This is a genomic window from Pseudomonas sp. BJa3 (assembly GCF_026343815.1).
GTDB lineage: Bacteria > Pseudomonadota > Gammaproteobacteria > Pseudomonadales > Pseudomonadaceae > Aquipseudomonas > Aquipseudomonas soli.
The window spans coordinates 1-57,671 of the sequence record NZ_JAOXMC010000019.1 but is presented as its reverse complement, the minus strand read 5'-3'; the positions used below and the strand labels follow the sequence as shown (position 1 = coordinate 57,671).

Sequence of the window (57,671 nt, the reverse complement as noted above, 5' to 3'; positions counted from 1 at the left end):
CCCGTGGCTCACTGGTTGCGCTGGCAACCACCTCATCGGCTTGCTCTGCTTCCAAGAGCATTGCCTGGCAGTGGCGCAGGTACCGTTCACCTAAAGCAGTGAGCTGCAATTTACGTGTTGTGCGTTGAAGGAGGCGCGCGTTGAGCCGCTCCTCCAATTCCGCGATACGCCGGGATAACCTTGACTTTGGAATGCCCAGTAGGCGGCCTGCCGCAGCGAAACCACCGGCCTCCACGACCTTCGCGAAATAGAAGAGGTCATTCAAATTTCGGGGTTCACCAATAGCCACTTTCGGACGACCTTAAGACATAGGGAGCGAGGCATGCAGGGCATGCATTATGCCTGAGTCGCCAGAGGCCTGTACCCATCAACTACCGGGGTATGAAGGTGGGCTGTGAGTCATGACACTTGTACGCTGAGCTTCACTGCTTCTTCAGGCGATTGCTGACGGTTTGCCTTGAAATCCCCAGCCTCCTAGCCACCTCGGCCTGACTATGACCCTGATCGGTCAGTTCCTTGATTCGCACTCTCAGCTCCAATGACGCTGCCACCACCGGATGAGTTTTTTTTGGAACCAAGGCCGGTATCTCGCTGCTGAGAAAGCCTGTGGACTCAAGGTCTTTTGCAAGGTGATCCAGAACCTGTTTGGGCGTTTGCCCGCGATGTGCAGCGTAAGCGAGCGTCAACAAGGTCAATGGATCCACCCCCAGCGCCTTCGCGATGTCTTGGCTAACGTCTAGCGTCACAGATCGAGCACCCGATTCGAGACGACTGATGTAGCTAGGGTCGACGGCCTCTGCCAAATCCTGCTGCGATGACTCGCGGCGGGTACGAAGCAATTGCAAGGCTGCGGCAAAGGCTGTGCGAAGCGACATGAGCGTTTCCGGCAAACGCAACGATATGCGGAATTTGCCTTGTCATATGCAAATGACTATAGTCATGGCCAGTGACATTGAGGCACTCTTCGCCAGCGGGCCCCTCTGCCAAGCGGGTTTTATCAATATACGTTTAAACCGAATTTCAGCTCCGACGAGCAACGAATCGGGTCTCGACCCAGCGAGCGCATTCCAGCAGCCAGGCCAAAATCACCAGCCCATGAAAGTACTGATCTACTCCGACCTCCACATCGAGTTCAAGCCTTTTGACCCCCCTGATGTCGAGGCAGACCTAGTCGTGCTCGCTGGTGATATCAGCGTTCAAAAAAAAGGCGTTTTGTGGGCAAACGAGACCTTCACGACTCCAGTTGTCTACTGCGTTGGGAACCATGAGCGTTACAAAGGTCATCTCGATCGAACTGTCGAAAAAATGAAATCCGTTGCCGCTCCCCACGTGCACGTGATGGAGAACGAGTCGCTGATCCTGGGCAACGTGCGGTTCTTGGTCGCCACCGGCTGGACAGATTTCGGGAGCACTGGTGACTGGGTTGCCGCGTCAAAGACCTGTGCGCGGGAAATGAATGATTTTCGAATGATCAGAGCTGACTCGAACTACCGTCGACTGCGGCCTCACGATTTGATGGCTAAGAACGAGGCCACCAGGGCGTTTCTCGATCGAGAATTGAGCCACCAATTTAATGGCAAGACGTTTGTCATCACTCATCACTGTCCAATTCCAGAAGTCGCTGGAGATGAACACGATGGGCATCTCAGCGCGGCTTATTACAACAGGTGGCACGCTTTAGTGGAGCGGGCAGACTATTGGATATTCGGCCACACCCATCATTCCGTCGACACTGTATTGAGTGGCTGCCGCTTGCTCTCAAATCAACGCGGATATCCCGGCGAAGATTGCGGGTTCGATCCAAAAAAGTTAATTGAAATTTTATGAGGAATGGTGAGCGTGAGTGCTTGTGAATTGATCGAACTTCCACCGAAGGTTGTACAGGCAGCCGGTGTTGGCTGGGGAGTTACGGTTGACGCCTATCTGCTAAACGCGGCGCGAGTGGGTGATCGCTTCACTGCGCAGGTCTATTGCGATCTGTCAGGTATCAGTAGCAATGGCATGATCGTCGCGACACCGGAGGTTCGTGTGGTGGAGCAGAAGGGCGGTTATACATTGGTACGAAGTCTGTCGGGAATGGATCACTACGTGATTGTATCTGCGATGCCTGACAACGCAGGTGCTCCTGTATGACCTCTGTTTTTCTAGGGCTTTGAACAATTGATTTTCTGAACGGTTGCGACTCATCACTCTTTGAGCCGCAGTCAACCTAACAACCTGATTTGAAAAAACTGGCCTTGACCCCCAGAGCATGGATCTGGCGAGTCCACGTGCCTGTTCTTCTGGCAAATATCCTCTGTCGAACAGGGGGGTAAGTACACCTCTTACTAAGGAACGGTATGTCCGAGCTCAAGAAAATTGAACTTACAGTCAAGAACTATAATATTAAGAATTCTGCTGACATTGATACGCTCTATGACCAGGTTCGATGTGAAGACAGTGAAGGGAAGACCTTTCATTTTAAAGAAGTTTGCATGCTAGATTATTTGAAGAGGCACGGTGCAATTGTTACGGATAAGCCTAGGACTTGGTATTACAAGCATTTGAATAAGAAAAGCATCGTTCTAGTGGCGTTCCAAAAGTCGGATGGCAAGGTCGAGTATGACCTTGATCACCTGCGTCTGGTTGCCAGATCGAGTATTCTCAAAGGCATCGTCTTCGCCGTAGCGGCAATTCCAGCGGGAGTGATCATCGGGACGGCCACATTTGGCATCGGGCTTCTGTTTACACCTTTCTGTCTCTTCTATGCGTACAGAAGTCTCTTTAAAATCCCCCGCATGCTGCGCCGGGACACGTTGATAAATGAGCTCGCCACCCATGGAGTGATTGTGCGATAGCGGCGAGTTTGGACAGTGAGGCTTGCGTGCCGATAAGGAGAAAATAAATGACCGTAGCAGTGATTTTTGATCTATTTGGTACGCTCCTCGAAATCCGGAACCGCCAGAACCCCTATAGGCAACTGCTGCGTATCGGGGTGAAGCAGGGCCGCGCTGCATCCTCGAAAGACATGCGTGCGATCATGGCTTTCCATGGTGGGATCAGCGAAGCCGCTGAGGCATTTGGAATCTGTCTGTCCTCTGCTGAGCTGGCCGATCTGGAGTGCATGCTTGAGCTGGAGCTCGAATCCATCACGCCCTTCTATGACGCCATGATCGCGATCGGGTTGTTGCGAGAGCATGGGATAAAAATCGGAGCGTGTTCAAACCTTGCGGGGCCGTATTGCTCGAAAGCCCGGAGCCTGCTCCCTGGCCTTGATGGGTACGCACTGAGTGCTGAGTTAGGCCTGCTCAAGCCTGACCCTGGTATGTACCGCAGCATCTGCAACATGCTCGGCGTTCTGCCGGAACAGGTGGAATCAGAGCGGGTGCTGATGATCGGGGATTCAAGGCGGTGTGACGAACACGGGCCGCGTGCCTTTGGGATCTCGGGTTATCACCTGGATCGTAACGGAGCGGGGCCTTACAGGGATTTGATCACGTTTGTTCAGACCATCACCAATGATGCCCCTTCCAAAGCGCTCTAGTTGGCGCGAAGAGCCACAGGCGCCATCTTGTGTCACCACACCAAGTACCGACTTCACGCCTGCACCACCCATGGTGCGGCGTTTCCATGATCGAACCTATAGCTTCCTGAATCATGGAATCGCCTAAGCCGGCGGCGGCACCCAACGCGATTTCTTTTGGATCCCATCGCCCTTCGGGTCGGGTAGAATAGCGTCGAAACCTCCTTCTTCAGCGATCGCTGTCGTTGAGGGGTGTCAAGGCATTTGATGGGAATTCAGACGGAGACACCACTTCAAGGCTCATCAAGGTCTTGTTGGTGCGACTGGTCTTGTGTCGTCCACGCATCATTACTTTCTACTGGATGGTCGAGCCATGGTGCATGATCATGAGTACAGCCTGCTCGGTGGTATAAATCGAGCGGTGATTGGCCGCTACATCACGCTGCTGGCGAGTGGTGTATCTGCGGCATTGGTGTTTACCGTGCTAACGCTCGTGGATCTCGCGAAGCATTTCAATTTACCCGTCAATCTTCCTCCCACTGTGATGTCACTCATCGGTGCGGGTGTCGTGTTCACGGTCTTGTACGCTGCGTTCAGCCAGGCAGTGTGGAAATGGCCGTGGATAGTCAAATTTCTCAAAGTGCCTGATCTCTCGGGGGAGTGGGCCTGCACCGGCACCTCGCTAGACGACGAAGGCAATGTCCGTTTTACCTGGGAAGCGGTTGTGCACATTACCCAGACTTGGGACAAAATTCGGGTTCGCTTGAAAACTGCTCAGTCCTCCTCGCACAGCATCACCGCAGCCTTGGTGTTTGACGAGGCTGAGGGCTTCACGCTCCTCTACAACTACAAAAATGATCCTAGGCCGGGAGAGCCCATCCTCAGGGGGCATCAAGGCAGCGCAAATTTACTGTTCTCAAAGACACTGGATACCGCCTCGGGCGACTACTTCAACGGCTATGGGCGGCCTACCTACGGACGAATGGAGCTGAGAAAGAAGAATGAGCAACGGAGTTAACGACAGAATCAGCCGGCTGCGTTCGCGGCGTTCGGGCCTTGATCGGGCAGCTGTGGTCACCCAGGATGCTAAGGATTTCATCGTCAATCGAAGCCGCAACCAGGAGGCGTGGGAGTCTCGTGCTAGAGACATGCCGTACACCACCTTCGCGCTTGGAGCGATGCAGGAGGTTGACCCAACCTACACGCAGATCAGTCTTGAAACTGCGGAGCGTGTTTGCAACCAGCTTGAAAAGCGTTTGAGTCCAAGCGTCCAGTTCGAGCTGCAGGGCTCGGTGCCGCTCAATGTGCACATCCGAGGTGTGAGCGACGTCGACCTGCTGGTTTTGGATACCAGCTTCTTCATTTACGACACCAATGGCATCAAGAGCAGAGCTGGCCATTACACGCCCGCTGCCCCTGGGCGAACCTCGGTGAGTGTGCTGAGTGCTTTGCGCTCGGATGTTGATCGGGCTCTACGTGCAGCGTTCCCTGCTGCCACTGTAGATTCCAAGAGCCCTAAAGCGGTCAAAATCTACGGCGCTTCGCTTGCTCGACCTGTCGACGTTGTTCCGTCGCATTGGTACGACACTGCTGCGTACCAATCTTCAGGGCAAAAGCATGATCGAGCTATCACGATCCTGGATGCGCAGAAGATGACCACGATCGACAATTGGCCGTTCCTGCACATCAAAAAAATCACTGATCGGTGCGACGCCACGTACGGCGGATTGAGGAAGTCGATCAGGTTGTGCAAGAACATCAAGGCGGAGCTGGAAGCGGAGGGAACTAAAATAAACCTGTCCAGCTTCGACCTCGCCTCAATTATGTACCACGCCAACACCACTAACCTGACTGCGGGCCGAGTGTATGAGCTTGCAATCTTGGCGGAAACTCAACGCTTCCTGGATCACCTATGGATGAACAAGGACGAGGCCAGGCGGTTGCGTGTTCCAGACGGTTCCCGTGCGATTTTTGATGCGGAAAACAAGTTTGATGGACTCGGCGCTGTGTCGAAGGCCATGGATGATTTACTGCGTGCTGTGGCCCAGGAGCAGCATTATCCCTTGCGCTTGCAATCTAAGCCAGGTTTGCAAGAGAGCCGCAATGCAGTGATGTACTCAGTCATTCAATAAGAAAAAGGAGGTCAAAAGCATGACCTCCGATCTCCTAGCGATTGAGCACCTTCATAGCTGATTTAGAAAACGCAGCCTGTAGATTATTCATGGCTTTCTCCAGTTCCGACCCATCCTGCGTTTCGAACTGGTTGATTACCTCTAGAGAGTGTTTCAGATTGACGTTGCCGTTGACCAATATCTCCTTCGCAGCGATGCTTTTAAGGAGATCTGCACATAATTTTTTACCTTGTGGAGTGATCCCTCGGTAAAGGGTAATACTGTGGTCGTTGGTCTGTACGCGGATGAAACGGACGTGGTCTTTGAATCGATGAAAGCGTGGGTGATACATTTCCGTGAATGAAGAAGGAGCAGGGTACGCTTTCTGATTCCTCTTGCCGTTGTCACACCAGACCTTCGCTTTTTTAATGCTATTGCAATCGACACACGCTACAGCCAGGTTCCAGAAATTAAACGCGTACTGTTGAAACGACTCTCGTGGAAGAATATGCTCAATCGGTTTTGCGTTGCCGTTATTGAGCAGCCATCGCTGGCAGTAACAGCAATAGTTGCCTTGCTCTGTGGCGAGAAATGAGCGGAATGCCGACTTGATGTCTCCGCCTTTTGGGCGGTAAGTTGTTCCTTCCTTGGGTTTGAGGTTGGAGAGGTTTTTCCATAGGTCAACCTTCGGTAAGTCTTCTCCTTTCTGGATTCGTTCAAACCTATCAAGCGCTGCTCTCTCAAAAGCGGCAAGGATAAGAAAGGTGCGCCTGCGTTGTTTTATAGTCTTATGGCAGTTTGCTTCGTACCTTGATAGGCAACGATCCATTTCTGCCTGGTCGATGATGAAGTAGTCTTTCATGTCCGTTGCATTTCCTAAGCGATCTCGATCTCATCCCGAAGTAGTAGGCTAATGGCTGTGTGTGCTTTCCTTATCAATTCAAGGTCGCCCGAGGCGCCGCTGGAGTTGCCGCCCGTGGTCTTTACAAGTTTTTGAAGGATTTTTAGCTCTTTCAGAGCAGACTTTGAATCAGGCCCATTCGGCGTATTTCGGTTTGAAATGGTTTGAGCTACAAGCTTTGCACACTTTTCATGGACGCCCCTATTATTAGGGGTGTAAGTATCAAATCCTTCAAGAATGATCGACTCAACTGAGAAGCGCTCCTCCTCATTCAAAGGTCTGAGCTCACCCTTGCTCAGTTGAAAGCAATGCATTAATGGGTCACTTGCATTGGTGATCACTGTGGGAGAGTGAGTGGCAACCACAAAGGATATATGGAATCGTCTCGACAGAATGCCGAACACTCTTGGTAAGCTCTGCTGCCACTGCAGGTGCAAACTGACTTCAGGTTCATCAACCAGGAAAACCCGTCCAGCTTGTTCATTTGTGATAATTCTAAGAAGGAGGTGGGTGATATTCTGCTCTCCCGAACTCAATGCAGAATATGGGCGAACTTTTTCCTTTGAGCCAGCTCGAACAAGTCCGAACTCATACTCACTTATATTTGGAGGAAATTTGTTGTGCTTGACGGTCAGATCCAGCTGTATGAACTGCTCATCTGCAGCTGTATCCTCGGTGACCGTCGCCGCTTTCTTGATGAGATAGAATCGTGGTGCGTACCCTAAGCTCTCAAAACATTCCACCATAGCGTCTAGCTTATGCTGATCTCTGAATATGTTGGCAGTTTGCTGACTTGCATCCTCGTGTAAATTCGAAAGCATGATGCTGCGTGAGGAGGTACGGGCGCCTTTATAGATAAAATTACGATGACGTAGGGTGGCCTCGCTAAATGGGAACCGGTCATGGATGGTGGTTGAAATACCAGCTGTCGTGATGTTTTGCTCTCCAAGTCGCGTAATCAAGTCGCGTAACAAGAGGCTTTTCCCAGCACCATTGTTGCCGATGATAAAAATGCAGGACGGAGGTTTCCCGTGATGTAAAATCTGCAAGATTTCCGAAAGATCCGCAACACTTGATACTGTATCGGCTGAATCTTGATGTCGTCGGATAAATTGCCTGATCGAGTGGGTTTGCACTAACTTGTCAGGATTGTTCAGCACGGCAACGCAAACATTTTTGACATCTCTGTAGCCCCGGGAGAACTGCGCCTTCAGGAAACTTTCCACTTCCTCTGGAACGAAGATTTTGGCAGGGTGCTGGCCTTGATAGAGACGATATATACTAGCTCCCAGGATGGCCCTGTTCTCAGGGCTGAGATTGGCAATGGCCTTGTTGGATGTGGAAACATCGATGTAGACCGTAGTGTCATTGTCTTTGGGCTGAATTTTGACAACAATTAGCGAGTGCTCGATCCCTTTTTTTCCTTGCTCTGCACTACTGAAATTTATTACGGCTTCAATGCTATGTCTATTGCCGAAGACGTTTTTCAGTAACTTTTCTTTGTTCGATTTTGCGCCTTGCTGATCCGGGGTTGCTATTAGCAGTCGGCAGGGAGGTGGGTTGATTTCGCCAAGTTTTTTGATAATATCCACAAGCAAGGTTGGTGTTGATGATTCAGTTTGGGTTGTGGTTGGGGCGATGAGTATTGATGCATCGCTTAAGCGTATGCTTCCTATGGTTTTATATTCAATGGTAGGTCGTGGTAGCTTGTTGAGCTTGAATTTCAATTGCAGCAAATAATGGTCAAGTTCAGTTGCTGGCGAACCTAACAAGATCCGATTGGAGAGTGTCGCCTTGGGATCGTTGAACGAAGTGCTCGCGGTTGTGGGGATTAAGTCGATGAAACGTGCACTTTCGAAGTCGTTGTGAATGCCTGATGATAAAATTGACAAAATGTCTGGGTAGGATGAATGGATGTTGTGTGAGTTTGTAATGACATGATCTATCAGGTAATTGATAACGCTTAAGCGTGATGCCCTGTTCTTTTTCTTTCTGTCTGTATTGATGATGTGATCAATGAGTTGAACGCTTGGTTCCCATTTCTCGTAATCGTTCAGATTTGCTAGATTACCGATCTGGGCAAGTAGATCATGTAGATCCTTTTCTTTTGAATCCTCGATCGTAATAAAGGTGGCGTAGTTCAACAGCAGAGCCAATGGGAAATCCGACCTGGGTATGCTTGGAAAGTAATAAGCTAGATCAAGAAGGGCTTCTGCTTGCAGTTTTATATTGATTGCGTTTTCGTCGTATTCCATACCGGCATCCATTAGGCGTGGTGGCTAAAGGCCATTTTCGCCCAGCGTGCACTCGTATGCAATTAATCCTGGTTTGCTCTTGCCTCGGCGACCGCGTTTGATATGGGGATTGTGATTCCACAGAACTCGCTAGTGATGGTGCTGCTCTGCGCTCACTTAGGCGATCGCACATTCGAGAATTTTGGTGACACGGAGCCTTTCCACGCGAAGTACACCCCGGGGATAGGAGGGCGCAAAAATCGGATCGGTGTCCAGGCTGCATGTACCTGGGCAGCACGCTTGCTGGCCCAGGCCTATCAGACGTTAAACGCGATGGAACCACCGAACAGCGCTGTCGAGACGTTGTAGGCCAAGGTGAACGCAGTGAAGCGACTGGAGCGCGGGAACAGAATGGTCAGTGCGGCGCAACTGGAGGCGGCGTAGGGCGCGAGTGCCAGGCCTGCAAGGATGGCGGTCAGGTAAACCGTGGTTTCGTTGCCCGAGTTGAGCAATGAGACCACCTGCACAGCCAGAAGCAGATACAGGGCAGCTGATGCAGCAAGCAGTGGCCGGCGCCCATAGCGATCACCCAGGCGGCCAAAGAACGGCACCGCGATCATCATCGAACCCATCACCAGAACCGAAAGCAGCAATGCGGAGTCGCTGGACATCTTCAGTTCGGTCTGGAGGTATGAGGGCAGGTAGGCCAGGATCAGGTAGTACGCACTGTTGGCGAACGCGATGACGGCCAAGGTAATCACCATGGCACGAGGTGAGCGGCGGAATCCTCCAAGACTCATCCTCGAACTCGGCCCGGCATGCAGCGATGACTTTCTCCAGTTCTGCTGCCACCTTGGTAGGGTCATAGGAAAAACTCAACTCCTTGGCGCTCTTTCCTAGCCGCTCAAGGTGTCTCTTCTTGAGTTTGATCTGGCCATCCTCATCGAGCCGCATGGTCTCGATCAGGGAGTAATTTGGAGTGCTGAGATCTGTCACTGAAGAGCCTCTGTACGTTCGGCAATGAAGAAGCCTGCGATGCCAGGCGCAAGCCGAGCGACCGCATGGTTTTGGGCATGTGACAGTACCATCCGTGCAATAAGGGAGTGCTTAAAAAAATGGAGGTGACCATTGAGCTTGCCTCATGGGGCTCGCGATGTGGGCGCGCACTTTGGCACTTAATTGAGCATCCAAAATCCGTCGCCTCTGTTACGATGCTACATGGAGATCATGCTCACGCCATAGTCAGAGGGATTTGATAGCATCATGAAGAACAGTGTCGAAACAAGCGGCGAAAAAAACAAACGGTGGATGATTATAATTGGGTGCGTCATTGGGGGTGTTTTGGGGCTGGCTGTCTTGGCTTACTTCAGATATCCGATGTTGGTACATGAGATCTTTAAAGCATCGGTAGCGTCCTTGATTATGGCGATTTCACTCAGTATCGGCATAATTGGTTACTCTGCCTATGCCACTAAAGAGCCAAAAAGCAGTTGGCTGGAGTGGCCGGGCATTAAAAGTATTGCTGCAAGCTTGTTTTATGGATTCGGCTTCTTCTTTATTTTCTATGGCGTAGTGTTGTGTGCTAAAGGTGTGCTCACTGTGCTCTGGGTGAAAACTGCGAATATTTGGCTGTTTTCTTGGCTAGTTGGAATTGCCACCTTGGTTGTTGGTGGTGTGTTTTTCTGTATGCGGCTTAAATGGAGGGCTACTTATGGTTTTACAGAGGTTACGGCGGGGATTTATTTTGCTTTTTATAGAGCGTTTGTTGAGAAGGGTAATGTGCCAGAGAGCTTGGAGTTTTATTTTGCAGTGCTCGCTGGCGGGATTTATCTGGTGGTTCGCGGTCTTGACAATATTCATCAGGGTAAATCAGTCGATAAAGACCCGTTGGTTCGGTTTGCTTCGCGCATTAAAAAGAAAGTTAAAGCTGCAGGTTCTGGAAATGTTAAGCAAGCGCTCGATGAGTAAGGGGTTCGCCTTTGCGCACGCATGAATGCTGCTCTAATTAGATAGTTGCTATTAAGTGCTCAAAGCCATCGCTCTTGCTAGAGCGGTGGTTGAAGAGCACTCGGCGAAACAGAGTTGCGGCTTTTAGGGAGGGGGTGGAAAAATTAGAGGATGTGCGCGATAAGTCTTGCTCTGATTGATTCGTTTGGTTTCAGGCTTATAGTTGCCGATCAGGAAAGGCCGCTGTTTACCCATCGAAGCCTTTCCTGAATACCCACGGAACCTGATCCGCCATTCTATGGACAGCACTGAGAAGTCCCATGGAAGAGGGGCAATCGCTTGACGACACCCCTATGCCGTTCTGATTTTCCTTCTTGGCAACCTGCTGCCGGCTGCGAAAGAAAAAAGCTGCCATCGAAGGGCAGGGTATGACTAGCCTGTCATGATCCAGTAGACATGGGATAAAGTTCTCCTGAGGCACATTCGCCCTTGGCTGCGTATCAACCTCCACGCCTGGTTGCACATCTGAGCATCATGTCTTCTACTGTTACCGTATACTCGTGTAAGCTAATGAGCTACGACATGACGCTCCAAACGAGCCGAGCCAACATAAGGAAACCAAATGTCCAGACTTGCCGAGTTTCGCGCACTTGAACAGCAGCTCGCAGCACAGCTCGCTGAATTGGAAAATCTGAAGAACGACGATGGCCTTAAGCGCGAAATCGAGTTCGAGAAAAAGCTTCGCGACTTGCTCAATGAGTACGGCTGCAGCCTGCGCGACATCATTGCCATTCTCGACCCACAGGCCGCCAATCGCCGGGGCGCGAGTGCTGCCATAGTAGAGAAAACTAGCCGCAAGCCCCGCCAGCTGAAGGTCTACAAAAATCCTCACTCAGGTGAAACCGTCGAGACCAAGGGCGGAAACCATAAAACTCTGAAAGAGTGGAAGAGCGAGTACGGTGCTGAGGAAGTTGAGAGCTGGCTCGCTCAGTAAGTCTTTTTTGAGTGCAAATTAGGGCCCTGCGGGGCCCTTTTTCATGGGAGAGGGATATGTGGGAATTTCTAAAGGATAGATTTGAACGAAAGCTATGCGCCTCGGCCTGCGCAGCGCTAGCCTGCCTCCTGGCGGTCAAAGTGAAATTCCCCGCTACTGACTATATGGTCACCGAGTGGCCCAGCATCGTGCTCGTACTGAGGTCAAAGGCTTTTGAAGACGTCATTGGAGATCTTCTGACAGGATTGGTCGCGGCATATTTTTTCTACGTCGTGGTCGATGTGATCCCCCGGTTGAGAAAGGAAAAACACCAGATGGAGGTTTTGAACCGCCTGGTTGCCTCAATCGTCGATTCCTATGCAAAAGCTCATTGGTTCGGCCACACGATGGAGATCACTCAAGCGGATTTGAGCCTTCTAACCATCAGTCATCTTGACCGGCTGATCGCAGAAGTTGATGGAGATAACCCAAATTTCGGGAAGTTGAAATGTGCGCTATTTACAGCCCACTCAAGGTATGCCGACTTTTCGGCCACCCTGGCGATTGCATCATCGATCAGTTCTGAGCGCGCCCTTCAATGGTTGGTACTCACCGACAAGGTGCGACTGCTCGTTGACAATTACAAGCAACACCCAGTCAGCGATGACTATGAGCCTAAGCACGTTTTCAGCAATTGGCGATCAAAGATCGATGATACCGCTGTCGACTTCCTGGAGTATGAGTCCGCCATTGATGGATTCCGAGGCAGCCTTCAGATTGGGGTCTTGGAATACCTGGAGCAGGCCAGGAATTGGATCAGTCCAGTTCCAGCGGGGGATCCCTCAAACGCCCCGACTGACCTTGAGGGTCAAGACATTGGGCCGGCACCCTAACCAGCGGTTGGTTGACCAATCTGGGAGTATGATTTCTGCTGGCTTCCATTAGCCCGAATCGACCATTGGTTCAGTGAGCCGTAACCAGTCCTTCTGCTGTTAAGCTCCAGATCTCGCATCAAAGCCAGCCTCAGAAGAGCAACTCTCTTTGTCCTGCTTCTACTGCTTGAGTGTGGCGAGGAGGTTGGCCAGAGGTGCGCCGCACAGCGGGTGAAGGAATAGCAGGGCCAGGGGCGGCCTTCAGCGCATTCAAGCCCGGTAAACCACCATCGCGCGCTAACGCGCGAATCTCATGATCTAGATTGGCTACGAGGCTGACTGCGGATTCGCCTGTAGCCTCACTCACCGTCAAAGCGAGTAGTGCCAGCGGGGTCAGGTCGAGCCGCTCGCTGAGCTGCTCCAGCTTGTCCAGGGTGATACTGGACTTTCCGCTTTCCAGCTTGGACAAATACGTCCTACTGGTCGTATCCGAAAAATCACGCTGCGATATGTTCCGTTTGCTGCGTAGCGCGCGCAGCACGACAGCGAAAGACGATTTCAGTGCCATGAAGCTCTCCTCGCATCGAGACGCCATTACGCATGACCCTGGCATCCCCTTTCCACTGACAATCGAACCAGGCCGTCACGGCTTGGCATTATCTGGGCCACCCGGACAGCGTTGGGCTTCGCGTTCCAGCTTTCGGCAAAGCCGAGGCCATCGAGCGGGCGGCTGGGCAGTACTGTTGAAATATACAGCTATCAGAATTATTCTCATAGGAGAACATTTGTACTCCACTCGTATCTAGGGCACATGGCATGAATCGTCACGTCGATGACACATCACTCGAACCCTTCTTCAGTCGTGAAGAGCTCCTCGAACAGCGTTGCCATCTGCTCGAAAGCGAGCTTGACGAGCTGGGAGGGGAGTTGCAGGCAAGCCGGGAGAAAATCTCGACCTTAGTGGTGATGTGGTCGGGCGTGACTGCCGAATTGCGCGCAGCAGAGGCAGAGATCATCAAGATGAAGTCGCAGGCTCAGGCCTAAGGATCACGATCGATCTCGTTTGGGCTGCAGGCAGCAAGGCCACCGAAGGAGGGCGTGGGATCGACGTATCAGATTTCAAATCCTTCCATCCGACGTAGGTCTGATTTCACCATCGATCCAGCTTTCGAAGGCCCTGGCCCTTGGAAGCACCGGCGATCAGAGGGCAACGTAGACAAGCACGGCGTCGTCACTATGGACAGCTGCAGCAACTGCAGCCCAACCTGCAGCAGCCTCAACACACCCTGGCGGTTCGCACGGATGAATTGACCATGCTCAATCGCGACAACCAGATAAGCGTCCGGCGAACGGCCAAAGCAGCGGTGCGGCTATCGACGCCTGATGGCATGTCAGCAATCGAATTCGTGAAAGATCAGAAGACCTTGGAGCGGGTGATGGGGGTACTGGCTCAGATGGAGCATGGATATCCTTAAAAACGCTCACTAAAAACTAAGCTATGGCTTAGATTTTCGGTTCAACTGCCCCATGATCCGCAAAATCGAAAATATAGTTTCGTTGACTGGTACGTACCTACGCGGGCCGACCAGGCTGCGCAAAGTGAGTTGAAAGGATGATGACTGCGTATCGTTGTCACGTAATGGCCTCGCTTGTTTATTGAAGCAAACGGGTGGCAAGTGATCAATGAGGGATTTCATTAGAAAATCTCATTGCGTGTTAGAGATATTGAAAATCAATCAATTCTTTGGGTATCCGACTTTACTCTGCAGTGTTAGCGAAGTTGTTATTAGTAGTGGTGAGGGTGAGTTAAAGTGACTAGAGAATTCAGTGGGTTGTCGATTGGTGTATTCAATATATGCTGATTCTGGTGCGTGTTTGATCAACGGCTTCCTCTGCAAGGGCTTCTTGAGCTGCAATATTTGATTTGACTATTTATTGCTTGTGTAGCAATAAAGTCTTTATGGCGCTTTGTGGTGTGCTCATAAAATATCTGAGCCGCTTGCATTGTTTTAAAGTTGTGTCTATGGTTGTCATTGTTAATTTTGAGTTGTGCGATTTTATGAGTTGCTGAGTCGATCAGACTTTATCGAGTAGGGGGAGCCGAAATGCCGAGGAGGAAAAGTGGTGGATGTTCAGTACCTCGTATAGCCCATTACTTTCGCACGGTTAATCTTCTTGACGCATCATGCCCTGAGTTCATCCCTGAATCATTTCCCTTTTACTGTCAGTCCGATGATTACGAGTGGTCGGCTGGGCTTCTGCTCAGGCTAGCTATGCGGATGCACCATCTCTGGCCCACCTTCGGTGTGCGCGAGGGTATGAGAACGATCCAAGGCCAGCACCCCGCTTTGTGTTTCACAACGTTCAACCTGGCTGATCTCATCGCCGTGCGCGATGGCTTCACTCCGCAGAATGGTGCGGTCACGCAGTACGCAATCACGCTACCCATGAAGGTTGCGCTGAAAGGCGGCATTCAACCGGTTGTCCAGTGGTCGAATGGACAGGCTAGCCTGCTGGATGGGACTTGGCTTGATGACCTGAAGCAGGATGATGCTGACAACCGGTACCGGTACCTCTGTGACCAGTCGCCTGCGAACCAGTGCACCTCGTTGCCTGAATGGCGGTGGCGGTATCCCAGAAACTACCTTCGCAACATCAAGAAAATCGAGGACAGTGGTTTCGACGACAACGTCATCCCTGGGCTGAAGCTCACCCAGAAAAAATGGTCGGGGATGGGCATCGTGGTGCCCGATTTGGCAACAGCCCGTAGGCTTCAGTACGACGTACTGACCTTGATCGACCGGGGCCTCGTATCCGAAGCACACTTCGATCACATCCTCGTTTGCGACCAACTGCCCTCGTGTATTGATGGTCTCAGCGAGGTTGAGATGCAAGCGGTTTTCAGCAAGGCTTGCTTCGATTTCAAATCCTGTAGGACTGTCCCGGCGTTCAAGGCAGGCCTGGCTGCAATTGATTTCTCTACCCGCGTCATCAGGCTTGAGGGCTCGACTGCCAAGACAGTTAAACGAGAGTGGGGAGGCTGCTGGCTCTGGTTCGAAGACAACAGCCACCCATATGTCAGGAAGTTAGTGCAGGCAGGTCGAGTCAAACCAAACAAGAAAGGGCGCTATCTTGCATCTTTGGATGAGCTTGATAGGGGGCGGGATCTGCGTGAGCGCCAAGAAGCCGTATTAGCGCTATCGGAGCAGCTGCGAGAGAAATATGGCGTACAGAGCAGTTATTTCAGTGTGAAGGTGTCGTATTCGCCCGATGATGATCCGGCCTACGCGGGTAGAATATGGGGTGGCGGGTATTTCATCACACCCACTTCAGAAGAAGAGGAATAGGCCGTCTGGTACTTATGCTCGTGCGAATTAATCATGGCGTCTGCATTGGATTCCTGCAGCCTCATCAGTGATGAGGGCTTGATACTCTCCCTTACAGACACCTGTGGCCAACGCGCTTTGGAAGTGGCTAATTAAGCTATTGAACAAACTCGTTGTCTAACCTCGCCAAACTGGCCCTAGGCAAAAATGGAGCCCCTTATGAGTAAGCTGTCCCAGCACAAAGATGTCACCCTGACTTTCGAGGTCGAGGGCCGCCAGGCGGATGCCGAAATGAGCCACGAGGAAACTGTGGCATTAGCCCAGTTCTTTAAACGGCTCAGTTGGAGTGAGGTGCGTGAGTGCGCAATGAATGATTACGAAGCCCATCTAATCTGGGCTGCTGTCGCAAAGCTGCAGAGTGGCCTGGCCCGTGCTGGTTATGCGCCACACTGATCCTTCGACATCATCCCAAACGCCGAGGCGCTTCAGGCCTCGATTGAGCATCTTCTACTGTGATCTACCTCCGGTGTCCGAGGAATTGGTTCTGGCTGCAGATGACGAGCCTTCTAGCGCCTCTCGTCATGGCAACGTAGAGATTCCTGGCATTCATTTCCTCAGGCTCCAAAATCACCGCTACATCCGCTTCTAGGCCCTTCAGCAGCAACGTGCTGCCGACTGCCCTGCGAGAAAGGGATCGACCCTGGAGTCGGTTGCGCTCTCGGATCTGGATGGCGGCTTCATGGAATGAGTGGGTTCTAGAGGCTGCAATCCGTAGCGCGGCGATACAGCAGCGAAGGATCTCAGGCCGGTACACGCGACAATCCTGCTGCTCGGAAAGTCGCTGCAAGAGGTCTATCACCCTTGGATAGGTTGGCTCTACGAGGAAGTTTACGGCTACGGACTCTGCGACCGTGGGCGGGATGCGGTTGCGAGCGCTGCGAATAGTCTCGACTCGTGCAAGGAAGGGGTTCACGCCGACTCCGGTCATGACACTCCCGGCGAAGTTCGCTATTTGAGTCAGTGCCATCGGCCCGGTCAGTTGGAAGTGCTGAGCGAAGGTGATGAGGTCGGGCAGATCAACAACCTCAACCGTGGTTGCACCGGGTGTTTGGCTTGTCAGGCGCTGTCGGCCACTGGCGTTTCTTGAGTCGCCGATGATAAGCGCAGTCTCTCCTTGGTGCAGAGGTGTCATAGCAGCAGCTCGCCGCTGCGCATCAGCTGTCGCTGCCTGGATCCGCACACATTCAACTTCAGGTGGCGCTGCAGCGAGATCAACGGGCTGACCAGCTTGCAGTTGCTGCCGGACGTGCAGCAGCCACAGCCCTAAATTCTCCGCACCTGCGAGCCGCCATCGCCATGGTGTGGCCAGCGCTCCTATCGCGGGGAACTCCGGAAGAACCTCGGTATTCCAGTCGACTAACCTGTTCTGGGCGAAGTCGAAAATCGACTGCATTGGGTCGCCCAAGACATACGTCGGCAACGTGCCGGCCAAGCAGGTGATGATGGCGTGCTGCACCTGGTTGCAATCTTGGTATTCGTCGACCAGCACATGCGAATAGGTCGACCGCAATACCTGATCAAGATGTCTCGCCCTCAGTAGTCCGAGGGCAGCTGAGCGGATGGCCGGGTAGTCAGTGGTTCGATTGGCCAGCTGCATGATTGCAGGATTGTGCCCACTTCTGCCTGGAAACCTGCTGATGAGTTTCATGGTAAAGCCATCAAGAGTGGCTATTCGAAATGAGGTCGGTGCTACTCTGGCCCGAGCCATCCGTGCGCGGAGGGCTGTAACTCCGGCGTTGGTATGTGTGAGGATCAGAATGGGTTTGGGGCCGTTGTGCTGAGCCAAGGTATCTGTGATCAGCTGGGTCTTGCCGCAGCCCGCCGGCGCGGTGACTGATCCCCTAGGAAAATCGAACAATGCGATCTCAGGTGGCATGTATCCAGCCCCTGATCAAATTGATGGTCGCTTGAAGGCTTTGGTGGGAAGCGTTCAGTTCAGGGCCGATGATGTTCTTGGCAATGAACTCGTACGTTGTCACTGACTTGAACCAACCATTATTGCGAATGCGAGACGCCTGGCCCAATGAGGTTAGCGTAGGTGGAGCGTAGGGAACACCTTGCTCCCGAAATCCTTGGATCGCCTCAAGATTCAATGCATTCTGAGAGCGATCGCGAATGTGGCTATCCACCAGGTCACGATCCCGCACTTCAATCGCCAGGGTAATCAGCCGATCAACTGCATGATGCGGCAAGCTTGCGAACAGCTCATCTTCTAGAGCTCTCTGCTGTCCCCAAGTCGCAGACTGCCCACCTGCAGCCAGGAAAGCGTTCCGGACTTCAGGGGTCGCGGGCTTGTCTGCGTCGATAATGACGAGCACTTGATAGCCAAGGCTTAGCAGTGCGGAGCCGCGCTGGTAGGCCCTGTCGGGACTGCCCCCATTGACGTTGACATATGCTCCACCGAGGGCCAGGAAAGAGGGAAAACCCAAGGTGCCCCAGTACTGATCCAGGCCACGCATCAGTCCCACCTCGCTGGCTCCCTCGCACACCACCACGCGCCTGGCCAGAAATGCCTCAGGATCTGCTCGAAGTGTGCTTTGCACGTCATCGGTGACGCCGGCCTGGAGTACCTCATGGTGATTGGCGAGAGAGCGAACGACGAAGAGTTGACGGCCTGAGAGTTCTCGCAGGGCTACTGGGGAGTGGGTAGTCAGGAACACCTGCAGCGGTTCAGGATTGTTTTTGGCACCAAGAGAATCCATGAAGCGGATCAACCGGTGCGGTTCCAACCCGTACTCCACCTCGTCAACCAAAGCGATAGACGCTGTCTGGGCTGCTTGGCGCTGCAGTCCAGCGACGAGTAGACGAGATGACCCCGAGCCCAATGACCGCAGGGGAATACCTTGCTCGTTGTGCAAGGCAATGGCGCCATCACCAATTGAGACAGAATGCGCATCCAGTAAGGCCTGGGTGAATGCGCCCACCGGAACCCCAAGCTGTATGGCGGTCTGCGTGACGATTTGAAGTGGCTGTTCAAGCTGCGCGCCGGCTTGTACGCCGAAGCTGTTGCGGGCATCCCGCGCCGCCGCTGCCAACGCACCGCCCAGGGCAGGCCGATCATCAGTGAGGCGATTGAGAATGGAGTTGCGACTCCATGACAAATTGGTATTGGCGTAGCTGCCGATGCGAGCTGGTGAGATGCGAGCGCGATCCTTCCATGCAAGGTTGCGCTCAATCTCCTGTTGGTGTGCACGCTCAGAATAGAGCCGCCAGAGAGGCTCCAGGTCACTCTCTACCTTAAGTTGTAACGTCAGGACGGTCTCAATACCGAAGCGCGGTTCGTCTTCCAGGGCTCGATTGACAGGGTCGAAGCCCCGTAGGAAATCACCGTAGCTATCCATATTGATCAGGTCATCGGGCAGGTCGCCTATGGTCGCCGTGATCAGGATCGGGCGGGTAACATCCAACCGGTAGAAATCAGTGTCGCCGAAGGGGGCGTTGCGGCGGGCGCCCAAGCAGAGGTCGATAGCGTCGAGAATGCTGGACTTCCCGCTGTCGCCAGGGCCAACCAGGCAATTGAATCCCGGGGCAGGAGTCCAATCCAGGCGTTGGATTGAACGGAAGTTCTCGATCTGAAGCCGACGGATCCTTGCCATACGCTGCGTTCCTGAATGCTGAGCAGCCCGATGCCGCTCCGCTCTGAATCATAGCCATATTTTGGATGACGGCATGGTGGTGCCAGGAAGTGAGCGAGCCCTCGTCGTCCATGACGAGGTGAGCAGGTCGAGCAGGGGAAAGCTGTTATGGCGCTTGCTTTACCCCGGCGAGCTTCGCGAGGTACCACGTGGGCAGTGGGTGGCGGTGCAGCCTAGCCGAAATGGCAATCAGCACTTCCCAGGGCGTGTTATGCCAAACGAAGTCCTCTGGGGCAGCGGCGTGGCTCGGAATTTTCAGTGAGGCATCGACTTCTTCTGCCGGCGTCTGCCGGAATCCGGTCAGGCTGCGTGATACACCAACGGCATTCACATAGGCCCTGGAACTCGTCAGCGTCTGCAGTGCTTGCTGCGGGAACCACCGCTCCATGGTGACTCGCTCCAGCTTCGGCACAATCTCCGTAGATAGTTGATCAAGAGCTTCCTGATCCCCCAGCAGCGCGGCCATGGTTCCCAGCAGTGGCACCAACGTCGTAGTCTGAAAGAATCGCTCCCTCTGAGTTTCCTTTCCGTAGTGCAGGGCCAGAGCATCTTCGAGATCATCGGTGTCCACCGGCATGATCCTGTTCTGCTCCAGCGCCGTCTCAAAACGGTCAATGCACTCGCGCAACATGACTTGGGTGCTAGTGATATCTCCCGTAGCCATAATCGCCGCCATGGCGAGCGAAAGATCGATGGCTTGGCCGTCGTAGACCGGCAACATGCAGCCGGTGTGCGCATAGATGAAAGACCCCAGGTACATGTGCAAAGCCAACACCTTTGCAGGTTCGGCTTTCAGAGCCTGAAGCAACAGCAGCGTGGCGCCCAGGCGACCAAGCTCGTCGCAGACCAAGTCCATATAGAGCACCTGGTCGGGGCGGTACCGCAGAACATTCCGACGGTTGAGAAGCGACGGCATCACGCGGTCGTAGTACCGGCCCAAAGCATCGGCATGGAGCTGGGCAAGCGTTTTGAATCGCTTGAGGAACTGGGCATCGTCCTGCAGGCCCTGCGTAATTGACTCTCCCCACAGTCGCAGCAAGAGGTAATCACCTGCGAGGATGCCAGGCTTTTGGTTGCCTTCGCTTTCACCCCAAACGAGCAGCACCGCCCACCCCATCGCTGCCGCAGCAGCTCGTTTGTGGAAGCGGCTCCGACGCGAACTCTCGGAGACGTCCGGCCCATCCTCCAGGGCGCTCATGCAGTCATCGACGAACCGCACGAACCGAGAGAATGACGCGTGCGTGTCCTCCAGGCCGGCCAGCGCGGCTCTCAGGTCAGACTTTCCCTTATCGAGAAGCAGGGCGTCGTCAAAAAGGTACTGCTCGATGAACGGGGTCAACTGATCCATGCCCCAGAACTCCAGCGAGCACAGCGGTGAGAATTCCGTTATGTCTTTCGACAGCGCGGTAAAATCCGATTGCGCATCTTGCTTAAGGACACCGTTGGAAACCAGGACGATCCGCTTTTCCAGCATCCTCAAAGGCTCTGGCACCCGATTCCGAACGTACTCGGTCGACGCCTGGCGGATGGATGGCAGGATTGCCTGCTGGGTGCCGTAGAAGTCGTTCCGGCTTACATTCCCGAACTTGATCACGAACAGGAAGACTTCCGTTTCTCCCTGGTCATTCTGCTTGGTAGACATGATGTCCACGCCACCTTGATTCACACCGACCTGTGCACGGCTCTGTACTGAATGACCCATTGCTTGGAGAAGATCTGGAAGGAGTGCATCCAGTTCATCACGTTCGCGAAGCCCCGAAAGGTAATGCGAAAGAATCAGTTGGATATTCATTGGCTAGGTTCCTCCCACAGCCGTTGCACCATATAGCCGTAAAGGAGCGGATCTGCAGTCCAGGTCTGAGGCAATTCCACACTCATTTCGTGGCTGAACATGGGGATCATCGCCTCTACGGTGTCCTGATCGTTCTGGTACTCCACCGCCACTTTGTTGGCGTATTTGAAATGCTCCGATGCCATGAACATATCGGCCAAGAAGGAATCCCCCCGCGCCTGCTCGGTCACCGCTCGACTTTCATTCCGCCGCAGGTAGCGAAGGCTTCGACGCATTTCCGACGACATTTCAAGCTCGGCCAAGTGGGGGAGGGCCTCCAGCTCACGGAGTTCGGAGGCAAGCCTCTCGGTCAGGTTTTGGGCGAGCGGCGAGTCAGTCAGCGGTGAAGACTCTTCTTCCAGAAGCCGTTTGCAGGTGGCCGGATGCTCGACCGCAAGGAACTCTATGACCGTGGCCGTGTTGCTCGAAATCAGCGGGCTTGGTGGCAGGTCTTCGTTCAAGCTCAGCACCCAACCCAAAGTCACGGCTACGGGAACATCCAAAGCACACAGCCTGCGCGCAACGGTAGTGGCGCATTGCTCAGTTACGCCGGTTAGCGCGAATCGCTCCAGCTTGGGGTATTGCAGGTAATGAACGCTGATCTCATGAGCCAGTGCCTTGCTCAGCCTGTAATGCCCCTTGGTGCCTATCCAGTAGCAGGCGGCCAACAGAAACAAGTCAGTGGTCGCGATCCGGCGAAGGCAGCCTTTTGCTTCCTCTCGGAGCGCCTCAGCATCCACCTCCGACATTTCTGCTTCACGCCACAGCGCATAGAACTCTTCCAGCAAGGCCTGGCCATCCTGTTCATGGTTGGCTCGATACAGGCGAAGGTAAAAATCGTTGAACCGCATCATGTCCATCTACATGGGCTCCGGGGCGGGAGTAATTGTCCTTTGGAAGACTTTTAACGTGACTGTTACCGCCTAGCGAGGCGTGTCCTTGACGACATCCAACCATTACATCTCGTTGCCATGCAATGGCATCCTGGTGGGGCAAGGGGCAGGGGGCCCGAAAGCTGCCAAAATGCCACCCTTTCCGGACACTGTCGGACAATTATGTTCATTTGCGACGTGTCGTGTCTGTTTGCGACGTTTTTGCCACCCCCCCCTCTTGAAATTTTTTTTGCGAGACGGAGTTTAATTATTTGAGAGCAAAAGAATTTTAATGGTGTTGGCACCACTGCCGATGCAGGATCTACACGCGACGTGATGGCCTGGCTTACCTGTTTTTGCTTTTCGGTTTTTCGCCCTTAGGTTGCCTTGCCGAATGGCGAGGCGGGGCGTTCAGGGAGATCGGTCTTTAGGGCCGTAGGCCCTGCTTACGCTTTGAATACAAATGACCGCGATTCCCACATTTTTTTGAGTGAATCGCTCCGCCTGGAATTGCACCCGTCTCATCCAACTCCGGCTATGTTGGCTGAGCTCACCCCGGCATTTTCAGCCAGTGGGATGGGCACCGTTAGCTCTGGTTATCGATAAATTGATCTTCTGTGTCAGCCCGGAGCATCATCGTGATGCATTAGCCTCCCTCAGGGCTTCCTCCAGAGCCGCTAGCGCGTCTGCCAGGCGCTGATCTTCCCGAGGGTCGCCGCTGTCAGGTCTAAAAGCTTCACAATGCCTTAGAAGGGCTTCTAGATCGTTTCCGTTGAGATCGAATTCCACATGCATGATTGATCGTCCTTGGACTGGGAAAATGGTTGGGCTGCGGTTGAAAGCAGCATGGTGCGGTGACGAAGTGATTGTGGGGTTTTGATTTGAACAGTGATATCGAGAAGCTGATGTGGGAGATGGCTTGGAAGGTCTATGGGGATTCCCTAAGCGGAATTCTGGGGGAGGCATTATCAGGCTACAAGCGCAGTGCAGGCTTCGATGAATTGACCCGTCTGTATTGCAGCACCGCCGGGCAAGAAGCGCTTCCGATTTTGCGGGAGGCGCTGCTGGAATGCTGGCCTGACGGCGACTTCGGACGGTCGGAACTGTGCGTCGAAATGCGTTCTCGGCTTCGTTCACACCTGAGTCAGTGCTTACTGCGCCGGCTGGTCATTAAACATGCAGCGCCGCCGATTCTGCGTGATGCCCTCTTTGGTGTAGATTTGGGAGCGTGAGCGGCGCAGTGAATTAGCTGACCCGATCTACCCAGGCCACCGGGGGGTGCCATGAAGCAAGACCGCAAATCCATGGCACTGAGTGATGATGAGTTCGTTGCCATGATGAGAGAATTCGATTCTGCAGGGGACTGGATGCGTAAGGCGTTGACGGCGAAGCGTGCAGCTTCGAGCCTCGGCGCTTTGAAGCAGTCCAGCACGGATGCGACAGGGCAGCAGGTCGAACAGAATCGTAACGAGCATTTCGCCGCCGATTTGGGGCTCTAGCTCAGTGTTTTTCCCCTGACCTAAACAAAGGCTAAGTGGTGAGTGCGGCACCGCGTGATCGCTGATTTCGGGGTATTCGGAAAGTGATCTTCCCGGATTTAGCTCAGCAAGCCAATCAGGTAGGATTGCTCGCATCTGCTGCTGTCTGGCAATTGGCCAGCGCGCAGCCATCCATGGAGGGAATCGATGTCCGACCAAACCCGTCATCTGTCGTTGTTTGAGGAGGACTATCTTCTCCGAGAGTTGGGCCCCGTCGCACACGTACCGCAGGTGGCTCTCACTGAGCTTGTGGCCAATGCCTGGGATGCCGGTGCGAGCAGTGTCGACCTGATTTTACCCACTGAGCCAGGCGGGACGCTGACCGTGGTTGATGACGGTCACGGAATGACAGCTCAGCAGTTCAGCAAACGCTGGATGACGCTTCGGTATGACCGTCTCAAGCATCAGAGCTCCAAGGTTGAGTTTCCCAAGGGCAAGAACGGCAAATCTAGGAAGGCCTATGGTCGCAACGGGGTTGGTCGGCATGGCCTTCTTTGCTTCGGTGACCAGTACCAGGTAGAAACCTGGCGCGATGGCAAGCTCAGCACCTTCATCGTGGGTACCGAATCCGGGCCCAGTCCTTTTGTGGTGCGCTCCGAGGAGTTTGGTGAGCGGGAAGGTTCGGGCACACGGTTGTCCGTATCGGTTACCCGCAAGATGCCGGATGTGGATGAAATCATCACGGTGCTGGCCGCAAGGTTCATTCATGACCCGAGTTTCCAAATTCGAGTCAATGGCACACCGCTGACCCTCGCCAAGCTTGAGCAGCATGCTCGCTCGCACACTTTGAAGCTGAGTGATGGGCGCACAGCAAAAGTCATCGTCATTGACTCCACGCAGCAGAACCATGCCTCTATCCACCAAGGTGTGGCGTTCTGGGTTGAGCACCGACTCGTTGGCAATCCCTCGTGGGTTATCGGCCAGGTAGCAAACTTCGATGGCCGCACAAGGTTCGCCAAACGCTACAAGGTCATCGTAGACACCCAGGGCTTTGAGAGGCATGTGATTGAGGACTGGACAGGATTTCAGTCAACGCCCGCTGTCGAGGAGCTGTACAAGGCTGCCGCAGAGTGCATTGGCCAGGTGGCGGACGAGTTGGCGGCTGAGGTTGTGGAAGCCGCTTCAGAAGATGCGTTGGTTCAGAATCGGTCAGAGCTCAAATCGCTGGGGCAGGGTGCTCAACTCGAAGTCACTGCCTTCACGAAGGCAGTTGCCCAGGCTCACCCTATGGTGTCCCCGGAGTTTCTCGCCACGGCGGTGAAAGCCGTGATCAACCTTGAGAAATCCAAGAGCGGGGCATCGCTGCTTCACAAGCTGGCCAACCTGCCTGCGACGGACATTGAAGGCTTGGACTCGCTCTTGGCCGATTGGTCAGTCAAGGACGCCTTGCGTGTGCTGGATGAGATTGATGGCCGGCTCAGCGTCATCGAGGCGATCACCAGGCTGGCGGAGGATCCAGAGACGGATGAACTCCACACGCTGCATCCGTTGATACTGCGGTCTCGTTGGTTGTTCGGGCCAGAGTTCGAGTCAGTGGAGTACTGCTCGAACATGACCCTGAAAAGTGTGGCGAAGCAGCTCTGGGGGGATGGGGAAGCTTTGTTCATCAACGATCGGAAACGGCCTGACATCGTGGTGTTGCCAGACCGGGCTACTGCCCAGCTGGTGGGTATTGAACAGTTCGACCCTCAGGATGCATCAGTCGCCCAGATGCAAAACATCCTACTGATCGAGCTCAAGAAAGGCGGCTTCAAACTCAATCGTAAAGAGGTCAACCAGGCCGACGGGTATGTCCAGGACATCGCCGCATCAGGCTATGTCAATGGCTCTCCGTTCATCACGGCTTGGGTAGTTGGTCAGTCGATCGCCGCCGGGGTGAGTACGTCCAAAACAGTGGGTGATGAATCCCGTAACTATGGCCAGGTGAGGGCTACTACCTACGGCACTCTGGTGAGCACCGCCAACCTTCGTCTGATGCGGTTACGGAAAACCCTGGAGGACAGGTACGACAATCTCACGACAGACACGCTTCTGGCCAAGGTACTGTCTACCCAGGAGCAGGGCAGTCTTGACCTGGTCACACCCAGTGCCGAAGAGCCGGCGGAAGCGGAGATCAACGAAGTCGTCTGATCAGCAGGTGCTAGACATCCTCAGAGCATTTGCAGGGCCGTGAAAAGTGGACAGAGCAAGATGAGCTTCGCCACTTTGAAGTCGTGGAAGGTGAGATAGTTATCCAGTAGGGGGTTTCATGCTACAGGCTGCGACCGGAAAGCTGTTCACGAACCGCGAAAATCCACGCCGGCAGGATCTCAAAGGCGTGATTTTCAGCAACCTTGATCTTGGTGTTACCGATCGTTTTAGTACCAGGATTGGAACCTTGATCAATTTAGAATCATCCCGAAGCCCAGCTGCGCTGGGTTATGAGATGACTGAATTTATGGAGGCGGAGGAACCAGCTCCAGGGGTTCTCATTTCTCGTTCGATGGGGGCCTACATTGATGACTTTGCGGATGTAGCCTCTTTCAGCCTGCAGGTGATTTGCTCACCAGATGTTCACATTGCCGAGCGTTTACTGCACCAGCGGCACCGGCCTGGAGACCGTCGCCCCAGCGAACGACTGGGGCGCTTTTATGATGCGTCAGTCAGGGTAACTGAAGCGGAGCTACAGGAATTCGAGCATTTTGCAGATCAGTTGATCGACTTGCCACGTTCTACCTATCTCGCTGTGATCCAGGCAATCCGAACGTACGTGGCTGCAGTTCATCGAATGAGCGACGACCTCAATCTGGCCTACACACTTTTAGTGATGTGCCTGGAGTCGCTGGCTCAAAAGTTCGATGGCCACGAGCCGAATTGGTCTGATATCCCGGATCAAAAACGAGCGGGGGTGGATGAGGCACTCCAAGGTGTCAGTGAGGAAGATTCCCAGACGGTCAGGGATGCTGTGCTCGAAGTGATACATCCGCGCCTCGGCTTTAGATTTGTTCAGTTCATCCTGGCCCACCTGCCGGCGGACTACTTCTCGGCACAGGCCGATGCACAGAAGCATCCAATAGGCCGACGCGATCTGGAAGCGGCCCTACAAAACCTCTACGGCGTACGTTCGGGCTACGTTCACACGCTCAAGCCGTTGACCAAGGAATTCCTCCATTTTGCTACCCATAGGGAGACATATGAGGACGACGGTAAGCTCACCTTCACGTTCCAAGGCTTGTTCCGTCTGGTACGAGCAGTGCTCATCGAGTTTGTCCGAAGGTCTCCGAAGATCGAGCATGAGCCTTGCAACTACGAGTGGGACAACCCCAATCTCCTGATGCTAAGGATCGACCCCAAGCATTGGATTTATGACCCTTCAGCCTTCGATGCGCAGGCGTCGAGGCGATATTTCCAGGGTTTGGTCGAGCTGCTTGACCAGTGCTTGTTGGAGTACCCCGATCGCAAACTTTACCGCCCGAGTAACGTAATCGATAAGGGGCTGAGCATTCAGCCACAGATGAACGAAGCTCAGCAGGTGCCGTTCCTAGCCTTTTGGTGGCTGTCCAACATCTACCTAGGACACGATTCAGCTAGAAGAGCGCACACCCCCAGAGAGGTGGAGCTGCTGAACAAACCGAGCATCGACTCCCTGATTATCCAAGCCTTAATAGGTAGCGATTCGGAATGGGCGCCCGACGTCCACCAGCTCCAACTGGAGCGCTATTACGGGCAGCGATACAAGGCCAACGGTGTCCGGTTGCCCTCGAACGTGGAAGCCTGTATGGCTTTAGCATTGGCCGAGCGTCACAGGAGGGCAGGTGACTGGTCTTCGGCTGTGGCAGCACTGACATCCGCTGCTGAAAACTTTCCGCACCTGACGCAGCTGCGCACGTTGCCAGATGAGTTAGATCAGGGCACTCCGATTAAGTGGATCGCAATAATTTACCCTCGTACCACCATAAAGCAGGCGACGCTGCAGTGCATGGGGTTGTGATCATTCTCCAACGCTGGTGTAGTCCGGGGTGCCGGGGCATTTTTGGAGGGCGGCGATCAACGCCACTGCGCAGGTTGCTACCAGGCTGAAGGGTCGATCCCTGCTTGTTTAAGTGACAGAGCAAACGAGGCATCGATAACCACCTCCCCAGTCGTAGAGGCAGCTTGGTTCAGGCCGACAGTTCGGTATTTCAGAACTCGGCCCGCTAACATCTGCTTTATGATTTTCTTGGCCTTATCACCGCCGGTGACTGTGAAAGGGCTCATCGTCTGCGCAGCGCTGGTCATCGCTTGTGCTTGAGCATCCTTCACAAGGGTCGCCTGTTCAGATGGCAGGTTTAAAGCGTATTGCGGTACTTCAGGCACCAGGCTGACCGGCGCCTCCTGCGGGCTGATCGTCCACGCCTCATGCTGATCAATTCGGAGTTGAACCGTGCCTACAGGCACCTTGAAGCGCCCACCTGACATGAGCCCAACGTACACTTCATCTCCTTCTTTTCGTACGACGGGATAATAGTTGAACGGTTTGGTCACGATCAGAGGGACGTTGGTGTAATCGCCCACGGTGACCATAAGGGTCGTTTGGTCGGTGAATTCGTCCGTGGAGCCGGCGGTTTTCCATACCTGGCCAGCGCAACCTGCCAGGGAAATAGCCGCAATGACCATAGCGGTGAGTCTCTCCTTAATGCACTCCAATTCATAGAATCGTGAAATATAGCAAATGGCCAGCCGTCGATGCAGATCTGAAGCTGGAGTCCAGAGGGAGATCAGGCAGGGAAGGCTACCTTCTGCGTCAGAAGCTGGAGCCTTGATGAGAAAAAGCCTTGCTAGGATCTTGGCGCGATTGAGCCCTTGATGGCATTATGGACGCACTTCCATCACGAACAGTTTTACTAGCGAGCAACCTTCTGCGACCTTGTCGTGGAAGTGATCTCTCGGTACAAGTCTGAAGCTAGCGGTGTACTCATGTCGAATGAGCGGGCTTGCGCCTGTCGCCTACGTTGCACTAGTTAGATGTTGGGTTTATGGAGTAAATTTCTAAGGGTTAGAGAAGTTCGGTTTTGATTGTTATCATGCGTTTCGAGTATGGTGTATATGGAAATTGATGAGTGTTTTTCGCTTGATTTAGTAACGGCAGTGAATAGATGGATGCTTAGTCCGAGCGCCGATGTCGCGTCACTCGTAGACAAGGCCGCTGCGAATCTCCCCGTTGAATTCAGAATGCGGGAGGCCCCTGTTTTTCGTCGTGTCGCATTAGGAAAGTCTAGTATTTGGCAGCTCCTGGGTGAGCAGTCGTTGAGCGAGAAAATATCCTCTTGGACGCTAGATTCGGCTCTTGCCAAAGCTTTTGATGGGGGTGTCCCTCCTGTCGGGTGGCAAGGGGTTATATTCAAGATCCTTCCAGATAGAGGAAGGACGGTTCTAAATATTTATAGATTGTTCTCGTCGGGAGAGTTCCGTGCAGCGGTTCAAAAGCATAGGGCGCAAGTGCCTAACATTGAGTACGGCATCGATGAGTTTAGTAACTCTGAAAGTGAGGTGATTGTAGAGCTTGATTACTTGCGCCCGGAAGATGTTTGGTCTTATGGTGGTTACTCCGCTAGCGAGGCAGAAATAATTGAGATGGCAGCTGCCGAGATGCTTGGACGGGCGCCGACTGAGGATGAAAGAAATTATTTGAGTACTTGCTTAAAGGCCAGCGGTGCAAAGCTAGGGGCGAAATGGATAACGGAAGAGCAAGTTAAAAGTTTGCAGATTGGATTAAAGGATAAGATAAAGTATCTTCAGGGCTTAAAACGTGCGCAAGCTGCTTGGAGAGCGACAGATTAGCAGGTTGCCTAGTTATCTGGCTTGTGTCCTTTCTTTCAAAAGTAGTCAGCGTTGTACTTGCCCATCCATGTGAAGACATCAATGAGGACCCCGCCTCGTGAGTTCTCTGTCCTCGCGTCATAACTCAAGCAGCGTCTATCATGGTCTTTGTACAATTATGTTTGTACGAAACCCCGAGAACCTAACTCAATCGTGGCCCCTTGCACGCTGGGATTTTGTATAGCCCCTCGCTATCATGGAAAGGAACCCTGAGATGGCAAAGCGTTACGAACTCTCGGACGAGGCCTAGGTTGTTTGGTCGGCCCAAGTGCCGGCAGCGCGATATCATCAAACGTGTGATTGGCTGGCTAAAAGAGAACCGCAGGATCGCGACACGTTTCGACAAGCTTGCGAAAAGCTATGCCGCCTTGGTCTTATCTACTTTTTCCATGCGGTGTTTGCGTCATTTATTTTCGTACAGGGCCTAGACATCCTCCATTGTGTGTGGCCATGATCACGAGTCGGTGCTGTCCGGTCTGACTCAGCAATTGCTTGTGCTACTTAAGATTGGAGCCAACGACAATACTGTCATAAAAAAGCGGTGAAAAGCCTCGCACGTCAACATTGGATAACATGGCAAGGACTCTATGAACAACTTTCAATTTTTACTTTTTCGTGGAAAGCATGAACTTTCAGTGTGCATCGACTCAAAGGGTGACCTTTCAGAGTTAATGCGAGATATCACTCTCTGCTTTGCTACCTCGGTCGATCCTGTTGATAAGCAGGTGCGCATATCATGCCGGCAAAAATCCTCTCCAAGCCTGAGGGATAGGATTGGAATCTTTATTGATTTATACAAAGAAGTAGACCCAAAGATTCATAGGGTAAGAAGTTTTATTGAAAAAATTCCAGACGGAGAGCACTTTTTCTTCCTTCCTGGCATGCAGTGTTTGCCTTCTGACGCAAAACTCTATGCAGTTGTCGAACTCATGGCGCTGGATGAGGGTCAAGATCCTGATAAAGCCCTAGAAGCCTTCAAAGACAATCTTGGGCCGTTCTTCGATAATTTTGAAATTGACGGTCGGATAACTGATAAAAAGACGAGTATAGGAGAGCCTCTGAAAAAGAATCGCGTATGCCGGTTTTGCAGCAATACGCGACCAATGCCCAACAGCCAATCTCCCCAGGAGGTAAATACTACCTTCAAACAAGAGGCTCATGCTATTTCAGAGGCGCTTGGGAATAAAACCATCATCCTCAATGAGGAATGTGATGCATGCAACAGATTCTTTTCTGAAACTTGCGAGAAGCATATTTATACCTATTTGCGATGCCTCGGCACATTGTTTAAGGTAAAGAATAAAGATAATACTGTTTCATCCATAAAAGGTAAAAATTTCCAGATCACCTACTTGTCTGAAGACAAAAAAAAGAAGCTAATTGAGGCTGCTAATCCCTCTGAACTTACTGAGCCAACAGATGCCGATCCAATTTGTGGACATCATTTGTCAGCGGGCGCGCTTCAAACAATTGCCACGCTGGACTTTTGTATATCATACACTTTAGATGAGGGCGAGCGTGCTCCCGAGGGCAGCCCACCTGCAAATCTTCCGCTTAAATTTAACGAAAAGCTTAGTTTGCAAGAGGTGTACAAGGCACTCGTAAAGTTCGCTCTGAGCGTTATGGAGACTAAAAACCTTAAAGGGTTTGAGAAAACGGTTGCGTGGGTCTCCGGAAATCACCAAGTCACGCATCTTCCTAAAATTGCGATACTGCATTCATACGCAAGTTTTACAAGAGGGGCGGAGCTGACTATATATCGCCGCACAAGTAACAATCCGGCACTTCCACTCGCAATCGGAGAGTTTCAGTTTACTTTCCAGAAAATAGTTTTCATTATTCCGTCGTTTAATGATGCGGAATCCAGTTTCATCAGCGAAGCCGAATACGCACAGTATTGGGGTTTTAGCTTTTTCAAATCTGTTCAAGGCTGGAGCTTCCAAGATTTCTCAGAAATTGAAGAGAAAGACTTCATCTTCAACATGAGATTTGCTGATCTTCAATCACCTCCTACAGGGATCTCTGACTCGCTTGGCGAGCATGGCTCCGAAGGATGAACTAAGGTAGCCGCTGGAGAAAGATGGGCTGACCCCAACTCATCTTTCTCCGAAGCGGGCTGCTCCGAACAACCGGTGTCTTTCTTAGCCTCAGTCCAAAATATTTCTTCGCTATTTTTCGCCACGCAGCGCCTGAATTGAGTGGCCAGAGCACGCTATCAAGCACCAGGCGGTCGTTCAGTCGGGGTAGCCCTGGCCATAGGTTTCTAGAAAGAGGTGTGAGATCACGCCCTTGGTCTCGTCTGAGAGTTCAAACACGCTTTGCTATCACAGAATTCCCTTCCGTTGATGACGGGGGATGTACAAAACCTCGGCATTTAAGGAGCAGAGTTTTGTTTTCTAGGGATTTCGTGCAGAGCCTAAGGTTTAGAACTGCCCCTTCCTCAGCTTCTCAGACACAGGGTGATCTGCTGCAATCTGCCGCGCCGCATGCAGCGGGGAGGGGAGCCGTAGGAATCCATCCCACAGAGGTGCGTTCTTGCACCAATACCCAGCCTGCAGTGCCAGCTGGTCTCTGGTTCCGAAATTCCCTTCCTGGATCATTACGAACTCCGTCACGCCGAGCTGCTGCCACGCGTCTTTGAGCTCCGATTGCGTGACGTCGTAGCGCGTATGGTGGCGATGGGAGCGCACCTTGTTGAAGGTTCTAGAGTAGGACGTGAAGTAATACACCAACTCCTGATGCTCGGCCTGGTGTACTCCAATCCGATTGCCTATGAACATTGGTGCCAAGGGCGAGAGAGAGTGCACACCGGTCATTTGAGCTGTTTGATTATCGGAGCGAGTGCGTATCAACCAGGCATGTTGGGGAGCGGGCGGCAAGCCGTGACCTTCGCCATCGTTCATCCCTGGGTACAAGCGCTTCGCGCCGGCATTGATGAAGATAATTAACGGGCTGTCCGCCACCGCAGTGGGTGCCAGCAATGCACGCGCGACTGTCAATTTGGCAGCCGCTTCATCGAGCAACGTAGGCGCTGCATGGATGGCGCAGAGCCCTTCACGGTAACTTTTCCATTCGCCTGGTTGACCTTCCGATCCATGAACATAGACCTGCAGCTCACGGGTATTGACCTGGGTTCGCGTGATGACGGGAAGGTACATGCCAAGCCGCGAGATGTAGTCGACAAATATGGATACGACGGTCGTTCCGGCAGGTATGCCCGCAGTGCGACCCAGCGGCAGCGGCAGGTACCCGGTTCCTCGAGCGGCATCGATGAGACTGTTGATCGCAGGGTAATCCTCGGGTTCCTCTGGCGTTGGAGACTTCGATTTACGTAGGCGACTTTTCAGTCCTGGAGCCATGCCCTTCAGCGAAGAAGCACCTTCACCTTCGGATTGGATGTGGAAGATGAACTGCGTCGCGATGCCATGTTTGGCACAGAGCGCCCGCAGAATATGCTTCGGATCGTTATCGTCCTTCGTGGCTACCTCGGGTGCCGTCTCGATGATCGCAGCGTCTGGTGCCATGGCAACCAGGCGTGGCAGCAATTCTTGAGTAAACCAGCGCTGAATCTCAATCGACTCAGCTCTGGTCGTCAGAAATCGCTGAGCATCTTTGCACTGGACTTGCTGCAGGATGACCTGGGGTTTTGGCTTCACTTTGAACACGGGCGACAGAGAGGGCAGGTTCTCGTAGGCCGTGTTGATGCGCATCATGATGTCCGTATGCGCGGTGACCACCGCGATTCGAATCGGGCGGGCAGCCTCAGCCGGAGGCTCGACTCGCTGAGCGATGAGCCGGCCCACGTACCGTGTCAGCATGGGCTTGGCTGAGGTCAGCATCTTCTGCATGTGAAAGCTTGCCTGGTCGAGAATGACCGTGCCAACGCCACTACCGATAGGTGATCCTACTGGGGCGCGAGTGTGGATAGGGCGGATCGCCCCTGCGAGCGAGATCTCATTGCCACCCAGTGCGGGCAGAACGCCTTCCCCCATGTGCTGGATTAACTCAGCGGCAGGGCTGGAATAGACGGTTTGAAACTGCCCCTCATCCGTTCGCAACGTCCGGATCTGGAACTTTGAAATCCCCCGATCGGTTTTGACCCAGGCCGAATGCGTGGTATGGCGCCACTCGGGCAGGATATGGCTCAGGTGAACCGTGACAGAGGCATATTTGCTGGGCACTTTATGCAGCAACAACAAGCCGGGAGAAATGGAGTGCATGGCCACTGCCCGGCGTTCACCACGGTTGTACAGCAGCGGGCTGTCCCACGCGAGCAATGAGCCGTCACTACAAACAGACAGGTTGAGCGGGACAGAAGAGTCCATGGGTTTGCTCGATAGCTGCTGCGCGAGCATCCAGGGGACGACCTTGTAAGCCACCGTCGCTTGCCGAGGGTCGTGCATGACCTCGGAGGCGTGGATCGAAACCGCACGGTCGGGTACCAGCAGATCGATGAAGTCCTTTTGCCCGGGCTCTGTCTTGCGCAGTATGTACTGGGCCCATATGTTGATTGCCCGGTTGAGCTTGTCTTGGTCGATGAGCTTGAGTGAGGCGATGGCTGGCACTGCTTTGGTCTTGAGCAACTGCGCGTTTACCCAGACTGGCCCACCTGACAGGTAGCAAAGGAACTCCTCCAGCCATTCAGTAGGTAGGTAAGGTTTCCCGAAATGATTGGTCAGTAGCTGCCATCCATTCATGAAATCCCGGGACGCATGGTATAGCTGGGCGGGTGGCAGCTCAGCCGGGTCGAACCGGAACAGGTTAGTCCTCAGGCAAATATTCATCGTCTAGCCCCTCAAGTTCTTGAGTGCCTGGCGCTTTCTGGGGGCCGGAAGCTTCGATGTACAGCATCATGGCTTCCACCAGGCCCGCATGATGGGTTGCAAACTCGCCCCAATGGCCATCCTCCTTGAGCTTTTCAATCGTGCGGCTCAGAAGCGTTGCCCAAGTGTAGCGGCTGTCAAAAAACGCAGCGTCAGCGAGGTAGCAGGTGACCGGCGTTCCACCGCGCCTGGCGCGGCCCACAAGCTGAGTCAGGGTCACCAGCACGTTCATGATGGTGTAGAACCGAATCGCCTTTGGCTGGCTGTAGAAGTAGGGAGGAGCGAGCCGTATTCCATTGAGTATGCGGTTCGCCATGGCGCGTTCCTCCAGCAGGGCAAGTCCGGGGCTGGCAGAGGGCAGAACACTTTCGCCGACGCGATAGCAAAGGTGCGCAAGATTGTTTGCCGCTTGGTCAGAGGAGGGCAAAGGCCTCACACAGACGACCACGCCACCTAGTGCCGACTTCGCCTCCTTGGTCACGATGTTGTGACCCCGCGCCATTGGGTAGATAGAGCTGACCAGCAACTGGACATCAGCATTGGGGCCACTAGCAAACTCGACGAGATCGTCGTATGTCAGCCTGTTGGCCAGCGGTAACCGCTCCTGTCGATCCGCTTTCTTACCGCCCCGTATCCAGGCGACCTTGTACAGGCCTGCAGAGATTTCATGCAGCGTGGAGGCGAGTTGTTCTGCCTCGGCATCACTCCCGGTGACCAGCAACAAACGAGCTCGGGCGCGGGTGTTGTCATCGGCTTCTAAAGCCTCCAGGCGGCTGGTGAGCCAGCCCCACAGTTCACTGGCCAGATCCCTGACATTCAGCAGCCGCGATTCGAGCCCCGCCCCGGATACGTGGACGGAGACTGGGACGTTTTCAAAGCGGATATTTCCCTTAGCATCTGGCACGTCAATAAGGGTCTTGGCGCTCAGGTCGAAACAACTGGCACCAGGAAAGAACGCGGTGGCACTGAAACCGATGAAGGTTCGATTCACGCCGGCATGGATCTTCGATGTGAGGTTGGGCAGATACTGAAGTGTCCGATGGGGATCGCCGGACAAGGCCACCACCTGGAGCGACCATGTATCACGACCGGACAACTTGCGCTTGAAGCCATAAACCACGCGCTGCAGCGGGCCCAGGGGCGTAGGGCTGAAAGGTGCTGACCCTGAAAGATCCTGCTGCACTCTCAGCGCTGCGGCCACCTTGGCGCGCGCCAAGACGGGAACGTCTGAATACAGGGTGCGCAAACTGTCCTCAATAAAATGTAGGCTCGTTCTGATGACCAGCGCCGACTTGAGCTTTTCGAGCTTCGCTTCGTTCAGCTTCTGCCCCAGCTTCTTCTGCCTGGCCAAGTCCGCCAGCTGCTTACCGATGTTGACGACCACCTCGATCGGGCTTGGCTGCGCCTCGTTGTGAGAAAAGGTTTGCAAGAGCTCCTGCAGGGGTTTTAGGTGTTGCGGGATGCTTTGCTCCACATAGCCACAGACGCCATCAAGTAGTGAACGGTCGACGCCCAGGTAGTCGCTGATCATCTGGTCTTCGGCACGTTCCCATACAGTTTCTCGGTCAGGCCACTTGATGTGCTTCAACGCCAACTGCAATAGCCGCGTCGTATGCAGGATCACCGCATTGCAGCCCCTCTGAGCGCGGTAGTGGGTGGTGGCATCGACATCTGGAATGCTGTCTCGCCCAAAGATCTCCATATGCAGCTCAGCAAGGCTGCTGTGCTCAATGTGGTTGCTGAGCGGCAACTCGAACACGCTGGTGTCGATAGCGCTCAGCAAAAGGCCGTCAATTTCGTCGACCATGAACAACGAGGCTGATCGAAGCAACAGCTCAAGCAGACTTCGCGACTCGGAACCACTGCCTTCAACCGCTATGCGAGTTGTTCCAGAAATCAGTGCATGGTGATTCACAACCACGATGTCGGCTGCCAATGCCTGTTCGAGCATGGTGCGTTTGCCGCACTGGTTCAGAAACGGACAGCTGCGAATGCGTTTGAAGGTCTCTCGTCCTCGGCGCTCACCAGGCAATTGCAGATTGAAGCAGGGCTCCTCATCGCTACGACTCACGCTTCCGTCGGTCGCGCAGGCGTCCAGCAGGCAGCGATAGTCGTACGGGTGATCCTCTCGGCCCCGTGCGAGGTAAAATTCGGCTGCACTGGCTATGCGGCGCTGTGAATGCAAAGGTGCGACTTTGAGGTGAGGTGCCACGACACTCACCGACCGTTTCAAGGTTTCAACCATGTTGCGCACGTCAGTCAGATTGGGAACTGCGATGACAACCCGGTGCCCCTGCAAGGCGCTGTCGATACCCATCAATCCCATGACCACGGTTTTGCCTGTGCCCGTGGGGGCGTTTACACGGTAGAAGTTCCCCGCGTCCGCCTTGACGTCCTCGTCGCTGCGCACGATCAAATCCAGCGACGCCTGATGGCTCTTGTGCAGGGGACTCAGCGGATCACTCCCAGCTTGATCCAGCGCGACAGCCAGCTTGCGCAACGAAGCTTTTTCCCAGCTGAAGGTTGCTACAGCAGGAGCGTCGACCAAGGGTAAGGCTGCATTCTCCAGCTTCAAGCGAGGACGCTGCTCTTCAGAGATGACGAAGGTGCGATAACCATCGGGTTGTGTTTCGCGCAGAACGATAGGGCCCTCAGTCGGCCACTTCGTGCACGTCGCGCCGGCGGATTCAGTCTGGAGGGTACGAAGCTTTTCCTCGATGAGCCCCTCAAGGTCAAAACCCTCTTTGAAACAGTAGACGTCGGTTTCCTTGAGGCGCGGCAGGATCACCTGGTCGTCATGACTTTCAATGCCGGCCATCCGAAACGGCGCACCTGGTGTAAACATCACCCGTCCAACCTCTTCGAGAAATCGTCCTGTTTGATTGAGGTCTATGGGGCGGTACTTGATGAGGGTGATGATCTGCTCGCGGACTACCTCAGACGCGCTAGCCCAGCCGCTCCAAAGGTGAGGACGGCCCACCAGGAAGACCTCAGCGTCGGCAAGTATCGGCTCTTTGCTTATATGCTTCACGGCCAAGGCGAGCGCCACGGTTGCCGCATTTTCTGTCAGTGTCGGCATAGTTTTTTCACCCAGCGCAGGCACTGAGACTCAGACATGATCTGCCTGGGATCGAACTGCTCTTTCAGCGAGGGCACATACTGCGCCTGGTAATCGGGAATCACGATCACGGCCTTTGTCGGCGCGCTGCCGGCCAGGTGCTGGCCAAGATTCTTGGTCGAATGCCACACCTTGGCATCCAGCGAGTAGGTGCGCTCTTCAATCGTGAAGCGCAGATCGGCCTGATCTACGTCTGGCCACAGCTCAGCGGTTAGCCCGAGTCGGGTGATGCGGTCACGCAGGCGCAGCTCTAGCAACCCCGGAATCAGCGTGAACGTCCACAATGCCGGGGTCAGCCTGTACTTGTTTTTTGCTGAGCACCCCTGGAGCACCTTTGAGGTTTTAACGCTCACCAACTTCTCGCCCATCCACTGTGCAATCCCTACCGTTTGTTCGCACCAGTAAGCCCCGCAAGACACTGCACGGCGGCTGATTTCCATCGGCCAGCCGCAGCTTGGACACAGGTAGATCTGGCCGGCTCGGATGAAATGCTCTGGTATCGGTTCGTAGAGCGAGTTGAAGCTCACCTGCAGCGGGATCAGAAAGTCGAGGCTCCGGTCAGCGTCTACGACGCCGTGGTCGATCAGGAACATGCGGAACATTCGATATTCATCGTCGCCGTGAGGGCGTGTTCTGCAAAGGTCGCGAACATTCTTGACGGTCTGCTGGACGAGCTCCCAGCCTTGGCGGGGATTGTTCTCCATGGCTATGGCGTGACAAAGCATGGTGGGTTCGTCTGCAAACTGCAGGGCGCCCCGGTACCCTTGCGTAAAGCTGCTGTCCAGCCACTGCTCAAGGGGCAAGCTAAGGCAGGCAAGCAAGCTGGCGATCGTGCGGGGAGGGCATTCAGGCTCCAGCCACCATAGCAGGGCGCTGACCTGGCGCAGAAGATGGTGCCGCTCGGCGTGTTGGCGGGCATTAAGCTGCGCCGCCTTCACGATCAGGCCAAGCAAGCGTTGGGCTTCGCGATCCACCGAGTCCATAGGCCCCCCTTCACTGGAAGCATGTCTCTGCGGAGCATCGTGCTCTGCACGTTTCATTGCCTGATCAAGCAGGCTGGATCAAGATGGCTAAACCTGCAAGGTCACTCGGCAGGCGGGCCCTTTGGCGATACACGAAACGACGCCGGTTGCCTAGGCTTGCCATAGGTTAGAAAATGCTGAGCCGGCGCTGCGATACAGCGAACCCAGAAGGAGTTGCCCATGAGAACGTTGCCCCCTGACCAACAGGTTCGTTATTTGGAAGTGCTCGATGCAGCAAAGCGCCTGTTCGGCGGAGATCTTGATTCAGCCCTGAATTGGATGTCACGTCCCATTGACGCGCTGGGTGGTAAAACACCGGCCAGCATGATCACGACAAAACTGGAAACTCACACCATCATCGATTTCATCTGGCGCCTGGAGCATGGGTTCGTAGCCTGAGTGACCTTGAAAGCCGCCATCGAGTTTGGGTTGCCTTTGCACCGGGAGTCGCCGACCACGTGGGACTCGCTCCAATACCCGAGGCTCAGACAGCCTTGCCTCCGGGGACTCACTTAGAAGCCACACAACACTCCCTCGATCCTCACTGACGAGGAGTTCGAGACCATGATGGGTTAACTTCGACACGGCAAAGGGCTAGATGCTTGAGCGACTGTCACTGAACCGTGCCCAAAAGCAGCTCAGTGTCGTTCAGTCGGAACAGCAATGGTCGACTGATCGTCGTCAACCAATCGACGATGGCAGTCACTGAGCCACAAGCATGTGGCGGCTCAGCAACCGACGCCCACGACCAGCCCTTTAAGAGTAATAGACGCATCTGCTTGATACGGTTTGTCTGGGCCTTTCCTGCTTGGAGGCTGCAGATCTCCGCATTTATCCAGGTAGTGAGGATGCGGCCTCCATCAGTTTCTGAGTCATCACTGACCGTCTGTACGCATGCAACGTAACACCCTGCTCCCCGAGGCCAGCACGAAGTACCCACTGGTGGAATATTCGAGCAATTTTCACCCTGTGCAAAGGCCCAGGCCCGGTGCGACTTGGGAAAAGGAATTCGCCCGGAATAGCGTTCGAAAATTCCACGCTCCGCAAAACTACAGATTGTGTAGGGGAGTGACTCTCTCGACGAGAAGATTTGGGTGCAGCCAGAAATACGGTGTTACCTACTCCGTGTTTTGCTCCAGAAACATCTTGCGCTCGAAGTCCTAATGAAAGCAGTTCGTGCAGTGCCATCTCCATTTTCTTGCCAGAGTAGCGCGCTGCAATTGCGATTTGATTTAACTCGTCAGTAGTTAAGGCCCGTACTACAAGAGTGCCAGCCTGGGATTTGTCACGGTTGGAAGGTTTTGTAGCCATCTTGACTCCAAAAAAGCTTGTGAACTGCCGTTAGGGAGAATTCAGTAAGAAACAATTACTTATCTAAGTGCTGGTGCGCAAAGTTGTCAATCTTTGATTTTCGTTAAGTTGAGCGTCTTTCTTGCCCAACCCCTTTTGCGACGGGGGCAGCCAGGGCACTGCAGCTCGATCGAGTGTGCTAACAGAGCCAGCCTAGAGAATTGTGAAGAAATAATATCTATATATATCAATAGGTTAGGCTAGTGCTGGCTCTGCTCTGAATCCAGCAGCTAACCCTCTCGTTGCGTTATGCCCAAATTGGGCAAAACCCATCACCTGTGGTTGAGCCTACCGTAGCAGGTGCTTAATCAGCGCCATAAAAACATGCATTAGCAGATGCCTAGGCGTGAACGGATAATCAATATTTCTCAAAGTTAGATCGCTGGCCTTTATGGTTCTGGGCAATATATATGCAAGGGAAAAAATAGTTGCCATCCCGGGTAATAGATGTTAGGTGTAATATAAAGAATTAATGTTAGTAGCCATGATAAACACAGCCGCCTATTCATATTTTCCAAGTGTTAATTTTTCAGCAAGCGAGTTGGCGCAGGCTCGCAATTTCTTTCCTGACCCTAAAGTCAGAACCACCTTGGATCAAGGGTTAAGGTTGTTTGATATGTTTATGGTCGTTACTAATTTGAGGCGAGAAAATTTAGATGACGAGCTAATAATGTCTAAATTTTGGGGCTTTCTATTGGTGGAGACCGATGTTGTTTATACGCATGCCTGGTTGCTATTGACTAAGGTCAGGCATGTTGCACACCTGCTGGGCATTAATGTTGATAAATTTCGTGATACTTGTGGTGCGAAAAAAGAGAAGGAATGTCGGATTGCATATTCCAGGGTGCCAAAAAATTACATCAAGATTAAATACTATAAGGGGTGGTGGGTAAAATATCACGATGACAAGCCTATATTTATAAATCTGGTGGCAGTGCACCATCAATATGGTGAGGGCTTGTGTGAGAAGATATATCGGAGATGTAGAGACTACATACAAAAATTCCCGAGAACTACTGGGATCTCAAAAAATAGAAGTATCTCGATGTTAATGAGGATTGTAACTGAGTACTTCTGGAATGTCGAAGAATTGCGCCTCCTTGAAAATCCTTTGGAAATGCACGAATTTTTTTCCACGACTTTTGACATCGAATATGATCGCTGGCTAGATCAAGGATTTAAGTCCAAGGTTTTCTTGAGTGATTGGCGTGCAATGATGCTAGTTGTTGAAGAGGTTTTTATTACGCATGGCTTCTTGCCGAAAAAGTTATTTGACTTCACGTTTCATCAACGTGTGGAGCTGGCAGGGAATAATCCGTTTCAATCTCAAGGAGAAGACAAAGGAATTGTCAGTGCGATTACTGCTATTCCTTTGCATATTGAGAATGAGGACGCTGCGCAAAAGTTATATCATCAAATAAATAATGACGCCGCGAAGCTGAGAGCTGCTTGTGAGGAAGCTAGAGAAGCCACGCTTGCCAACCACAGGCGCCGGATCGAAGCGAGCAAGGTTGACGTAGACTCGCCTGGTTTTTGTGATACTTACAGTAAGGAAGAGCAGTCGTACATTATTCTTTGCAGGAAATGGGCGCAGCGACCCTATTTTACTGACGATGATCGGGAATTCGAAAATTACTTTGGTGCAAGTAAAACTTATGTGAGAAATGCGCTAGGCCTGCTGGATAGCACAACGTTGCTACCCTTTATTTATCTTCTAATTTTTGAGTGCCCTAGCATTACGGGCTCTTGGTTGAATAACCATCGTATCACAGATAAATTCGGACAGAGATTTGGCTTTGATGATGAACTCAACAGTGCTGTGAGTTCTAAGCCCAGGAGAGGGGCGAAACTAGCGCGTCAGGTGGTCAGGTCAACACCGAAGGCACGAGAGTTGTTTCCTGAAATATATGAGCTGACTGCTGAAGCACGGGAGTATTTGAAGCGCGAGAACGATCCGGCTTACCACTACACTTTTCTAAGCACTGCAACAGGTATAACACGGCCTAAAAGGATTCCAAAAATCAGAGGAATGGCTGTTCAAGGAAATGGGCAATCATTGCTGGCCATGCGTATTTTGGATCAATTTGGTGATCAAGGGTCAGTGATGCTTAAACGGATTTCCTTGAAAAGAGTAAGGGTCACCGCAGCCGTAATCGTTTATTTTCAAACAAACAGCGTGCAAGCCATGTCAGAGGCTTTGGGGCATGCAGATTATAACGTCAAGCTCATTGACAAGTATCTGCCAAAAGCGATACGTAAGTTCTATCTCGGGAGATGGATCCGGCTCTTCCAGAATGGGATGATTCTTGAGGCATTCCAAGGGACTCAATACTTGATGGAAGTAATGGACGTGAATTCACTCGATGAGATGAACGAGTTTATTCGCCTTCATAAGTTGAAACCATTGCCCCCTCAACTTACCTTGGAGAACTGGCTTCCTGCAGATCAGCGCAATCCCTCCCAAACACAGGCTGAAGGCGTCCTGCCGGTAGATTACGGTATATCGACTTTTATGATCTGCATTGACCACGTAATAGTTCAACTGCAGAACGCAGGGCGCGAGGTGCCCCAGCAGCTTGAATCATGGCAGCTACATGCGGCGTTCACACGGCATGCTGTGGAGCTTTACAAAACAGGTGAACTGGAAATGATTTCTGATGAGGTTGCCACCATCTTGTCCAGCATCGAACTATCAATTCCTCTCGTAGCAAATATTTGCCAATGGATTGGTTTCGAGTATTTGGAGGAAGCATGAAGGGTTCTAAAGAAGCCAAGGACTATAAGAATGAAGATGCTCTTGAAGAAGCTCAAGCCGATCTGGGCTCAATGCGCTATTACGATCGAAGGCTGTACCTTAAGCAGTTAAGAGATCAAGGAGGGTTTGGCGATCTGGAAATGGACTTCCCCAGTTGGCTGGTTGAAGGTACGTCATTCGAATCCAATGTGTGGGAATGCCGATTCGGAAGTGAAGGCAATTATGTGAGAATGTCTGTGGATTTTAACGTAAGCTTGGAAGATGATAGTTTGCTTACGGACGCTGCCAATGCTCAGTTGCTGAGAGGATTCAAGGCCTTCTTGGTTGTGCAGTTGCATCCCAGGTACAGCAATAACCAAAGGCGGCAAGGTGAAACAGAGGCCGAAATATTTAAATGCGGGCTTAAATTTGTCGATCACATACTTATGAATGGTGAGCGATTTCAGCTATCGAAGCTGGGGCTTAACTTGATGAGGAAGATAGACTTTACGGACTACCTGATAAATCACACGAAATATCCCGCATCTACCTACCTTTACAGTTACCCAACCAAGCTTGCAGTACTTCTCAGGAAAGTGTCTGCCGGTATCATGCATAGTGATATTGAGTTGATCGCTGAAAGTTTCCCCTTCCTAGATGGAATTCCCCCGGAGTGGGAGCGCGAACTAGATTTAGATGATGGTGAATTATTGCGTGCGCGCGCTTATATTTATGATAATGCCTTTTACAAAACTGCACTTGGGATAAAGCAGTACAATTCGGCCACCTTTACACAAATATTGTACAAAAATACGCTAGCTGGTAAAAGCCTGGTGCCGAAGACCTTTCCTGAATTAAATGAAGGTTTTACTTGGAAAACCGAGTTTCCGCCTGTCCCTGTTCGTAACGAGAGCACAGTTCCGGTTTCCAAAAAAATGCTGAGTAGGCATTTTAACGCCGTGCGACTAATGGGTTTGGCGCAACAGTTGGTGCCCGGGTTGAATTTTAATCTGAAGGTGCTAAAAAAAATAACTTATAGCTCGATATATAAAAGGATTCCCAAAAAAGTTGAGGGGAATTTTCGCTCCTTGCCAGGAGAGGTTGTATACAAGTTGATTCGCGACTCGCACGTGTATATTAGGAACAATGCGAGGGCAATATTCTGGAATGTAATTGCTCGCGCCATTGATAACAAGGTGCATGGCAGATATATCAAGGCGAATCACCGATCAGCTTGTAATGACAAAATTCGGCGCGGAATGATGTCGAATGCTGATAAATACGAGTGTTGGCTTACGCCGTTCTCAGAGAGAGATGAGGAATACTATGATTATTTCAGGTCTGATAAAAGTCTGCATGACTCATTTGTAACTCTGATGGGGGCGTATTTAATCATACTCGGCGCGCTAACTGCAAGAAGGCAAGGGGAGTTGCTGGGAATGATGGAGGGCAATTGTTTAAAGCCAAACAAAAATCCTAACCTTCCCGAAAATAAATGCGTACAGTACGAAATTGGCTTCATGGCCGGAAAAACAGGTGATCGTCATGCAAAGGAGTTTCTGACTGTACCCATTCCCAGGTTGGTAGCGAAGCTGTTGTGGACACTTAAGGAAGTGCATCAGGATTGTGTTCGGCTGGATTTGATCCCGAAAAATACTCCACTACTTATTTTTATTCGACCTGATAACTTAAGCTTTAGGCAGATGTGCCCCACAACCTATAATGCATGTTTGAGTACTATTTGTGATTTCACTCAAACACCCACGGTCATCTTGGAAAACGGGCAAGTAGCACGCTTCTATGTCAGGCAGCATCAGTTGAGGCGCTTCTTTGCCATGGCTTTCTTTGCGGCTGCTGGCTTCAAAGACCTCGATGCTCTCCGTGCATTTTTGGGGCACAGTGATATTCAGCATCTTTACACATATATAGTGGAGATTACGCCAGGTGCTATGCTTCAAAGTGTGAAGACGGAAGCTCTTGCGAAAGCCGTGCTAGCGAAGGATTCGAGTATTGAACACCTTAATACTGTCAAGTATGCATTGTGTAAGATGCATGAGCTTCACGATCTGAGCATTAAGACCGTCCCTGAATTGCGCATGATTTTGGAGAAAGCTGCTGCATGTGAGGATGCACCCAGCGCCGAGGAACTGGCCAAGTTATCTGATTCCGAAATTTACTCAAATCTTAAGCATCTTGTAACTTCGAAACTGATTGACCTTGTCCCTACCCGTGCATGCCTGATGACCAGCAATGGTGTGCAGGCCGATATCCATCTGATGGTGAGGGTAAATCATTGATGGATGGCAAACGCAGGGCCAATAAGGCCTCAGTTGTCCAGCTGATTGAGCTGCTGACCCAAGCAGCAAATACACCTTCCGAATTTTCACAAGATGACCCCCTGCGGGAAGCCGTCAAAACTCAAGTGAAACTGGCTGCATATTGCAACGAGGAACGAGGTATTGTCGGATGTAGCCTTAATACTTTCAAGGCATTAGCTTGCACTCTAGGGGAGGGCTTTACAGGGGTTGAGGCCTTAAGGGTTAAGGCCGAAAAAGCCCTCAGTCGACGTCCTAGGGCACGTGTCACTAACTCTCGCAGGGATTTGCAGGAGAAGAAGGCCAACCTTCAAAAAATTATAGCGTCTCAAGATCGAGATTTGCAGCAATTAAGTCTTGTGGTCAGCGAAATGAAAAGTCTCTGCAATCACTTGGTTGATCTGGACTTGATTGATAGGAAAGCCTATTACGAACTTGAAATAAGCAGAATCAATCAGATGCTGCAGAAAAGGAGGAAATAAATGACTGACTCACAGTTGCATCGCCCACTTCCTCCCGGAGCTAAGCTGAACGCCGGATTGACTTATGACGCCGATATAGGGGAGGACGCTGAGGGTATTCCATGTTTTTATTGGACTAACGGACAATATTGCTTTGAGGTAAACTCGTACATTCTACATATGTGGGTCAATGAGAAAAAGTCCCTGGCCAATAAAGGTGGCTCGCTCAGGCAAGATTGCATGCTGCTCAGCCATTTGATTAGGTTTGTAGAGAAAAACCGACTTGGTTTCCTGCGGCTGACTGATACTTATTTTACGATGTTTATAAAGGGATTAAGCGCAGATGTCGATGAGGACGGTGAATTAGCTCGTCAACCCAATATGGTACGATCTATTGGCTCGCGCTGCTTAGATTTCTTATCTTACTGCGGTGAATTTTTTGACTTGCCGGATTTTGTGGCACTTGGCGGAGTCATTCGTGGAGTTAAAGTAGATGCCGCCATGCGAAGTAAGCACAAATCGACCTGTCGTCGAATCGCTTGGTATCATCACTCTTTTCCTGTTTCTTCAGAAGACGGGCGCAGAGAGCCTGTTACTGACAGTTCAATAAAAGCTCTGAGGATCGCTGCCAGGAAACAGCCATTACAGAAAGGCGCGAGATCCAAGATTATTATTTCGGTGCTGATAAATACTGGGTGTAGGCGTATAGAGGCCGCGCGCATCACTGTGCCGGATATTATGGAAGCATACCGATCAGGTTTGAGTCATCCATTACTGCGTGTGCCGTCCGCTAAAGGGCATAATGAGTATCGATTTGTGCCTGTGCCGCACGTAGTTCTTAAGTCCTGGGTCGACTACATAACAGGCTTTCGGATACCTATGATTGACGATTGGTGTGCTAGACATAAGAAAAAATTCGATGACCATGGCTTTCTTTTTATTTGTGTAAAAAGTTGTCAACCGCTCGCCATAAATACACTGACGAATGAAATTGGCGACCTTAAAAAACTTGCTGGTCTTGAGGTGCGTTCTCACCCTCATATGTTTCGTCATCGTTTCATCACGGACAAATTTAAAGAACTCATTATTCAGTACGATCTTCAAAATACTGATGTGATGCGCCGGGCCCTTGCCAACTCTGAAGTGATCAAACGGGTGCTTCAGCAATGGTCAGGGCACAAGCTTACGGAAAGCCTGGATCGCTATATTCATCTTGCGTTCAACGAATTGGCCCGCATGGAGAAGGTGGTAGAAGGGGTGTTCGTTGAGTCGTCTGTGAAAGCCCTGGATGCATTGCTCGAAGAGTATTACGAGGACTGGCAAGCGGGGCTGATCTCTGCGCAAGAACAAGCGGAGCGGACGAACAAGGCCGTGAAGGACTTCCTTCGCACCCGGGGTAAGCCTTGACCAAGGTGGTGGGCTGCTCACCTGCGAAAGATCTCCAGCGAAGAGCCGACACACGCCTTGGAGGCGAATGCTGCGCCAATGGCTGTCAGGGCCCACCAGGAGCTAAGTCTGTACTCAGGGCGCGCTCCTGGCCCCTTTGTACCGCGCTCAGCCGTCATGGCATTATCGAGCCAGACGAGAAGCCTGACGAAGGAAAGAACGATGAACCTCAAGGGAAGAGATGGAGTAGAAGTCACGATCCCAGATGGATGCCATGGACTGGAAGGTCGCGACGGGAGAATGGTGGCTATCCCCAAAGGTGGCCATGGTCTCCAAGGGCGCGATGGACGCATGGTTGGGATCAGGCCGGGCGGTCATGGCCTTGAGGGTCGAGATGGAAGGATGCTTGCGATTCCCAAGGGTGGTCACGGCCTTCAAGGGAGAGATGGACGCATGGTCGGCATACCTCCAGGTGGACATAGCCTTCAGTGGAGGGATGGGCGTATGGTCGCCATCCCGAAAGGTAAGCACTGCGTGGAAAATGAGAAGGGCAGGATGCAGGCGAAGGGCTAGCCGCTCCGGAGACCCAGCCTCCATTCCCTCAGCTATGACCACAATCAGCAAGCGAAGCTGGTTCGCATGGTGAGCATCAACGCACGGGGTCGGGCCCAGCGATCAATGGTTCAGATGCAGCTCCGGCAGGCTTATCCTCTAAAGCTCGAAATACGGCGCCGCAGATCTTTGGTTTACAAAGCCCGGGGTCAGAAGCCTCGTGCCGGTAGGTTGGCTGGTCTGAATGCGGTGGAGAGTATTGATGGATAAGTGGCAGGGAGGGGATTGGGGTAGAGCGATTTTCAGAGAGGTTCAGGAACAGTGAGTTAGGTCGATTATCTCGGTTATTGCGTTATCTACCCCCTGAGTAGGCTGCGAGATTGATGTCAGTTACGCGCTCAAAGCACTGGAGCTCGATGTTGAAGAGGGTAGGGTTTTGATCAAAATCGGGGGGTTAAGTGGTTCGTCTAGGAAAACGTTGAGGTCTTGCATTTGATAGTCTCATTGTTCCATCAGTGGAACAAACTAACGCGTTTTTGCCGACTTATCAGCTATTCGATGTGCCGATAGGATTCTCTACATCGTGATCGCCCACCGCCGCGGTCTTCATTCACAGGAGAGTCCCATGAAACTGTTGCATATCGATTCGAGCATCCTGGGCGACAATTCCGCCTCCCGCCAGCTGAGCCGCGAAGTGGTCGAGGCCTGGAAGGCCGCCGACCCGAGCATCGAGGTGGTCTACCGTGACTTGGCCAACGATGCCATCAGCCACTTCTCCGCCGCCACCCTCGTGGCCGCCGGCACCCCCGAGGAAATGCGCGATGCCGCACAGGCTCATGAAGCCAAGCTCAGTGCGCAAACACTGGCAGAGTTCCTCGCCGCCGACGCGGTGGTGATCGGTGCGCCGATGTACAACTTCACCGTGCCGACCCAGCTCAAGGCCTGGATCGACCGCGTGGCGGTGGCCGGCCAGACCTTCCGCTACACCGAAGCCGGCCCGCAAGGCCTGTGCGGTGACAAGAAAGTGATCCTGGTGTCCACCGCCGGTGGCCTGCACCAGGGCCAGCCGACCGGTGTCGGCCATGAGGACTTCCTCAAGGTGTTCCTCGGCTTCATCGGCATCACCGACCTGGAAATCGTCCGCGCCCACGGCCTGGCCTATGGCCCTGAGCACCGCGCCAAGGCCATCGATGCCGCCCAGGCGCAGATCGCAGGTGAGCTGTTCGCCGCTGCCTGATTGTTGCCACCGATTCAAAGCCGGCTGTCGCCTCGTGCGCCAGCCGGCTTTTTTTCATCCAGTTTTCATGTGCCGCCAGCGCACCGGGTTCTATGCTGGCATCCATACCCGTGTACCGCGCAGTGCCTTGAACCTGGGAGCGCCCTGCGATGAAGCGAAGCAGCCTGCTGATGGCGCTATTCCTGCTGGGCGGCCTATTGGCCCGCGCCGATGCAGCGCCGTGGGTGGCCGGATTGCACCGGCTGACCCTGGTCGACCCGGTGGACGCAAAGCCCATGCAGGCCCTGGCGTTCTACCCCTCCAGCGGCGAGGCGCGCCCGGTACGCATCGAGGGCTACCAGACCCGTGTCGCCGAAGAGGCACCGGTAGCCATGGGCCAGTTCCCGCTGCTGGTGATCTCCCATGGAAACACCGGCAGCCCGATGGCCCTGCATGACCTGGCCAACGGCCTGGCCCGACAGGGCTTCGTGGTGGTGGCGGTGGTCCATCCCGGCGACAACAACCGCGACCATAGCCGCCTGGGCACCCTCAGCAACCTCTATGGCCGGCCGCTGCAGATCAGCGCCGCGATCACAGCGGCGCGAAACGACAGACTGCTCGCGCCGTACCTGAATGATGGCAAGGTCGGGGTGATTGGCTATTCCGCCGGTGGCGAGACCGCGCTGATCCTTTCTGGCGCGCGGCCCGACCTTGAACGCCTGCGCCGCTACTGCGAGCAACGCCCAGGTGACGCCGACGCCTGCAAGACCCATGGCGTGCTGATCGCCGACCACAGTGAACTGGCGCCCCGCGCCGACGCCAGGGTGGGCGCGGTGATGCTGATGGCGCCGCTGAGCCTGATGTTCGGTCGCCACGCCCTGGCCGGCGTGCAGGTGCCGGCGCTGATCTACAGCGGCGACAACGACCAATTACTGGCCCTGGAGCACAACGCCGATGCCCTGGCGCGCAAGCTGCCGGTAACACCTGACTACCGCCTGCTGGCCGGTGCCGGGCACTTCGTGTTCATGGCCCCCTGCGACGACGAGCAACACCTGCGCATGCCGGTACTGTGCAAGGACGCCGAGGGTGTCGACCGTCGACATATCCATCGCTCGCTGCGCAGCGAGACTACCGCCTTCTTCAGCCAGGCACTGGGCGCACCGGAGCCCGCCGAACGTTCAGCCGCGGCGGGCCAGCAACAGGGTCAGGCCCACCCCTGACAGGGCGAGCAGGGCGGCGACGGCGAAGATCGAGGCATACCCCAGGTGTACTGCCACCGCGCCCATCACCGGGCCGGCGACAGCCAGCGCCAGGTCGAAGAACACCGCGTAGGCGCCCAGCCCGGCGCCACGGCTGCTGCTGGGTACCTGGCGGATTGCCTCGACTCCCAGGGCCGGGTACACCAGCGACAGGCCGAAGCCAGTCAGCCCGGCGCCGAGCATCGCCCACAGCGGCGAGGGCGCCAGCCACAGCATGGTCAAGCCCAGGACCTCGGTGGCCATGCAGGCGATGGCCACGTTGTAGCCGCCGAAGCGGTTGACCGCGTTGACGAACAGCAGCCGCGACAGGATGAAGCACAGGCCGAAGGCGCTCAGGCACCAGGCTGCGCCGACCCAGCCGCGCTCCAGATAGTACAGGGTGACGAAGGTGGTCAGGGTGCCGTAGCCGATCGATGCCAGGGTCAGCCCCAGGCCGCAAGGCGCCACCCGCCCGAACGCCGACCAGAACGGCAACCGTTCACCGCCGGCTACCACGACCTCGGGGCGCGTGCGCAGCACCAGCAGGGCCGATAGCGCCAGCAGCAACAGCGCCGGGCCGAGCACGGCGAAGCTCAGGCTGCCCACCAGCAGCACGCCGGCCGGCGCGCCTGTCGCGATGGCGCCATAGGAGGCGATGCCGTTCCAGGAAATGACCCGGGCGGTATGTTCCGGCCCCACCTGGCCGATCCCCCAGCTCAAGGTCGCGACGCCGATCAGCCCCTGGGCGATCCCCAGCAGCAGTCGGCCGCCCAACAGCAGCGCCAGGCTCAGCCAGGGCAGGGCGAGGGTCCAGGCTGAAAGCAGGGTCAGCACGCCGCAACCGGCGATGCCGTACAGGCCATAGCGGATGGCGCGCTTGCCGCCCAGGGTGTCCGCCACCCGCCCTGCAAAAGGCCGGCTGAGCAGGGTGGCCAGGTACTGCAGGCCGATGGTCAGGCCGGCGATCACCGCGCCGAAGCCCAGTTGATCGTGCACATGGCCAGGCAGCACCGCGATCGGCAGGCCGATGCAGAGGAAAGCGATGAAGGTGTAGAAGACGATCGAGAGGATCTGCAGGGTGACACTGGAAGCGTGAGGGGCTGTCATGGGCTCGTTCGCGGGCGGGCGGTGGGCAGTGCCCATCATGGCTGCGGCGCGAGGGAAAAGGAAGCAGGCTAACTAATTAAACGCAGCGCGGGGCAAGCCCGCTCCTGCGAATGCCGCGAAGGCATTGCAGAAGCGGGCTTGCCCCGCGATGAAGATGACTCAGCGTTGGATCAGACCACCACACCCTGGCTGCGCAGGTAGTCGTCATAGGTGCCGCTGAAGTCCACCACGCCTTCGGGCGTCAGCTCGATGATGCGGGTGGCCAGCGACGACACGAACTCACGGTCGTGGCTGACGAACAGCAGGGTGCCCGGGTAGTTTTCCAGTGCCAGGTTCAGCGCCTCGATCGATTCCATGTCCAGGTGGTTGGTCGGTTCGTCCATCACCAGTACATTGGGCTTTTGCAGGATCAGCTTGCCGAACAGCATGCGGCCCTGTTCACCACCGGAGATCACCTTCACCGACTTGAGGATCTCGTCGTTGGAGAACAGCATGCGCCCCAGGGTGCCGCGGATCACTTGCTCGCCGCTGGTCCACTGGCCCATCCAGTCGAACAGCGTCACGTCGTCCTCGAAATCGTGGGCGTGGTCCTGGGCGTAGTAGCCCACTTCGGCGCTGTCGGTCCACTTCACCGCGCCAGCGTCCGGCTTCATCTCGCCGACCAGGGTGCGCAGCAGGGTGGTCTTGCCGATACCGTTTGGGCCGATGATCGCCACGCGCTCGCCGGCTTCGATGGTGAAGCTGAAGTCCTTGAACAGCACCTTGTCGTCGAAGGCCTTGGCCATTTTCTCGACGATCACCGCCTGGCGGTGCAGCTTTTTCGTCTGCTCGAAGCGGATGAACGGGCTGACACGGCTCGATGGCTTGACCTCGGCCAGCTGGATCTTGTCGATCTGCTTGGCGCGCGAGGTGGCCTGCTTGGCCTTGGAGGCGTTGGCCGAGAAGCGGCTGACGAAGGTCTGCAGCTCGGCGATCTGGGCTTTCTTCTTGGCGTTGTCCGACAGCAGTTGCTCGCGCGACTGGGTGGCCGCGGTCATGTATTCGTCGTAGTTGCCCGGGAACAGGCGCAGTTCACCGTAGTCCAGGTCGGCCATGTGGGTGCAGACGCTGTTGAGGAAGTGACGGTCGTGGGAAATGATGATCATGGTGCTGTTACGCGCCGTGAGGATCGTTTCCAGCCAGCGAATGGTGTTGATGTCCAGGTGGTTGGTCGGCTCGTCGAGCAGCAGCACGTCCGGGTCGGAGAACAGCGCCTGGGCCAGCAGCACGCGCAGTTTCCAGCCTGGCGCCACTTCGCTCATCGGGCCGAAGTGCTGTTCCAGGGGAATGCCCAGGCCCAGCAGCAGTTCGCCGGCGCGGGATTCGGCGGTGTAGCCGTCCATCTCGGCGAACTCGGTTTCCAGCTCGGCGACGGCCATGCCGTCTTCCTCGGTCATTTCCGGCAGCGAGTAGATGCGATCGCGCTCGGCCTTGACCTTCCACAGCTGCTCGTGGCCCATGATCACGGTGTCGATCACGGTGAATTCTTCATAGGCGAACTGGTCCTGGCGCAGCTTGCCCAGGCGGGTGTTGGGCTCGAGCATCACCTGGCCGCCGGACGGCTCAAGGTCGCCGCCGAGGATCTTCATGAAGGTCGACTTGCCGCAACCGTTGGCGCCGATCAGGCCGTAGCGGTTGCCGTTGTTGAATTTGACCGAGACGTTTTCGAACAGGGGCTTGGAGCCGAACTGCATGGTGATATTAGCGGTGGAGATCAAGTGCCTTACCTATCAATAACTTACGTGGAGTCTTCGCAGCTACGGACCAATTTCGGACCAATTTGGAGCTTTTCGAGCTCCTGCCAGTCGCTGGACGAGTTGATCCAGCGTGCATACGTCGATAAGAGCATCTGCACGCTGTGCCCGAGCTGTTGGGCGATAAATGCGGGGTTGAGACCAGACATTAAGCATATTGTCGCATAGGTGTGACGGCAGTTGTATGGCGGCCGGTATCGAATCCCGAGCCGTCGGAGGATCGGTCGCCACTGGTGGTGCAGATCAGAAGTCTGCTTGACGTACTCCCCATTCTTGCCGGGCGGAAACACATACGGTGATTCCGTGAACCGGCCCTTTCCCTTCCTGCGCCGCTCCGCGTACTGCTTTGCGTACCAGAGCGCGTGCAAGGCCCTCTCGTTGAGCAGGACGAACCGATCCTTGTTGGTCTTCGTTCGTTCCTCAACCACTCCCAGTGCGATGGTTCGTCGGACATGCACCGTCTTCTTGGTCATATCGACCACATCCCAACGCAGTGCCAAACCCTCTGACAGTCGCAGGCCCGAGAAGAACATGAATTCGAAGAACGCTGCATAAATCAGGCTGGGCCAGTGCTCATGCCGGTACAGCTCCTGAATGATCTTGTCAGCCTCCTCAAGTGTGAAAGGGTCCACCTCCTTCTTTGCGCGAGCTGGCAGTTGCAAGGCCTCAGCCGGGTTTCTGTCGATCAGCCCATCCATGACCGCAGAGGAGAGAATCGTAGAAAGCTTCACAAGGGCATTTCGCTTGACAGATGGTGACGTCCAGCTGATCGAGGCCACGATGCGCCGCAGGAGTGTGGTGGTGATCAGATCGATGCGGACCAACGCAAGATGCGGTACCCAATAGAGGTTGAGCGTGCTTTTGTAGTTCAGGCGAGTGCCCGCCGTGATCTCGCGGCTGTCGAGCCAGAGCTGGGCGTACTCTCCGAAAGCTGGGGTTCCGCCCACCACCGCCTCGGAGCTTGGGAAAAGCTCCGCATACTTGTCGTGGTCGAGCAGGTTCAGCTTGATCAGGCTCGTTACCTTATCGCGAAGCTGGGATGCAGCCTTGATGCCTTTTTGTGTCGGGGGGTAGGGAAGGGTTTCACTTCTGCGAGAACCTTCCCAGGTGAACCTGAGCCGGAGTGACCCGTAGTGGACGTCAATGCCTGGGGGTAAATCCATTGGCTTTCCAGCCATTCGTCGTACCTCTTTTTACTGTAAATGATCCGGCCGCCGTGTTTCATCCAGACGCCTTCAGGGATTGCTCCGCGCAGGCGTCGGCCTTCCAGAGCGCGCTTGGTGCAGCCGAGCAGTTCGGCCATTCGTTTCTCGGTGACCTTGTCGACGTCACCGGTGCTTTCGGTTTCCATGGGATGGTCTCCACGCCGCCGGTGGCGGCAGGTTGGTGGTCAGGGCTTGGCGATCGGCGTCCAGCCACCTGGCCGGTGCGTTTCGTGGTAAGTGTCAGCGCCTCGGTGCCGGCCGTGGCTTATGCGGCAGACCTTGCACATGCGCGAGTCGCCGAAGTCGCCGTACTTGACCGACGAGAACGATGACCACCGATGGCCGAAGGGTTTGCAGATCAGCCAGCGCCCGGCCAGAACAATTGCATTCCAGGTGCGCGGGCTGTCGCGGTGAAGAGCCAAGTGAATGTGGTTCAGGCGCATGCCCATCCGCCATCGCAGTGGCCGGTGTTTGTCGCCTTTGCGAAGCGGCTCGGTGATGAGCTTTCCAATTTGTTTGAGCACAGGTCATCCTTGCCCGCGCATGTCGGCGGGCTTGAGTAGTTGGAGGAGGGGTTACTCGCTGTACTGCTTGCGGATGCGGCGGGCGATGGCGCGTAGGTCGCCGTCCATCTCGAACATCTCGTTGTTGTCGCGGCGCGAGACAACCCCGGACCTGGTGACGTTGCGGCTGCCAAGGATCCAGGCGGCCAGCAGGATCAGCGCTGACTCGAGCTGGCGCCGTAGCCAGCCGGTATGCGGGATCATCGCGGCCACCGATACAGGTGGAAGGCGACGAAGGCGAGGGCGATCATTTGCGCTCCTCCTTCGGCGGATGAACCGGGCACGGCCAGTGCAGTGAGCCGTCGCCGGAAGGGCAGGTGCAGGTCTTCACTTCGATCAGGTCGGTCATGGCGCTACCTCAATGCCCAGGCCAAGAGCCGTGATGTTCTTCTTGATGTCATCTAGGTAGCGGATGTAGTTGAACTCACCTCCTTCAACGTCCACGGGGTATTCCACGTATGGCGTGCGCATGGGGAACTGGACGACCGCTTCGGCCCGCGACTCCTCCCAGACCACCTTCATCAGGTCCTTGTGGTCGATCATCTTCCGCGCCGCGCTGACCTGCCCGGTTGCTTGAAGCACCCTCAAGGTGTTGCGGTGCCAGGCCTCAAACTGCTGCTGCACCGTCTTCGCTTCGTTCACAGCTGATACCTCTCATCAATCCAGCGCCCAGGCGCCAGTGCGGGTGTAGGTTCGGGTTGTGTTTCTTGCGGTGAGAGCTGGCGCTCGTTGCCGGCCTGTAGCTGGCTGTCGGGGATGCAGCTGATGCCGACCCCATTCAGCAGGTAGCAGGTGACGCCCCGCTGGCTGTCGTGCTGCACGTCGATGACGTTCTCGATTGTGCTGGCACCGGTGGCCAGCAGCAGGAGGCAGAGGGCGAGCCGGGTCATCGACTAAGCTCCTCGTCCGGGTCGAAGCCGAAGCGCCTGCATAGCGCGTGGGCGACGCCAGACCCGCAGCAGAAGACATCCTTCATCAGCACCCAGCGTTGGGTCTTGCGTCGACTGGTGCCGTTCGCCATCCGCACCGCCTTTCGGAGCAGATCGTCCTCGGTGAACTCGCAGCCGGAGAGCGTGATGGTCCGGCTCTGGCCCTTGAGCCGTTCAATTTCCGCCTGCAGCTCGGCAACTTGGCCGTGCTCGCATTCGTCGCTCTGGTCGTTGATCAACTTCAGGCCGACGGTCTCGCTGTCGCGCCAGTCGCCCAGGTCGTGATCGAACCGGTCGCAGCAGAAGCCTTCTTCACCATCACGAACCGGGATCGTGTAGCTGTCTAACGGGCCGCCATAGGTCGGCACCATGCTGCCATCAGGGTGCTCAATCCACATGAAGAATTGGCGCCCGGTGATGGGGCATTCGTCCGGGCACCAGCGTGCCGCCTGATTTCCTTCGGGCATGTCGATTCCTTTTACCGCTCGCTCGCGGCAGTGAATAGAGGGGAGAGGGTTTGCAGCTGAAAGAGTACGGATGTACTCCTCAGGAAAAGATGTCAAACAATGGATCGAACCGGCGTTATTGATGTCACACTGATGTCCCCCTCGAGAGGACTCTGCTGCAACATTGCGAGACCCGAGATGCCCAAGTCAGATGAGCGATACATCGCCTACCAACTACTGCGTGAGCTCGACGCAATCACCTCCTCTATCATGGCCCAGGTAGCCTACGGTCGGTTCGGAGACCCCGCCTGGCTGGCCGCTCAGGTGGCACATCGTGAAGCCTTCGAAAAATGGATGCTTCATGCTGCGACCCTCAGCCCCCCCTCGAGCGGTTTGGTTTCATCCGACGGGACGTTTGCCGGGGAGGTCCTCGCTACTCCTCTGAATCCGCTTGGCTTTGACACAGATCAACCACCCTAAATTTTGCAAAGCCGGCTATCGGTATGTTGTTATTTTGGCGCCAATTAAAATTGCGTCTCTCGAATTGATGGGATAAGTAATTACGAGATTAACGACATGGACGATTGAGATGATCAGGCAAAGAGGCGATTGTTTTTGGGCATGGGGAAACGCAAGCGTACACAACAGGAGCCATTGCGAGACGCTTGCAGATGGCTCCCAAATTGATGTGCAGGTCCGGCTTTCGCCTGTCGGTGCCACGCAACTGTTCATTGGGGTTTATGCGCCTGATGGAGAATTGGTACACGAAGAGTTATTCGACAGCCGTCCTGGCGAGACCATGACCCGCGCCATGGCTTTGGGTGTCGGAAGAGCTAGGGCTTTCGCCGCTTCCCGCTCCAGGACCGCTGGCCGGTTCGCAGCTTCGAAGTGAAGTAATATTGCAATCTGTGGTCAGGCAAGATTAGCCAGCTTGTACTGCTCGGCCACTTCGTCGCATCGGCAGTCCACGACATTGGTCTCGCCGATCGACTCGCAATGGCAGATTGCTTCGGTCAGTTTCTCGAACAAGAATTCGTCCATATAACCGGCCACCTCTTCCCGAGATAAGGCGACGGTGTGGCGTTCGCCATCTGCATGCGCGTACTCGAAGGTCATTCGCTGCAGCTCAACTGGCGCGTTCGGCGCTGCGCTGCCCTTGAGCACATCGAGAATGTCGCGGACATAGCCCGTGGCCACGCTCTGCTGGGTGCCAGCGCATTCAACCATCCGTTGCACGAAATCGGTGGCCGTTCTCAGTCGCTCAGCCACGACGGGGTCGACCATCGCGCCCAGTCCAATAATCGGCAGCCCAGTCGCCGCTGAATCCCGCTCTGCCTCTTCCTTTGTCCACCAGATGGCAGTACCAACCATCCACGCTATCGGCTCGGCGTGGGGCTGCGGGGCCGGCTGGGCCATGGCCTGAATAATGTTCAGCAGATCATCCCGCTCAATTTCGTCGCAGTCGCCCAGGCATAGGTGGTCACCAACGTGGCGCGTACATTGCGCATCGTCCTCGGTCAACTCTTGGGAGCTACCAACCCAACCGCAACGGCGGCATTGGGCGGGGTAATAACGTCCAACCAGCGGCTCCAGGCCAATGTATGGCGGCACTCTGACCGTCTCGGTGTTGCTGGATCGGTTTTCTATTGGCATGGGGATACCTCGCCGCCATATCGCGGCAGTGAATAGAGGGGATAGGGGTTACAGCGGCAGTGTTTCGGGGTACTTTTCCGTTTTTCAGGAGAGCCCAGCGTGATAGTTCATGGAGTCGAA

Annotated in this window: 50 protein-coding genes and 2 pseudogenes (1 of these 52 running past the window's edge); 28 read left to right on the top strand and 24 right to left on the bottom strand. The window is 54.2% G+C overall.

Going from position 1 to position 57,671, the window contains the following annotated elements; all coding sequences use genetic code 11:
* On the bottom strand, positions 1–289 hold the 5' end (the start) of the coding sequence (locus OH705_RS21665) for a LysR substrate-binding domain-containing protein (protein WP_267302956.1). Its footprint begins 635 nt before the window's first position; only the first 289 of its 924 coding nucleotides appear in the window; the start codon lies at positions 287–289; the stop codon falls past the left edge of the window.
* Between the two features lie 133 nt (positions 290–422).
* Complete coding sequence (locus tag OH705_RS21660; protein ID WP_267302955.1) at positions 423–875, bottom strand: helix-turn-helix domain-containing protein; 453 nt, start codon at positions 873–875, stop codon at positions 423–425.
* A gap of 220 nt (positions 876–1,095) precedes the next feature.
* Between OH705_RS21660 and OH705_RS21655 the strand changes: the two genes are divergently transcribed.
* The 6 genes from OH705_RS21655 to OH705_RS21630 all read left to right on the top strand — a co-directional run bounded on the left by OH705_RS21655 (position 1,096) and on the right by OH705_RS21630 (position 5,634).
* On the top strand, positions 1,096–1,827 hold the full coding sequence (locus tag OH705_RS21655; protein WP_267302981.1) for a metallophosphoesterase family protein: 732 nt from the start codon (positions 1,096–1,098) through the stop codon (positions 1,825–1,827).
* A 12-nt stretch (positions 1,828–1,839) separates the two neighbouring features.
* Complete coding sequence (locus OH705_RS21650) at positions 1,840–2,133, top strand: hypothetical protein (protein WP_267302954.1); 294 nt, start codon at positions 1,840–1,842, stop codon at positions 2,131–2,133.
* Between the two features lie 206 nt (positions 2,134–2,339).
* Positions 2,340–2,837 (top strand): hypothetical protein, encoded by a 498-nt coding sequence (locus OH705_RS21645; RefSeq protein WP_191087622.1) that lies wholly within the window; start codon positions 2,340–2,342, stop codon positions 2,835–2,837.
* 47 nt (positions 2,838–2,884) lie between these two features.
* On the top strand, positions 2,885–3,523 hold the full coding sequence (locus OH705_RS21640) for an HAD family hydrolase (RefSeq protein ID WP_267302953.1): 639 nt from the start codon (positions 2,885–2,887) through the stop codon (positions 3,521–3,523).
* Between the two features lie 352 nt (positions 3,524–3,875).
* Entirely contained in the window at positions 3,876–4,520 is a 645-nt protein-coding gene (locus OH705_RS21635; RefSeq protein WP_267302952.1) for a hypothetical protein, read from the top strand.
* Positions 4,504–5,634 carry a hypothetical protein gene (locus OH705_RS21630; protein ID WP_267302951.1) on the top strand — a complete coding sequence of 377 codons (1,131 nt, stop codon included), beginning with the start codon at positions 4,504–4,506 and terminating at the stop codon, positions 5,632–5,634. The genes OH705_RS21635 and OH705_RS21630 overlap by 17 nt, the downstream gene beginning before the upstream one ends.
* Before the next feature lie 34 nt (positions 5,635–5,668).
* Here OH705_RS21630 and OH705_RS21625 read toward each other — a convergent pair whose 3' ends face one another.
* The 4 genes and pseudogenes from OH705_RS21625 to OH705_RS29385 all read right to left on the bottom strand — a co-directional run.
* Positions 5,669–6,475 (bottom strand): HNH endonuclease, encoded by an 807-nt coding sequence (locus OH705_RS21625; RefSeq protein WP_267302950.1) that lies wholly within the window; start codon positions 6,473–6,475, stop codon positions 5,669–5,671.
* Positions 6,476–6,489: 14 nt separating this feature from the next.
* Complete coding sequence (locus OH705_RS21620; protein WP_267302949.1) at positions 6,490–8,769, bottom strand: AAA family ATPase; 2,280 nt, start codon at positions 8,767–8,769, stop codon at positions 6,490–6,492.
* Between the two features lie 296 nt (positions 8,770–9,065).
* On the bottom strand, positions 9,066–9,614 hold the full coding sequence (locus tag OH705_RS21615; RefSeq protein ID WP_267302948.1) for an MFS transporter: 549 nt from the start codon (positions 9,612–9,614) through the stop codon (positions 9,066–9,068).
* Positions 9,532–9,702 (bottom strand): annotated as a pseudogene (locus tag OH705_RS29385) (hypothetical protein); the annotation flags it as partial. The pseudogene OH705_RS29385 and the gene OH705_RS21615, both read right to left, overlap by 83 nt.
* A 309-nt stretch (positions 9,703–10,011) precedes the next feature.
* Here OH705_RS29385 and OH705_RS21610 point away from each other — a divergent pair.
* The 3 genes from OH705_RS21610 (at position 10,012) to OH705_RS21600 (ending at position 12,561) form a co-directional block, all read left to right on the top strand.
* Complete coding sequence (locus OH705_RS21610) at positions 10,012–10,716, top strand: hypothetical protein (protein WP_267302947.1); 705 nt, start codon at positions 10,012–10,014, stop codon at positions 10,714–10,716.
* Between the two features lie 601 nt (positions 10,717–11,317).
* On the top strand, positions 11,318–11,689 hold the full coding sequence (locus OH705_RS21605; RefSeq protein ID WP_267302946.1) for a histone-like nucleoid-structuring protein, MvaT/MvaU family: 372 nt from the start codon (positions 11,318–11,320) through the stop codon (positions 11,687–11,689).
* 56 nt (positions 11,690–11,745) lie between these two features.
* On the top strand, positions 11,746–12,561 hold the full coding sequence (locus OH705_RS21600) for a hypothetical protein (protein ID WP_267302945.1): 816 nt from the start codon (positions 11,746–11,748) through the stop codon (positions 12,559–12,561).
* A 130-nt stretch (positions 12,562–12,691) separates the two neighbouring features.
* Here the strand turns inward: OH705_RS21600 and OH705_RS21595 are convergent, their stop codons facing one another.
* Positions 12,692–13,108 carry a helix-turn-helix domain-containing protein gene (locus OH705_RS21595; RefSeq protein ID WP_267302944.1) on the bottom strand — a complete coding sequence of 139 codons (417 nt, stop codon included), beginning with the start codon at positions 13,106–13,108 and terminating at the stop codon, positions 12,692–12,694.
* 248 nt (positions 13,109–13,356) lie between these two features.
* On the opposite strand from OH705_RS21595, the gene OH705_RS21590 reads away from it, so the two are divergent.
* The 4 genes from OH705_RS21590 to OH705_RS21575 all read left to right on the top strand — a co-directional run bounded on the left by OH705_RS21590 (position 13,357) and on the right by OH705_RS21575 (position 16,319).
* Positions 13,357–13,584, top strand: coding sequence for a hypothetical protein (locus OH705_RS21590; protein ID WP_267302943.1), 228 nt, complete (start codon positions 13,357–13,359; stop codon positions 13,582–13,584).
* 140 nt (positions 13,585–13,724) lie between these two features.
* A complete protein-coding gene (locus OH705_RS21585) occupies positions 13,725–14,015 on the top strand; it encodes a hypothetical protein (protein ID WP_267302942.1) in 291 nt (96 codons plus the stop codon).
* 804 nt (positions 14,016–14,819) lie between these two features.
* Positions 14,820–15,887 carry a DUF4427 domain-containing protein gene (locus tag OH705_RS21580; protein ID WP_267302941.1) on the top strand — a complete coding sequence of 356 codons (1,068 nt, stop codon included), beginning with the start codon at positions 14,820–14,822 and terminating at the stop codon, positions 15,885–15,887.
* A gap of 198 nt (positions 15,888–16,085) precedes the next feature.
* Positions 16,086–16,319: a DUF7706 family protein gene (locus OH705_RS21575; RefSeq protein ID WP_267302940.1), complete on the top strand. Its 234-nt coding sequence runs from the start codon at positions 16,086–16,088 to the stop codon at positions 16,317–16,319.
* Positions 16,320–16,383: 64 nt separating this feature from the next.
* Here OH705_RS21575 and OH705_RS21570 read toward each other — a convergent pair whose 3' ends face one another.
* From OH705_RS21570 to OH705_RS21555, 4 genes are all read right to left on the bottom strand, one after another.
* A complete protein-coding gene (locus OH705_RS21570; protein ID WP_267302939.1) occupies positions 16,384–17,802 on the bottom strand; it encodes a UvrD-helicase domain-containing protein in 1,419 nt (472 codons plus the stop codon).
* Positions 17,792–19,522: an ATP-dependent nuclease gene (locus OH705_RS21565; protein WP_267302938.1), complete on the bottom strand. Its 1,731-nt coding sequence runs from the start codon at positions 19,520–19,522 to the stop codon at positions 17,792–17,794. Before OH705_RS21565 ends, OH705_RS21570 begins: the two co-directional genes overlap by 11 nt.
* 145 nt (positions 19,523–19,667) lie before the next feature.
* On the bottom strand, positions 19,668–21,353 hold the full coding sequence (locus tag OH705_RS21560; protein ID WP_267302937.1) for a hypothetical protein: 1,686 nt from the start codon (positions 21,351–21,353) through the stop codon (positions 19,668–19,670).
* A complete protein-coding gene (locus tag OH705_RS21555) occupies positions 21,350–22,252 on the bottom strand; it encodes a hypothetical protein (RefSeq protein ID WP_267302936.1) in 903 nt (300 codons plus the stop codon). Before OH705_RS21555 ends, OH705_RS21560 begins: the two co-directional genes overlap by 4 nt.
* Positions 22,253–23,145: 893 nt before the next feature.
* On the opposite strand from OH705_RS21555, the gene OH705_RS21550 reads away from it, so the two are divergent.
* The 4 genes from OH705_RS21550 to OH705_RS21535 all read left to right on the top strand — a co-directional run bounded on the left by OH705_RS21550 (position 23,146) and on the right by OH705_RS21535 (position 27,772).
* Positions 23,146–23,496, top strand: coding sequence for a hypothetical protein (locus OH705_RS21550; protein ID WP_267302935.1), 351 nt, complete (start codon positions 23,146–23,148; stop codon positions 23,494–23,496).
* Positions 23,497–23,547: 51 nt separating this feature from the next.
* The gene (locus OH705_RS21545; RefSeq protein WP_267302934.1) at positions 23,548–23,763 is read left to right on the top strand and encodes a hypothetical protein; all 216 of its coding nucleotides are present in this window, start codon (positions 23,548–23,550) and stop codon (positions 23,761–23,763) included.
* Positions 23,764–23,949: 186 nt separating this feature from the next.
* The gene (locus OH705_RS21540; RefSeq protein WP_267302933.1) at positions 23,950–25,932 is read left to right on the top strand and encodes an ATP-binding protein; all 1,983 of its coding nucleotides are present in this window, start codon (positions 23,950–23,952) and stop codon (positions 25,930–25,932) included.
* Between the two features lie 118 nt (positions 25,933–26,050).
* Positions 26,051–27,772 (top strand): hypothetical protein, encoded by a 1,722-nt coding sequence (locus OH705_RS21535; protein WP_267302932.1) that lies wholly within the window; start codon positions 26,051–26,053, stop codon positions 27,770–27,772.
* A 77-nt stretch (positions 27,773–27,849) separates the two neighbouring features.
* Here OH705_RS21535 and OH705_RS21530 read toward each other — a convergent pair whose 3' ends face one another.
* Positions 27,850–28,437 carry a hypothetical protein gene (locus tag OH705_RS21530; protein WP_267302931.1) on the bottom strand — a complete coding sequence of 196 codons (588 nt, stop codon included), beginning with the start codon at positions 28,435–28,437 and terminating at the stop codon, positions 27,850–27,852.
* A gap of 429 nt (positions 28,438–28,866) precedes the next feature.
* Here OH705_RS21530 and OH705_RS21525 point away from each other — a divergent pair, with 429 nt between their 5' ends.
* The 3 genes and pseudogenes from OH705_RS21525 to OH705_RS21515 all read left to right on the top strand — a co-directional run bounded on the left by OH705_RS21525 (position 28,867) and on the right by OH705_RS21515 (position 31,697).
* Positions 28,867–29,601 carry a hypothetical protein gene (locus tag OH705_RS21525; RefSeq protein WP_267302930.1) on the top strand — a complete coding sequence of 245 codons (735 nt, stop codon included), beginning with the start codon at positions 28,867–28,869 and terminating at the stop codon, positions 29,599–29,601.
* A gap of 284 nt (positions 29,602–29,885) precedes the next feature.
* Positions 29,886–30,068: pseudogene (locus OH705_RS21520) on the top strand (IS5/IS1182 family transposase); the annotation flags it as partial.
* Positions 30,069–30,227: 159 nt separating this feature from the next.
* Positions 30,228–31,697 carry a hypothetical protein gene (locus OH705_RS21515; RefSeq protein WP_267302929.1) on the top strand — a complete coding sequence of 490 codons (1,470 nt, stop codon included), beginning with the start codon at positions 30,228–30,230 and terminating at the stop codon, positions 31,695–31,697.
* A gap of 366 nt (positions 31,698–32,063) precedes the next feature.
* Here the strand turns inward: OH705_RS21515 and OH705_RS21505 are convergent, their stop codons facing one another.
* The 3 genes from OH705_RS21505 to OH705_RS21495 are packed head-to-tail and all read right to left on the bottom strand — an operon-like array spanning position 32,064 to position 38,564.
* A complete protein-coding gene (locus tag OH705_RS21505; RefSeq protein ID WP_267302928.1) occupies positions 32,064–34,424 on the bottom strand; it encodes an RNaseH domain-containing protein in 2,361 nt (786 codons plus the stop codon).
* On the bottom strand, positions 34,402–37,542 hold the full coding sequence (locus tag OH705_RS21500) for a hypothetical protein (protein WP_267302927.1): 3,141 nt from the start codon (positions 37,540–37,542) through the stop codon (positions 34,402–34,404). The genes OH705_RS21505 and OH705_RS21500 overlap by 23 nt, the downstream gene beginning before the upstream one ends.
* Entirely contained in the window at positions 37,530–38,564 is a 1,035-nt protein-coding gene (locus tag OH705_RS21495) for a hypothetical protein (RefSeq protein WP_267302926.1), read from the bottom strand. Before OH705_RS21495 ends, OH705_RS21500 begins: the two co-directional genes overlap by 13 nt.
* A 219-nt stretch (positions 38,565–38,783) precedes the next feature.
* Here OH705_RS21495 and OH705_RS21490 point away from each other — a divergent pair, with 219 nt between their 5' ends.
* The 7 genes from OH705_RS21490 to OH705_RS21460 all read left to right on the top strand — a co-directional run bounded on the left by OH705_RS21490 (position 38,784) and on the right by OH705_RS21460 (position 49,837).
* Entirely contained in the window at positions 38,784–39,002 is a 219-nt protein-coding gene (locus OH705_RS21490) for an antitoxin Xre/MbcA/ParS toxin-binding domain-containing protein (RefSeq protein WP_267302925.1), read from the top strand.
* Between the two features lie 1,435 nt (positions 39,003–40,437).
* A complete protein-coding gene (locus OH705_RS21485) occupies positions 40,438–42,708 on the top strand; it encodes a hypothetical protein (RefSeq protein WP_267302924.1) in 2,271 nt (756 codons plus the stop codon).
* Positions 42,705–44,984 carry a hypothetical protein gene (locus OH705_RS21480; protein ID WP_267302923.1) on the top strand — a complete coding sequence of 760 codons (2,280 nt, stop codon included), beginning with the start codon at positions 42,705–42,707 and terminating at the stop codon, positions 44,982–44,984. Before OH705_RS21485 ends, OH705_RS21480 begins: the two co-directional genes overlap by 4 nt.
* Positions 44,984–45,484 (top strand): hypothetical protein, encoded by a 501-nt coding sequence (locus tag OH705_RS21475; protein ID WP_267302922.1) that lies wholly within the window; start codon positions 44,984–44,986, stop codon positions 45,482–45,484. Before OH705_RS21480 ends, OH705_RS21475 begins: the two co-directional genes overlap by 1 nt.
* Positions 45,485–46,870, top strand: coding sequence for a tyrosine-type recombinase/integrase (locus OH705_RS21470; RefSeq protein ID WP_267302921.1), 1,386 nt, complete (start codon positions 45,485–45,487; stop codon positions 46,868–46,870).
* A gap of 1,156 nt (positions 46,871–48,026) precedes the next feature.
* The gene (locus tag OH705_RS21465; RefSeq protein ID WP_267302920.1) at positions 48,027–48,638 is read left to right on the top strand and encodes an FMN-dependent NADH-azoreductase; all 612 of its coding nucleotides are present in this window, start codon (positions 48,027–48,029) and stop codon (positions 48,636–48,638) included.
* 149 nt (positions 48,639–48,787) lie between these two features.
* Complete coding sequence (locus OH705_RS21460; protein WP_038706198.1) at positions 48,788–49,837, top strand: alpha/beta hydrolase family protein; 1,050 nt, start codon at positions 48,788–48,790, stop codon at positions 49,835–49,837.
* Here the strand turns inward: OH705_RS21460 and OH705_RS21455 are convergent.
* From OH705_RS21455 to OH705_RS21420, 8 genes are all read right to left on the bottom strand, one after another.
* A complete protein-coding gene (locus OH705_RS21455) occupies positions 49,796–50,962 on the bottom strand; it encodes an MFS transporter (RefSeq protein ID WP_267302919.1) in 1,167 nt (388 codons plus the stop codon). The genes OH705_RS21460 and OH705_RS21455 overlap by 42 nt on opposite strands.
* Before the next feature lie 170 nt (positions 50,963–51,132).
* A complete protein-coding gene (locus OH705_RS21450; protein WP_023628643.1) occupies positions 51,133–52,719 on the bottom strand; it encodes an ABC-F family ATPase in 1,587 nt (528 codons plus the stop codon).
* A 20-nt stretch (positions 52,720–52,739) separates the two neighbouring features.
* The gene (locus tag OH705_RS21445; RefSeq protein WP_267302918.1) at positions 52,740–53,933 is read right to left on the bottom strand and encodes a tyrosine-type recombinase/integrase; all 1,194 of its coding nucleotides are present in this window, start codon (positions 53,931–53,933) and stop codon (positions 52,740–52,742) included.
* A gap of 212 nt (positions 53,934–54,145) precedes the next feature.
* The gene (locus tag OH705_RS21440; protein WP_267302917.1) at positions 54,146–54,403 is read right to left on the bottom strand and encodes a hypothetical protein; all 258 of its coding nucleotides are present in this window, start codon (positions 54,401–54,403) and stop codon (positions 54,146–54,148) included.
* A gap of 132 nt (positions 54,404–54,535) precedes the next feature.
* Positions 54,536–54,727, bottom strand: a complete 192-nt coding sequence (locus OH705_RS21435; protein ID WP_267302916.1) for a hypothetical protein — start codon at positions 54,725–54,727, stop codon at positions 54,536–54,538.
* Positions 54,728–54,868: 141 nt separating this feature from the next.
* Positions 54,869–55,165 (bottom strand): hypothetical protein, encoded by a 297-nt coding sequence (locus tag OH705_RS21430; RefSeq protein WP_267302915.1) that lies wholly within the window; start codon positions 55,163–55,165, stop codon positions 54,869–54,871.
* Positions 55,162–55,413, bottom strand: coding sequence for a hypothetical protein (locus tag OH705_RS21425; protein ID WP_267302914.1), 252 nt, complete (start codon positions 55,411–55,413; stop codon positions 55,162–55,164). The genes OH705_RS21430 and OH705_RS21425 overlap by 4 nt, the downstream gene beginning before the upstream one ends.
* Positions 55,410–55,919, bottom strand: a complete 510-nt coding sequence (locus OH705_RS21420) for a hypothetical protein (RefSeq protein ID WP_267302913.1) — start codon at positions 55,917–55,919, stop codon at positions 55,410–55,412. The genes OH705_RS21425 and OH705_RS21420 overlap by 4 nt, the downstream gene beginning before the upstream one ends.
* Before the next feature lie 571 nt (positions 55,920–56,490).
* On the opposite strand from OH705_RS21420, the gene OH705_RS21415 reads away from it, so the two are divergent.
* Complete coding sequence (locus tag OH705_RS21415) at positions 56,491–56,790, top strand: hypothetical protein (protein WP_267302980.1); 300 nt, start codon at positions 56,491–56,493, stop codon at positions 56,788–56,790.
* A gap of 20 nt (positions 56,791–56,810) precedes the next feature.
* On the opposite strand, the gene OH705_RS21410 is transcribed toward OH705_RS21415, so the two are convergent.
* Positions 56,811–57,551 (bottom strand): hypothetical protein, encoded by a 741-nt coding sequence (locus OH705_RS21410; RefSeq protein ID WP_267302912.1) that lies wholly within the window; start codon positions 57,549–57,551, stop codon positions 56,811–56,813.
* Between the last annotated feature and the right edge of the window lie 120 nt (positions 57,552–57,671).

What these genes read in the sequence shown, in the direction of transcription:
- OH705_RS21660 (WP_267302955.1), bottom strand. Translation starts at nt 875, where the DNA reads ATGTCGCTTCGCACAGCCTTTGCCGCAGCCTTGCAATTGCTTCGTACC.
- OH705_RS21655 (WP_267302981.1), top strand. Translation starts at nt 1,096, where the DNA reads ATGAAAGTACTGATCTACTCCGACCTCCACATCGAGTTCAAGCCTTTT.
- OH705_RS21645 (WP_191087622.1), top strand. Translation starts at nt 2,340, where the DNA reads ATGTCCGAGCTCAAGAAAATTGAACTTACAGTCAAGAACTATAATATT.
- OH705_RS21640 (WP_267302953.1), top strand. Translation starts at nt 2,885, where the DNA reads ATGACCGTAGCAGTGATTTTTGATCTATTTGGTACGCTCCTCGAAATC.
- OH705_RS21635 (WP_267302952.1), top strand. Translation starts at nt 3,876, where the DNA reads ATGGTGCATGATCATGAGTACAGCCTGCTCGGTGGTATAAATCGAGCG.
- OH705_RS21630 (WP_267302951.1), top strand. Translation starts at nt 4,504, where the DNA reads ATGAGCAACGGAGTTAACGACAGAATCAGCCGGCTGCGTTCGCGGCGT.
- OH705_RS21625 (WP_267302950.1), bottom strand. Translation starts at nt 6,475, where the DNA reads ATGAAAGACTACTTCATCATCGACCAGGCAGAAATGGATCGTTGCCTA.
- OH705_RS21620 (WP_267302949.1), bottom strand. Translation starts at nt 8,769, where the DNA reads ATGGAATACGACGAAAACGCAATCAATATAAAACTGCAAGCAGAAGCC.
- OH705_RS21615 (WP_267302948.1), bottom strand. Translation starts at nt 9,614, where the DNA reads ATGACCCTACCAAGGTGGCAGCAGAACTGGAGAAAGTCATCGCTGCAT.
- OH705_RS21610 (WP_267302947.1), top strand. Translation starts at nt 10,012, where the DNA reads ATGAAGAACAGTGTCGAAACAAGCGGCGAAAAAAACAAACGGTGGATG.
- OH705_RS21605 (WP_267302946.1), top strand. Translation starts at nt 11,318, where the DNA reads ATGTCCAGACTTGCCGAGTTTCGCGCACTTGAACAGCAGCTCGCAGCA.
- OH705_RS21600 (WP_267302945.1), top strand. Translation starts at nt 11,746, where the DNA reads ATGTGGGAATTTCTAAAGGATAGATTTGAACGAAAGCTATGCGCCTCG.
- OH705_RS21595 (WP_267302944.1), bottom strand. Translation starts at nt 13,108, where the DNA reads ATGGCACTGAAATCGTCTTTCGCTGTCGTGCTGCGCGCGCTACGCAGC.
- OH705_RS21590 (WP_267302943.1), top strand. Translation starts at nt 13,357, where the DNA reads ATGAATCGTCACGTCGATGACACATCACTCGAACCCTTCTTCAGTCGT.
- OH705_RS21580 (WP_267302941.1), top strand. Translation starts at nt 14,820, where the DNA reads ATGCACCATCTCTGGCCCACCTTCGGTGTGCGCGAGGGTATGAGAACG.
- OH705_RS21575 (WP_267302940.1), top strand. Translation starts at nt 16,086, where the DNA reads ATGAGTAAGCTGTCCCAGCACAAAGATGTCACCCTGACTTTCGAGGTC.
- OH705_RS21570 (WP_267302939.1), bottom strand. Translation starts at nt 17,802, where the DNA reads ATGCCACCTGAGATCGCATTGTTCGATTTTCCTAGGGGATCAGTCACC.
- OH705_RS21565 (WP_267302938.1), bottom strand. Translation starts at nt 19,522, where the DNA reads ATGGCAAGGATCCGTCGGCTTCAGATCGAGAACTTCCGTTCAATCCAA.
- OH705_RS21560 (WP_267302937.1), bottom strand. Translation starts at nt 21,353, where the DNA reads ATGAATATCCAACTGATTCTTTCGCATTACCTTTCGGGGCTTCGCGAA.
- OH705_RS21555 (WP_267302936.1), bottom strand. Translation starts at nt 22,252, where the DNA reads ATGGACATGATGCGGTTCAACGATTTTTACCTTCGCCTGTATCGAGCC.
- OH705_RS21545 (WP_267302934.1), top strand. Translation starts at nt 23,548, where the DNA reads ATGAAGCAAGACCGCAAATCCATGGCACTGAGTGATGATGAGTTCGTT.
- OH705_RS21540 (WP_267302933.1), top strand. Translation starts at nt 23,950, where the DNA reads ATGTCCGACCAAACCCGTCATCTGTCGTTGTTTGAGGAGGACTATCTT.
- OH705_RS21535 (WP_267302932.1), top strand. Translation starts at nt 26,051, where the DNA reads ATGCTACAGGCTGCGACCGGAAAGCTGTTCACGAACCGCGAAAATCCA.
- OH705_RS21530 (WP_267302931.1), bottom strand. Translation starts at nt 28,437, where the DNA reads ATGGTCATTGCGGCTATTTCCCTGGCAGGTTGCGCTGGCCAGGTATGG.
- OH705_RS21525 (WP_267302930.1), top strand. Translation starts at nt 28,867, where the DNA reads ATGGAAATTGATGAGTGTTTTTCGCTTGATTTAGTAACGGCAGTGAAT.
- OH705_RS21515 (WP_267302929.1), top strand. Translation starts at nt 30,228, where the DNA reads ATGAACAACTTTCAATTTTTACTTTTTCGTGGAAAGCATGAACTTTCA.
- OH705_RS21505 (WP_267302928.1), bottom strand. Translation starts at nt 34,424, where the DNA reads ATGAATATTTGCCTGAGGACTAACCTGTTCCGGTTCGACCCGGCTGAG.
- OH705_RS21500 (WP_267302927.1), bottom strand. Translation starts at nt 37,542, where the DNA reads ATGCCGACACTGACAGAAAATGCGGCAACCGTGGCGCTCGCCTTGGCC.
- OH705_RS21495 (WP_267302926.1), bottom strand. Translation starts at nt 38,564, where the DNA reads ATGGACTCGGTGGATCGCGAAGCCCAACGCTTGCTTGGCCTGATCGTG.
- OH705_RS21490 (WP_267302925.1), top strand. Translation starts at nt 38,784, where the DNA reads ATGAGAACGTTGCCCCCTGACCAACAGGTTCGTTATTTGGAAGTGCTC.
- OH705_RS21485 (WP_267302924.1), top strand. Translation starts at nt 40,438, where the DNA reads ATGATAAACACAGCCGCCTATTCATATTTTCCAAGTGTTAATTTTTCA.
- OH705_RS21480 (WP_267302923.1), top strand. Translation starts at nt 42,705, where the DNA reads ATGAAGGGTTCTAAAGAAGCCAAGGACTATAAGAATGAAGATGCTCTT.
- OH705_RS21475 (WP_267302922.1), top strand. Translation starts at nt 44,984, where the DNA reads ATGGATGGCAAACGCAGGGCCAATAAGGCCTCAGTTGTCCAGCTGATT.
- OH705_RS21470 (WP_267302921.1), top strand. Translation starts at nt 45,485, where the DNA reads ATGACTGACTCACAGTTGCATCGCCCACTTCCTCCCGGAGCTAAGCTG.
- OH705_RS21465 (WP_267302920.1), top strand. Translation starts at nt 48,027, where the DNA reads ATGAAACTGTTGCATATCGATTCGAGCATCCTGGGCGACAATTCCGCC.
- OH705_RS21460 (WP_038706198.1), top strand. Translation starts at nt 48,788, where the DNA reads ATGAAGCGAAGCAGCCTGCTGATGGCGCTATTCCTGCTGGGCGGCCTA.
- OH705_RS21455 (WP_267302919.1), bottom strand. Translation starts at nt 50,962, where the DNA reads ATGACAGCCCCTCACGCTTCCAGTGTCACCCTGCAGATCCTCTCGATC.
- OH705_RS21445 (WP_267302918.1), bottom strand. Translation starts at nt 53,933, where the DNA reads ATGGCTGGAAAGCCAATGGATTTACCCCCAGGCATTGACGTCCACTAC.
- OH705_RS21440 (WP_267302917.1), bottom strand. Translation starts at nt 54,403, where the DNA reads ATGCGCCTGAACCACATTCACTTGGCTCTTCACCGCGACAGCCCGCGC.
- OH705_RS21435 (WP_267302916.1), bottom strand. Translation starts at nt 54,727, where the DNA reads ATGATCCCGCATACCGGCTGGCTACGGCGCCAGCTCGAGTCAGCGCTG.
- OH705_RS21425 (WP_267302914.1), bottom strand. Translation starts at nt 55,413, where the DNA reads ATGACCCGGCTCGCCCTCTGCCTCCTGCTGCTGGCCACCGGTGCCAGC.
- OH705_RS21420 (WP_267302913.1), bottom strand. Translation starts at nt 55,919, where the DNA reads ATGCCCGAAGGAAATCAGGCGGCACGCTGGTGCCCGGACGAATGCCCC.
- OH705_RS21410 (WP_267302912.1), bottom strand. Translation starts at nt 57,551, where the DNA reads ATGCCAATAGAAAACCGATCCAGCAACACCGAGACGGTCAGAGTGCCG.